The organism is Aquiflexum gelatinilyticum, from assembly GCF_024741135.1.
GTDB lineage: Bacteria > Bacteroidota > Bacteroidia > Cytophagales > Cyclobacteriaceae > Cognataquiflexum > Cognataquiflexum gelatinilyticum.
This window is the reverse complement of record NZ_JANSUY010000011.1, coordinates 57,672-115,342: the sequence shown is the minus strand read 5'-3', so window position 1 is coordinate 115,342 and position 57,671 is coordinate 57,672. Positions and strand designations below refer to the sequence as shown.

Genomic DNA, 57,671 nt, shown 5'->3' with positions numbered 1-57,671 from the left:
TTCGAAAAAGGGGGACATGGTTATGGCATGATCAATCCCACTTCTGAAGTCCGATGGATGGATGATGTCGAAAAATGGATGAAGGCCTTTTAAGGCCTTTTTTCATTTCTGTCCCAAAATCTCCCATTTTCAGACCAAGGTTTTTAAAAAACCATGTTTAATTTCTAACTTTTGAGAAATACCAAAACCCAAACCACTATGAAAAAAATACTCACTCTACTCTTTTTTATCTGTACAGTTTTTCCATCTTTCTCCCAGATCAATGCAAAATTAATGCGCTACATGGACGTGTCCGATACGCACATTGCCTTTGTATTTGGCGGAGATATCTGGACGGTTCCCAAAGGGGGAGGAATGGCATCCCAACTCACCAGGTCGCCTGGTGAAGAATCCTGGCCGAGATTTTCTCACGATGGGAAATCCATTGCATTTTCAGCAAGCTATAATGGCAATCTTGATGTGTTTATGATGCCGGTTACCGGTGGTGTACCAACACGGGTGACTTACAAGTCTTTTCCAGACCGCATGATCGATTGGCATCCTGATGGGAAACAGTTGCTCATCGGATCAACAGGAGAATTGGGTGGAAGAAGGCTGCTGAACCAGTTTTTTCTAGTCAATAAAGAAGGTGGTTTTCCTGAGAAGTTGCCTTTGCCCTATGGAGAATTGGCGAGTTTCTCACCTGACGGAAAGCAATTGGCTTACATCACCAAAATCACTGAAAATTATCCTTTCAAAAGAATCCGCAGTGGCAACAACTCCGATATCCTGATCTATGACATGGCTTCCAAAAAGGTCGAAAATGTCACCAACAGGATAGCCATAGATGGCAAACCGGCTTGGTCGGGATCGACGGTTTATTTTCTTTCGGATGAAAACCCTGACATGAGATTGAATATCTGGTCTTATGATACCAAGACCAAAGCCTTGGTACAGCTAACAACTTTCAAGGATTTTGATATTTCCTATCTTTCAGCAAGTGAAAAGGAACTGGTTTTTGAAATGGGCGGTGACCTGTACCTGATGGACCTTTCTACCAAAAACTACAAAAAAGTAGATGTTCACGTGGTCAGTGATCTATCTGTTGAAATGGCCCAGCAAAAAGATGTGAGCAAAAACATCGCCAATATGACCGTGTCACCGGATGCAAAAAGGGTTGTTTTTCAGGCAAGAGGCGAACTGTTCAATGTTCCTTCAAAGGAAGGTTTTACTCTCAACATGACCCAATCAAGCGGTGCTTTGGACCACAGTCCAGCATGGTCTCCTGATGGCAAATCTGTCGCTTATTGGAGTGACAAATCCGGGGAATATGAAATATACCTTCAAAATACCCAGGGAAATCAGGAAGCCAAAAAACTTACAGACCGAAAAGGCGGATTTGGATACACTTTGCATTGGTCTCCAGACAACAAAAAATTAGCTTTCATAGATGAAAAGCACGATATCTCAGTAGTAGATGCCGTGTCTGGCCAGATAAAAAAAGCCGGGAATACCCATTGGGTCATCGGACATGGTGGAGCCCCGGGTTTTCCGATCTCTTGGTCTCCGGATTCCAAGTATGTGACATTTCCGATTGGTCTTGAAAATGCAAATACCGCCATTTTCATCTATGATGTAGAAGGAAACAAATTGACTCAGGCGACTTCAGGGTATTATTCAGATGATTCGCCGACATTTAGCAAGGACGGAAAATACCTCTTTTTCCAGACCAACCGGAATATGGATCCTGTTTACTCAGCTTTGGGTGACGGCACATGGGTATATCCCAACGCGACCCAAATCGGGGCAATCAGCTTGAACAAATCTGTGGCTTCGCTTTTGGCTCCAAAAAATGACACCATTACGGTAACTACCGACAAGAAGCCTGACGAGAAGAAACCTGAAGAGAAGAAAGCCAATGGCGTTCAGGTAGCTATTGATTTTGATGGATTGGAGTCTAGGGTGGTAATACTTCCTGTCAAGCCGGGCAATTTTGGAAAGATGACAGCGATTGACGACAAATTGGTTTTTATGAGATATCCTCGAACCGGATCGGGAGACAATGGCTCAACTTTGATGTATTATGATATCAAGGAGAGGGAGGAAAAAACCATTTTAGAAAAAGTGAACAATTTCGTAGTCTCCGCAGACGGCAAATCCATTTTGATATCCACCAATGGACAATTTGGAATCATAGCAGCAAATGCAGCCCAAAAAATGGAGAAGCCGATTCCTACCACGGGTCTTGTGATGAATTGGGTGGCTAGGGAAGAATGGAATCAGATTTTCAATGATACATGGAGGCGGTACAGGGATTTCTTCTACGATCCTAATATGCAGGGTGTGGATTGGGATGATATGAGGAAGCGTTATGGGGCTTTGATCAAAGATGCCCGGACACGTTGGGACATTACCAATATCCAATCCAACATGCAGGCAGAACTTGCCGCAGGCCATACCTATACCAATGGAGGAGATGTAGAATCAGTGACACCTTTGATGACGGGATTTCTTGGAATCGAGTGGGCAAAAGACGGAGACCGATACAAAATAAAAAGAATTGTAAAACCCGCTGCCTGGAATACCGAAGTCAGATCGCCTTTTGACAGGTCAGGCGTGGAGGTGAAGGAAGGGGATTATATCCTTGCTGTCAATGGCATCAAGCTCGATCCGAACAAAGATCCTTATGCGGCATTTGAAGGATTGAGTGGAAAGACGGTTTCCTTGACAGTGGGGCAGAAAAACGGCAATTCGGAATCAAGTAAAGACGTGGTGATCACTTGTCTTACACCAAATGAAGAGGGAAATCTCAGGTACTTAGAATGGCTGGAAAATAACAGAAAACTAATCGAGAAGCTTTCCGATGGACAGCTTGGCTATGTCTACATGTCCAATACTGCAGGTGACGGACAGCGAGAATTGGTCAGTATGTATTATGGCCAATTGGACAAAAAAGGATTTATCATCGACGAAAGATTCAATGGCGGAGGGCAATTGGCAGACAGATTTTTGGAATTACTCCAAAGACCGGTAGTCTATAACCTCCATTGGAGACATGGCCGTGACCATACCAACCCGATCAAAGCCAATACCGGACCGATGGGGATGTTGATCAATGGTTGGGCAGGTTCCGGTGGTGATGGACTTCCTTGGGCTTTCAAGGTGTTGAAAGCAGGACCGATTGTCGGAGAAAATACACTAGGGATTTTGGTGGGTCCTGCGACAGGACATCAGTTGATAGACGGTGGAGGAATCACCGTTCCGGATGCAAGACTCTATGACAATGCTGGACATTGGTTTTGGGAGGGAGAGGGTGTTAGCCCGGATATAGTCGTGTGGGATGACCCTAACCTGATGATGCAGGGAAGAGATCCTCAGATGGAAAGGGTAGTGCAGGAAGTATTGAAACTCATTCCTACCAATCCATCTACCATGACTCCTGCTCCGGCCTATGAAGACAGGACGGCGAAAGGAATGAAGAAGAAGTAATTTGATTATCCTCAAGTCAAAGGCCTGTGCAATTGAACCTCAACCCGAGTTTTATTTGGATAGTTACCATAAAGCGTACTATAATAAATATAAAATGTTTTATCCATCCCGATTCCGGCAAGATCCACCCTTGCCGGAATTGGGATTTTTTTTACAACAGGGTTTTCTGTCCTGATTGGTAAGGATTTTTGGATTATTGGCAAATAATCATTTAACCCTAATTTTTTTTCCAATAAATTCAAATCAATAATCCAAAAATTGATTTTAATATGTTGTCAGAAGAAGAAAAAGAACTTATCAGATTAAGGGAAACTTGCCGGTTTGAAGTCAGGGAAAAACTTCAAAATGAAGCTGACAAAAAGATTGGATGGGGGAAAGTGATTTATTTTTTCAACAGCAAACTCGGCCTTTGGATATTGTCTGCTGTTTTTCTCTCCGGTGGGGTGGTGGCCTATGATGATTATAAAGAGAAAAAGGAAGACAAAAAATCCCGAACCGAATTGGTGGAAAAACTGGATTTGGAAATCAGCTATAAATTCAACAGGGTGATATATTTTATCGATGAACTTAGCGATAAAAAAGGTGAAAATTCCCAGATTCTAGTCACGGCGAGTATAGACGATGTACGTGAAATCGCCTTGGGTTTGGATAAATCCTCAGGGAAAAAGGGCGATTACCTCAATGGAGATTTCCAGAACTGGAGCCTTTTGGCGCTGATGGTCGAGCTCAGGAGGCAACTGTGGAAATCAGGGATTAAGGATGCAGAATTGGATCAGGTGATTACCCACATGACAGATCTTCCGGCGTTTTTCGAAGGCAAGAACACCGACTATGCCAACATTCCTGCGATCAAAAAACTGATCAGGGAAAATCTGATTTTATCGAGATGGGAAAATCAAGGCTTTGTTTTGTAGTGGTCAAACCAGCTTATTATCGCTGACACCCGGCCCCCACCTGGAAGTAGTCAAACGGTGGATAGTGGACTGTGTGGGATTTGTAATTCCACCCTTTTTTCCTTTCCATCCATTACAATTGTCGCAGATTTGCATAGTACCATTGCCATCGAAACCCTGAAGGGGATTTTAACAAATAAAAAGCCTATTGGACAAATTGGATTTATATCAAACTAATCAGATATTTAAAAAATTGCCGCAACCTATTGCTGCTATCTCAACAAAATCAGGAGATTAACTTCACTAGTAGCGTTAATTAAACGTTGTATGCAATTTGTAATTGGACAATGTAAATATGATATGAAGGACATTGGATTTATCATAAGCATCGTAATAGTGCTAGGTTATTGTTATCTGACAATAGTTAATTCTTCTCGACAAAAGGACAAGTACTATTATAAATTATTTGAGACAAGTACTTTCTTGCTTCATCTTTTGGGAGCAGTTCTGTTGGGACTCTTTGGAGTTTGGCGGGTGACGAATTTTGACACAAGAGAATTTTTGTACTTTGGACCTTTAGTCTATCTTTTGTTTTTGAGACTTTTTAACTACCTGACAATTTTTATTTATGGCCGACCAATAATCTTAGCGACTAGATGGGACTCTCCACCTAAAGGAAAGAACGGAATTAAGTTCTATGACAGATTTGTTGGATTGATACTTTTACTAATTCCAATTGGAGGTGGTTTGATAATATTAAAATGGATTCAGAGTTGGAGTTAAATTAAAAATAGCATACAACAATTCATTTTTGCAAGGCTGGTTAAGATGCTACGAATGTTCACTGCATTTTCCCTTTTATCCTTCCATCCACGATAGTAATCGGGATGTAATTGGATTCAACCAAACACCCAAATGAAAAGTAATTTTTGGTAAAGTGAATTGCATCCCGACAGCTGTACGGGATCATTTCATACAAAGGCGGAATTTCAAATTCCGCCTAGCGTTCCCACCCTTTTACACCTAGAAATCGAAAATCAGGGTTTTGCCTTATAATGATCAAACCAACTCAATATTGCAGCCACTTTACTCATTAACATACTCGGCTTGTCGACCAATCCATGTGAGGCATTGGGAATTCTGACCATGGCGGTTTCGACTTCTTCTAACTTCAATGCCGCATAATATTGCTCAGATTCTCCGATGGGCGTTCTGAAATCTGATTCTCCTGTCAGCAACATGGTCGGGGTTTTGACATTGCCGACCAAGGAAATCGGAGAGCGTTTCATATAATTTTCGGTTTCTTCCCAAGGTTTTCCCGGGAACCAATACTTGGTAAAGAACGCCGGATTATCCGCATAGAGAGCATGGCTATACCAATTGATTACCGGCTTGGCAACTACGGCAGCTTTGAATCGGTCTGTTTTTCCAATAATCCAAGCAGTCAAAACACCCCCACCGCTTCCTCCTGTGACAAACAGATTTTTGGTATCAATATATCCTTTAGCAAGTACCGCATCTACGCCTGACATCAAGTCATCATAGTCGTTGCTTGGGTAATTGTGGTGGATGAGGTTTCCAAATTCTTCTCCATATCCGGTGCTACCTCTTGGATTGGTATAAAGCACGACATAACCTGCAGCAGCCATCGCCTGCAATTCATAGGTAAATGATTTGCCGTACATCGTGAATGGACCTCCGTGGATTTCGAGGATCATCGGGTATTTTTTGTTAGGGTCAAAATCAGGCGGCGTGATGATCCATCCCTGCACTTTCCTTTTGTCAAAAGACGATTCCCACCAGATTTCTTCAACATTTCCTATTTTTCTTGAATTGAATAAATCCTCATTGACCCTTGTAAGCCTGTTGGTATTTCCATCTCCCCAAGTACCCAAATCAGCCGGATGCTCTGTTCCGCCTAAAGTATAGGCAAATCTGTTGTTGGCAGATACTGTAAATTGGCCAACTACATATGGCCTACCTAGATCCAAACCCCCAAGTCCCTCAGTGATAGTCCGTACTTTTCCTGTCAAGGCAACATGGCCTATTTTGATATCTCCATGTTCGCCATATTGGAAATAGATTCCCCTGCTGTTTCCTTCCCAAATGATATTTTCAATATCTCGGTCGAGATCCCCACCGAGCATTTTGGAATCCGTTCCGTCGGCATTCATTACATAGAGTTTGGTCACTTGATATCCCTGAAACCTGTCATCAAATCCCAAATAGGCGATTTTGCTGCCATCTGGAGACAATACAGGATTGGAATCAGGTCCAAATCTTTTGGTCAAAGGACTGATTTTTCCATCAGCCAAGGTGAGTTGGTAAACTTCGGAATTCAAGGGTTCGAGTTCGTGCTTTTCGTGGAGGTTTGCAGAAAAGATGAGCGATTTTCCGTCTTTGGACCAAATTGGATTACCATGGTTCAATTCAGAAAAGGTGTGTTGGGTAGGTTTTCCGCCCTCGATTCCCAAAGTAAAAATCTGTGTGTTCCCGCTTTTTAAGTAGCCCGCCCCATCGCTCCTGTAATTCATCTGATCGATGTAAATCGGTGCATCGTTCCATTTTGCACCTTCAGGTTTTGTTGGGATTTTAAGCAATATTGACTTATTTTCTTTTGGTACAAACATCGAAAATGCCAGTTGCTTGTCGTCTGCTGACCATGATACTTCTCCGGGTGCAATTGCCGAATTGGTCAAAGCCACAGTCTCTTTCGTGTCAAGCCACATCAGATAAAGCTTCATTTTCTCATCCTGCATATTGGATTTGAATACAATCTTGCTGCCGTCATGTGACCATCTCGGCATAAAATCCCGCTGATTTCCTTGGGTCAGCGGCCTGTTTTGACTTCCGTCAAAATTGACTATCCAGAGATTGGACAGGTCGCTGTCAGTCATGACATCCTTGAAATTGCGGACATAAATGATCTTGCTGCCATCCGGTGAAATCTGCGGATCGGAGACATATTCCAGATCAAAAAGGTCCAAAAGTGTCAGGTTGGACTTTGTCTGTCCTATTGCTTCATAGGAAAGCAGGAGGAATAAAAGGGGTAAGTAGCTTATTATGCGTTTCATAAGGGGGAGTTTGGCTGGTGGATGATAGTGTTATTATGGAAATTGAATATAAGGTAAATCATTCCTTTTTAATAGCCTAGAATGAAATGTGTAAACGGAGATTCAAAAAAAGAAGGAAGGTACAGGATTCTAATTGCTCATAATAATTGCAGATTTCAAAGTATATTCAAGCGACAAACCAAAATGACCATGAATCAAAAATCAACTTTCAAACCAAACCTGCATTTCCATTTTGGGATGCTGCTTCTGCTTTGCTTTAGCATTTCTTTTGAATCTTTTTCCCAGATCCCAAGGCAATTCCTCGAAATCTCTGTCGTCCCGGACAGGGAAGATTGGACCTATAAAACAGGTCAGAACGTGGAATTTTCTGTTTCTGTCACCCAATCAGGCCGACCTGTAGCTGTCGAGAATGTCCGCTATGTAGTCAAAGAAGAAAAAATGGAACCGATCAAAGAAGGCTCCTTGAAACTGAAAGATGGAAAGGCAACCATCGAAAAATTCACTATGAAAAATCCCGGATTCCTCAGGTGTGAGGTTTTTGCAACCATAGACGGAAAAGAATATCGGGGTATCGGAACCGCAGGATTTGAGCCTGATAAAATCAAACCTACCGTCAAAATGCCAAAGGATTTTGAAGAGTTTTGGAACACAGGAAAAGCTGAACTTGCCAAAATCCCGATGGATGCCAAGATGGTCCACCAACCTGAAAGAAGCACAGACCAAGTGGATGTATATCATGTCAATTTTCAAAATGTGCGAAATAGCCGAATTTATGGCGTCTTGTCTGTACCCAAAGGCGGCGCTAAATATCCTGCTATTTTGTTGGTCCCCGGTGCAGGTATCAGGCCTTACTTCGGTGACGCCAACAAATCTGTCCGTGGGGCGATTACCTTGCAGATCGGTATCCACGGAATCCCGATTGACATGAATCAGGAAGTATACAACAACCTTGGTTCTGCGGCTCTGAATGGTTATCCGACTTTTAATATTTGGGACAAAGACCTTTACTATTACAAGAGGGTTTATTTGGGATGTATCCGTGCGGTTGACTTTTTGGTTTCCCTACCCGAGTATGACGGCAAAAATCTAGGCATCCAAGGCGGAAGTCAGGGTGGCGCGTTGTCGATCATTACAGCGGCCTTGGATCCTCGGATCAAATACCTCACTGCCATGTATCCGGCCATGAGTGACATGACAGGATATCTCGAAGGAAGGGCAGGAGGTTGGCCCCATGTTTTTGCCGGTAATAATTTACAGAAATTCAACAAGCCCGAAGTCATCGAAACCATCGGTTATTATGATGTGGTCAATTTTGCAAGGATTCTCAAAACCCCCGGATTTTACACTTGGGGATACAATGATGACACTTGCCCACCTACTTCCTACTATTCAGCATTCAATGAAATTAAAGCCTCAAAAGATGTTTTTGTGGTTCCTGAGACCGGGCATTGGACTTATCCTGAGCAAGGTAAAAAAGCTGACGACTGGATTTTTGGAAAGTTTGGAAAATGAGTTTTTGACACCAAAAAGTTATTACACATAAAAAACTCCCGCAGCTGCATCGGTTTCATAAAAGAAAGATTCAATGAATTCGAGATAGATGCGGGAGATTATTTTACTCAAAATAATGAACCTGTTGTTTCTTGAGAGAAACATCAGAGACTGGGTTTGAAGGGTCGAAGTCAGTCAAAGTGGACTACAGATCGATATGGAACGTATGGACTATTTGATTTTTTCCACCTCTAATTCTTTCAAATCACTTTCTTCAATGACTTTGCCCAAGTCTAAACCTCCTCGAAAGACAAGCATTCCTCCGGCAAGACCCATCGGAAGATTTTTATTTTGAATGCCCTGTGTCAACAGGTATGTACCTGAAAATAGCATCACGGCAGGCTCAACGGTTTTGAGGCTTTTTTTGGCGATTCTAAATATTGAATTCAATAGCAGTGACATGACTTTTATATTTATGCAGTCTGTTTTAGACGGCGGTTTAACAATCACTAATTTAATCACAAAACAGTTACAATTCATGTTACCCAATGTTTTGTTAAGGACTGAAAATATTTCCGGGCGAAATTGGTTAAACCCAATCTTTTCCTCAAATAATTAACTTTTACCTAGGTTGCAAAAACCATGCATTTTTTAGTAATCCCAAGGGATAACGGCTATTTTTAATCTACACCAAGTGCTTTTGGGAATTAATTGTATTTTTAGTGTTTCAATTTAGAAAACAATCTGAATGAGCAAATCCGATTACAGTAACCTTTCCAAAGAACAACTTCTTGAGATGATCCACCACTTGGACAGAAGCAGGAAGTATGGATTGGTATGGGAGGAAGAAAAGGAACCTGAAAAAGTGGTTGCTGAAATTCAGGATAAAGTTCCGGTATTGCGGGAAATCCAAGACAGGGAGATTTTCAACAGTGCCGGTCAACCTACCCATCTGCTGATCGAAGGCGACAATTTTCACTCACTCACAGTTTTAAATCAGACCCATCAGGGCAAAATTGACCTCATTTACATAGATCCTCCTTACAACACCGGTAAAGAAAACGAGTTTCTCTACAATGACCGCTATGTGGACATCAATGACGGTTATCGACACAGCAAGTGGCTGTCCTTTATGTGGAAGCGGCTGAACCTAGCTAAAAATCTTTTGAAAAGCTCCGGTGCGATTTTTATTTCCATCGATGACAATGAGATTGCACAGCTGAAGTTGCTCTGTCAGGAGATTTTTGGAGAGGAAAATTTTATAGCCCAATTTGTCAGAAAAAATAAAGCAGGTTCCGGACATGACAGCGGTCAGGTCGCAGTGGAGTTTGACTACATGCTTTGCTTTGCAAAAAACAAAGCCGAATTGAAGTTTGCGAAGGAGAAGCTCGATGTGGAAAGTGACAAGAAGTATAGGCTTTCGGACGCACATGTGGAGTTTAGGGGGAAATATTACCTCCGTGATTTGGATTACCGAGGTTCCTATAGTGAAAGCATGGATTATGTGATTACCGCGCCTGATGGGACAGAGATGCGTTCCGGAGGAAAATTTGGGAAGCCCAACACTTGGAGGTGGAATCAGGACAAATTGAAATGGGGAATTGAAAACGATTTTATCGTATTCAAAAAAACCAACAAGCAATGGAAAGTCTATATCAAACAATATCAGTTTGTCGACAACCTCAACCGAAGGCGGGACCGACAGCTTCCTTATCGCGCTTTGATCCAGTTTTTGAATTCGGAAGGAAGTCAAGAACTGAATGAAGTGGTGGAGCAAAGTATTTTCAAATTCCCCAAACCGATAGGCTTGATCAGGTTTTGTATCGATTTGTTTGAATCCAAAGAAATCACCGTGCTGGACTTTTTTGCAGGATCGGGGACGACCGGGCATGCAGTTTTGAAGGCAAACGAAGCGGATAGCGGCAAAAGACAGTTTATCCTCTGTACCAACAATGAGAACAACATCTGCGAAGAAGTGACCTATACACGTGTTTCTAAGGTGATCCAAGGCTATCAGGGACCCAAAAAACTTCATGCTCCGATTGCACAGAATCTTAAATATTTTAAAACCGGATTTTTGGAGAACGCAAAAGAAAACCATCAGGAAGAAAGTCACATTTTTGAATCTTGAGAAAACAGAATGGTCAGTTTCGAGCATATCCTTCACCTTCCTCTGACCGAATCAGAAATCCTCGAATCGATCCAAAAAGCAATTGAAAATACAAGTATCTCGGAATTGGACAATCTCCGATTCCGTCATCCAAACATCCAATTTGATTGCATGATCAGAGGGTATTTGGGCGAATTTGCGATCCAGAAATGGCTCAAAGAAAATGGGATTGAAGTTGAAAGGACGAATCTCAAATTGGAGGTCGATCAGGTAGACATAGACTTTGTATATAAAGGCCAAAATATTGAACTCAAGACTTCCTTGGTTCCCAATGCGGACCAAACGGTCAAAAATGCCCTTCTCAACCGAGATATCAAACTGATCAGAAGGGAAGAGAAAATCGAAAACCTTAGAGGGGATATTCACTTGCAGGTTTTTTTCAACCAAAGAAGAAAAGCAAAAGACGATTGGTTAAAGGCTTTGAAGGTTGATTTGGGCCTTAAAGATCCTAAATACCTGTATGATGCTTTTTGTGCCAAGCGATACCAAGCGGACTTGTTTTTTGTGGGTTGGATTGATAAGATTACTTTGGTGAAAAGGATAAATCTTATGGGAGAAAGAGAAAGGACTTGGACATTTCAGAAGTCAAAGCGTGAGTTTTGGTCCTGCAGGATTCTGGAATCAAATAAACCTGTTGAACTGATCCATTTCTTGAAATCTATTTGATTTAGATCCTCCAAATTTCTTTGTAAACGCACTTAATTTTCCCCAACTTTAAGCAAAATCTTTGATCATGAACAGGTTTATTTTCGGCTTTATTGCGGCACTTTTGGTACTTGGAAGCATTTGGTATTTTGTAGGGAAAAGGGAAAACAAAGACGAGATCCGAGCCAACTCGGCCATGATTCAGCAACAAATCCAAAATGTTGGAAAATTGATTGTGACAGAGGGGTATTTTTCACAGGTATTTACTTTCAAAAATTCACAGAATCTTTTTTTGGATATCGTCACTTCGGACAAAAAAGCCTTGGTTGTAGCAAACGCCAAAGCGACAGTTGAATATGACCTGAGGCAGTTGGAGACAAGGATTGATGAAGAAAACAAAACGGTGGTAATCACCAAAATTCCGGAACCCGTCATCAATATCTACCCTGAAATCGAATATTACGACGTGACGCAGGATTACTTCAATAAGTTTGAAGCCAAGGATTACAATAAAATCAAGAACAGTGTGACCGCCCAATTCCGCAAGAAAATAGAATCCTCAGGTCTCAAAGACAATGCACAAAAGAGATTGATGAGCGAGTTGGTCAATATCTATGTCCTTACCAAATCCATGGGCTGGACGCTGATGTACAATGAAGTCATCATTGAAAATGCTGAGCAGATGAAAAATTTGAAGCGTTAAGGAATGGTGACTTTATTTCCATAATTTTAATTTTCCCGAACTAAGCCTGAATTATGAAACTCCAATTCTTCCTTTTCTTTTTTCTGATCATTGGGTTGATTTCTTGTGGACAAAGCAAAGAAAAATCCAATGAGGAAACAGAATCCGCGAAACCCAACATCATTTTTATTCTCGCAGATGACCTTGGCTATGGAGACTTGGGTGTAACAGGGCAAACTAAAATCGAAACCCCAAATATCGATAAGCTGGCAGGAGAAGGAATGCTATTTACCAACCACTATACAGGTACGACGGTTTGTGCACCATCGCGGTCAGCTTTGATGACAGGCTTGCATACTGGGCATACACCGATCAGGGGGAATTTTGAAGTACAACCTGAAGGGCAATATCCGATGCCTGATAGCATCATGACCATTCCAAAAATGATGAAAAAGGCTGGCTACGCCACCGGAGCATTTGGCAAGTGGGGATTGGGTTTTATTGGGACCTCGGGTGATCCCAACAATCAAGGTTTCGACAAGTTCTTTGGGTACAATTGTCAACGCTATGCGCACCGCTACTATCCTGAATACCTTTGGGACAACAATCAAAAGGTGATGCTAGAAGGAAATGACTGGACCAACAAAACCACCTATGCTCCCGAAGTCATCCATCAAGAATCCTTAAAATTTATCGAAAACAATAAAGACAAGCCATTCTTTATGTTCGTGCCTATGGTGACGCCACATGCCGAGTTGGCGACATCAGACACTGTATTATTGAAAAAGTATAGAGAGAAGTTTGGGGAGGAAAAACCGTATCTCGCTCCCAAAGGACATGACTATGGTCCGGATATCATTATTCCCGGATATCAGTCAGTGGAATATCCCCGAGCGGTTTACGCTTCCATGGTGGAGCAATTGGACAGGCAAGTCGGAGAGATAATCCAAAAACTCGAAGAACTCGGATTGACCGAAAACACCATCATCATTTTTGCTTCAGACAACGGACCACATCAGGAAGGCGGCAACGACCCGGATTTTTTCCAAAGCAATGCAGGGAGAAGAGGTTATAAAAGAGATTTGTATGAAGGAGGAATCCGGACTTCACTGATTGTGAAATGGCCGGGAAAAACTAAACCTGGATCACAGACTGACCACGTTTCAGCTTTTTGGGATTTCTTACCCACTTTTGCTGAGATCGTAGGGGAAAAAGTCGAAAGCAAAATTGACGGGATTTCATTTGTTCCCACCTTAAAAGGCGAGTCAGAACAAATGCAGCATGAATACCTCTATTGGGAATTTGTAGAATTGGGAGGAAGGCAGGCCATCCGAAAAGGAGACTGGAAAGCAGTCAGGCTAAATGTCAAAAAAGACAGGAATGCTCCCATTGAACTGTATAACCTTAAAGATGATCCCTCAGAATCCCGAAATGTGGCAACTTCTAATCCTGAATTGGTCAAAGAAATGGCCAAGCTTTTTGAGTCGACACATGTTCCCAATCCTGTTTTTAAGTTGTTTGAATAAAAAAACCTTCGGCTTTTGACCGAAGGTTCTTATTATTTTATAACTAATTAACCATTCCGATAGCTATCGGAACCAATTAACCGATTGTAATTCTCTTGAAAGCAGACACAGTCAAACCTTTGCTGACTCCATCAAGGTATTGTGCAATGGTTTTTGCATTGTCTTTTACGAATACCTGGCTAAGCAAAGTGCTTTCTTTGTAGAACTTCTGCAGTTTACCCAAAGCGATTTTTTCCAACATTTCTTCAGGCTTGCCTTCTTGTCTTGCTTGGTCTTTACCGATTTCGATTTCTCTTTCGACAGTAGAAGCGTCTACGCCGTCTTTGTCAACTGCCACAGGATTCATGGCTGCAATCTGCATGGCTACGTCTTTTCCTGCTTCTTCTACGTCAGCACCTTTGGTGTTAACCAAAGAAACCAATACGCCCAATTTGCCATTGGAGTGGATGTAAGGAACTACTGTTTCACCTTTGATGACTTCGTAGTGGGAGATTTCGATTTTTTCACCGATTTTTCCAGTCATTTCAATGATTTTGTCCTGAACAGTGATTGATTCATATGGAAGAGCAAGAATTTCAGCTGTTGAAGCGCAATGATTGCTCGTTGCGATAGTCAACAATTCATTTGCAAAATTTACGAATCCTTCGTTTTTGGCCACAAAGTCAGTTTCGCAAGTCAATGAAAGCAAAGTACCGACAGTTCCGTCAGCACTTACATGAGTGACGATAGTCCCTTCTTTGGTTTCTCTGTCAGCTCTTGAAGCTGAAACTTTCTGACCTTTTTTTCTAAGGATGTCAATCGCTTTTTCGAAATCACCTTCAGCTTCGGTAAGGGCTTTTTTGCAGTCCATCATACCGGCACCTGTCATTTGTCTCAGTTTGTTTACTTCTTGTGCAGTAATAGCCATTGTTATTGTCTTTTATTTATTTAAGAATTTCTTATTAAACAAAAAATTGAACACAGGGCGCTACCTTATGTTCAATTTTTGTAATCAGTATATCAAAGTGGATTACTCTTGTGACTCTGCGTCGACAGCTTTTTTTGCTTCTTCCTCTTCGGTAAGTTTAGCATCTTCTTTGTCTCTTTTCCTCTCGGAAAGACCTTCTTCGATAGCTGTACCAAACGCTTTGATCAACAAAGAGATGGATTTGTATGCATCGTCATTGGCAGGGATTGGAAACTCCACCTCATTTGGGTTGGAGTTGGTATCTACCAAAGCGAAAACAGGGATACCAAGCTTTTGTGCTTCTGCGATCGCAATGTGTTCTCTTTTGATGTCTACTACAAAAAGAGCAGCAGGAAGTCTGGTAAGGTCAGCTATACCTCCCAAAACACTTTCCATTTTCTCTCTCTGTCTTGTGATCATCAAACGCTCTTTTTTCGCAAGGTTGGTGTAAGCGTCTTCTTTCATCATTTTATCGATGGTAGACATTTTTTTCAACGACTTGCGTATAGTAGCGAAGTTGGTCAGCATACCGCCTAACCACCTTTCAGTGACATAAGGCATATTGAGTCTGCGTGCTTCTTCAGCCACCAAGTCTTTCGCCTGCTTTTTAGTAGCGACGAACATTACTTTTTTTCCTGAGCGTACGATCTGCTTGATTGCGTTGGATGCTTCTTCGAGGCAAACAAGCGTTTTGTTTAGGTCAATGATATGGATACCGTTCTTCTCCATGAAGATATACGGGGCCATTCTTGGATCCCACTTTCTCGTCAAGTGTCCGAAATGAACACCAGCATCCAGTAAGTCTTTATATTCTATTTGTGCCATTAATAAATATAGTTACGATATAAAATTCAAAGAATTCCTGATTAACGTTTGGAGAACTGGAATCTCCTTCTTGCTTTTCTACGTCCTGGCTTCTTACGCTCGACCATTCTTGGATCTCTGGTAAGGAATCCTTCTTTTTTCAAAGCAGATCTGTGTTCAGCATCGAATTCGCATAGCGCTCTGGATATTGCCATCCTTGCAGCTTCGGCTTGTCCTGTGATACCGCCACCGTCCAGATTGATTTTGATATCATAAGAACCTTCAACACCTACTAGGGCTAAAGGTTGTTTTACAATGATCTGGTGTAGTTCGAAAGGGAAATAAGTTTCGATCGCTCTGTCATTTACAGAGATCTCTCCTTTGCCCGGTTGCATGTAGATTCTGGCGACAGATGTCTTCCTTCTACCTATTGTATTGATGATTTCCATGTATCCTGGGATTAGAATTTGAGTTCTTTTGGTTGCTGCGCAGCATGAGGATGCTCAGGACCATTGTAAACAAACAGATTTCTGTACAATTGGCTTCCAAGTCTGGTCTTTGGAAGCATACCTCTAACAGCTTTTTCTACAAGGATTGAAGAAGACTTAGCCTTCAACAATTTTGGAGTAGAAATACGCTGCCCACCTGGGTAGCCTGTATGGCGAACATAGACTTTTTCGTCCATTTTTCTGCCGGTCAGCCTTACCTTGTCTGCATTGATGACAATCACGTTGTCTCCGCAGTCTACATGAGGGGTGTAGTAAGGCTTGTGCTTACCCCTCAAAATTTTTGCAACCTCACTCGCAAATCTACCTAATACTGCAGCCTGGGCATCCACTACCACCCAGTTCTTCTCTACAGTAGCAGCATTCGCTGATTTGGTCTTGTAGCTTAATGTATCCACTGTGTAAATGTTTAATTATTAGCTTGTTAAATATACTTCACCCTCAAAAAGGGACACAAAGATAGAAGTAATTTCTTTTTATTGCAAAAGAAACAAATTTATTGCCCACATTTTCTTTGAGTTAGCCGTTTTTTTCCAATTGTTTGACCAATACATCAAAGTCTTTTGGGTAAGGTGCAACCACTTCTATCCTTTCTTCTTTGGTTCCTTTGAACCCGATCGAATAGGCATGGAGTGAAACCCGCTGCATGATGGGCAATTCATCAGTCCCTTTTTTGAGGTTAAACCGTCGCTTAAGTGCGGACAGGTAAACCGGCTTGCCACCATAAGTTTCATCACCACATATCGGGGATCTCAGATAGGCAAGGTGAATCCTGATTTGATGAAGTCTTCCGGTTATCGGCTTGCACTCGATGAGCGAATGTGCATAATAAGTTTTGACTGTATTGAAAATGGTCTGGGCCGGTTTGCCGTCCTTGGTCAATTTTGCAATGCCCTTATTGTTTGCGTGGATTTTTTTGTCCACCATTACCTCTTTGTATTCGTGAATGCCTTCCACCACAGCGTGGTAGACTTTATTTACTTTCCTGTCTTCAAACTGGATCGCAATATTCCGGTAAGCTTCAGGATTTTTGGCAATGACCAAGCAACCTGAGGTTTCCTTGTCGAGTCTGTGGCAAACTTGGGCATCCGGGATATACTGTTTAGCAAGATCGAGGATGTTTTGCGCCTCGTGCCTGTCGTCCAATGTCGACAAATAGGGAAGTTTATTGATGACAAGGTAATCCTCGCTTTCAAATAGAATAAGGTCCTTAAAATCAATTTTTTTCATGCTTATCTTTTCCTAACAGGGGCGCAAAATTATAGAATTAATATCAGTGCAAAAAATTTTGTTAGATTATTGTTGGCAGACTTCACCAAAGTGATTCCTGATTTAATTTAGAAATACTATATTTTCTAATCTGATTCAGCTTAATATACTTCGGTGAATATATACTAAGATCTAATAACTTTACAATCTGAAATCATCCTATTGAATTAATCATGGATACAACTTTTCAAAATCTCCACCTTCGTACCGTCAATGTCATGCGCTATGTGATGCCGCTGCGGGAAGGTGGTTCTTTGCCGGCCTTGGCAGAAGCGGATGATGGGTTTGATTATGTACTCAAGTTCCGGGGCGCAGGTCAGCGGGAAAAGGCCCTGATATCAGAATTGATGGGTGGGGAAATCGCAAGGATGCTTGGGCTGAAAGTTCCGGAATTAGTGTTTGCCTACCTCGATGAGGCCTTTGGAAGGTCTGAGGGGGATGAAGAAATCCAGGATTTGCTCAAAGGCAGTCAGGGGCTGAATCTTGGCCTTCACTTTTTATCCAAAGCACTGACTTTCGATCCCGGAGCTTCCAAAGTCAATGGCTTGCTTGCTTCCAAGATAGTATGGCTCGATTCCTTTATTACCAATGTGGACCGGACTTTCCGCAATACCAATATGCTGATCTGGAAGCGTGAACTTTGGTTGATTGACCATGGGGCGGCATTTTTGTTCCACCATTCTTGGGACAATTGGGAACGGCATGCCACCGGACCTTTTCCTTCCATCAAAGACCATGTGCTTTTGCCGTACGCGGATAGGCTAGAGGAAGTGAATAGGGAATTCCGCGAGAAACTTAAAATGGATCAGGTTTATACCTTGATTGAAGCTCTTCCTGATGATTGGCTTTTGGCTTCCCGGGATGTGGAGACGGCTGAAGAGGCAAGGTCAGTGTATAAACAATTCCTTTCACTCAGATTGGAATATTCGGATGTATTTGTAAAAGATGCGCAAGATGCAAGGCAAACACTTATATGAGTATGCGGTCATCCGTGTAGTTCCACGGGTGGAGCGTGAGGAATTTGTCAATGTGGGCGTAATTCTCTGTTCTAAAAAAGAAAATTTCTTAGAAAGCAGGATTCAACTAGAAGAAGGAAAGTTATTGGCTTTGGATCCTGAGGTTGATTTGGAATTGCTATGCGATTATTTGGACTCATTTACCAAAATTTGTGAGGGAACAAAATCCGGTAGTCCAATAGCTGAGATGGATCCTGCTTCAAGATTTAGGTGGCTGACAGCCCTGCGGAGTTCCATGATACAGACCTCAAGGCCACATGGAGGATTGACAGGGGATCTGAAAAAAACTTTGGAGGAACTTTTTGCCCAATTTGTTTCCTGACATAGATGGATTTTTGGTTTCAGACAAACAATGAATTCAAGGTTTTAAGGACAGTCTTTTCAGGGGACTTTTCCAAGGGTAGTTCAAAACTGAATATGGAGCCTTTGCCCAAAGTACTGCTGACTGAGATCTTACTTTTATGCCCTTCCAGGATATGTTTGACGATTGCGAGTCCGAGTCCGGTGCCGCCTCTTTCGCGGGACCTGCTTTTTTCCACCCTATAAAATCTTTCAAAAATACGTTTTAGGTCCTCTGCAGGAATTCCTTTGCCGTTGTCCTTGACTTCAACAGTAATTTGGCTTTTATGGGTTTTGAGGTGTACTTCCACCTCGCCGCCGTCATTATTGTATTTAAGGGCATTGGAAATGAGGTTTTGGCAAACCCGGAAGATTTTCTCTTTATCAGCAACCGTTTTGAAGGATTTTTCTTTGTCATAAAAGAAACGGATCAACATGTCCCGCTTTGCTGCTTTATGCTCTAGATCCTCGATGACTTCATGGATCAAATCCTTTAAATCGAAAGTTTCAAAATGGAATTTGACTACACCGCTTTCCATTTGATTGAGAGTGAGAAGATCCTGAACAAGCTTATCCAACGCATTGAGGCTTTTTGCAGCCCGCTTGAGAAACTTAAGCCTTACGGATTTGTCATCCACAGCGCCATCGAGCAGGGTATGTATGTAACCCTGTGCCGCAAAAATCGGAGTTTTCAATTCATGGGAAATATCAGCTATAAATTCCCTCCTGAATTCTGCGTTTTTTTGAAGTGCCTCGATTTCCTTGTTTTTGGTCTGAGCATAGATATTGATAGAAGTATTGATTCTTCTGAGGGGTGAAATTGAAAGTTTGTCAGATTTTTCTGGAATATTGGAATAGTCTTTTTTTTGAATTTTTTCCAAGACGCTATATATATCACTGATCTCTTTGAAGACCAAAAATTCAAGGGTGATATTTGTCAATATATAGGAAACAGAGAAAGAAATGCCTCCCGCAACTATTAAGAGGGTTGGTGTGGCATCATCCAATAACAGTAAAAATGCCACTGTCAAGGCTGAAATCGCCAAAGCCAAGATCAATGAAATACCCCTCGATGTGGTGAGCATACTTAATTCAATTCGAATTTATAACCCACTCCTTTCACAGTGGTGATGTAATCTTCCCCGATTTTTTCACGGACTTTTCTGATGTGGACATCGACAGTTCTTGCTAATACAAATACATCTGTTCCCCAAATATTCTGCAATAAATCATCTCTGCTGAAAACTATATTCGGGTTTTTGGCGAGAAAATATAACAGTTCAAACTCTTTTTTGGGAAGTGTGATGGTCTTACCGTTTTTATCAATGGTATAACTTGTTCGGTCTATGATGAGGTCTTTTATTTTGATTTGGGCTACTTCATTTTCTTTTTTGGATTCCCTTCTGAAGAGTGCCGCAATCCTGCTCATCAATGCTCTTGGCTTGATCGGTTTAGTGATATAATCATCTGCCCCTACGTCAAATGCGGCTACTTCTGAATATTCTTCAGCTCTTGCTGTCAGAAATATGATAAAGGTTCCTTTGAGTTCCGGGATTTCCCTGATTTGCCTGCAGGTTTCGACACCATCCTGATTGGGCATCATGATGTCCAAAAGGATTACATCGGGAAGAAACTTGGCTGCAATCTTTACTGCCTTAATTCCATCTTCTGCTGATTCTACCTCATATCCCTCTTTTTTGAGGTTGTAAGTTAGAATATCAATGATATCAGGTTCGTCGTCAACGACCAGAATTTTGACTTTTTGTTTGTCACTCATGAGAAAATAGCGGGTTATGATAGCGCTAATGTGATGCTAATTTATAAAAAGGCATCACAAAAAATGTTTTAATAATGTCAAAGGTATCAAATACAACATAAAATTTTTTTTCAGCCACTTAATGTTAATCCAATGTTAACTGACTGTAAATTAATTATTACGAAGATTTTTGGCTTCTATGATTTCCATATCCAAAGAACCGATCATCAACTTTGCTTTAATCCGTAATGGGATTTTGTTTTTGTCATCAGACACCCATACAGTCACAGGATGGTCTCCTCTGAATAATTTGTTTTTGGGAATAATAGGCACCAAAACGTAGGATTCAAATTTCCCGATGGTCGTATCTACCCATTCCTTTCTCCTGTATATTAATTTTACGTTATAAATTTCTTTATCAAAAAACCCTACTAGGTGAATGGTGTCTCCAGGTTTGTATTTCTTAAAATCAAGGGTTCTCAAAAAATAAAATCCGCTTACAATGTCCTGCACCTGCGAAGGAACAGGATAATCTTTTGTGTCGACTATATTTTTGTTTTCTCGGTCATATAATTTTACATGGGCATTTTTCATTTTATGGTCAAAAGTTACCCGTTCGTGTTTCCGGTATCTGCCTTCTTCGATGTGTCTGTATGAATGATGCGGGATTATTTTTGCAGTATCGAGATAACTGCCCCAATTGTCATTTACATTGAAAAGTTTGAAAACGCCAAGTGTTTGGCCGAATACATCTATTTTGTAGGTAGGGATATTATTTATCGTTGAGATTTCAGGATTGACTACCATCCTTGCTTCTGCAGCATCAAAAAAACCAAACGTAACCTTAAAAAGCAGTTCCTCTCCTTTTTGAAAAGCAGTGTTTTTCTGTGCAAAACCAGAAGAACATCCCAATAGAAAAAATATTGAGACAATTACTGACCTTTTAAACCGTTTTTTCATTAATTTTTCTTTTCTACCAAAAGGTTGTCAAATCTTATTTCAATATTAGCGATATATTTAATAATACGGATTTTTGGTTGCTCAAAGTATAAATACGCAATCCTTTTTGGAAGTGTTCGGGTTCCAATTATCTATCATTAATTTACAAATTCAAATCAAAGTTTTGAAAATATTCAATTATGAGCGTAAACACTGAGAAATTAAAAGCACTTCAGCTTACAATCGATAAGCTGGAAAAAACCTACGGCAAAGGCACTGTCATGAAACTGAGTGACAACAAGGTTCAGGACATTCCAGCTATTTCCACAGGTTCGTTGGGTTTGGACATGGCATTGGGCATAGGTGGTATTCCAAGGGGGAGAGTGATTGAGATTTATGGGCCTGAATCTTCCGGAAAGACCACTTTGACGTTACATTGTATTGCAGAAGCTCAAAAAGCCGGTGGGCTTGCCGCTTTCATTGATGCTGAACATGCCTTTGATAAAAGCTATGCTGAAAAGCTCGGTATCGACACAGAAAATCTTTTGATTTCTCAACCGGATAATGGGGAGCAGGCTTTAGAAATTGCCGAACACCTGATCCGCTCTGGTGCCATTGACATCATTGTCATCGACTCTGTTGCTGCTTTGGTGCCGAAGGGTGAATTGGAGGGGGAAATGGGTGACAGTAAAATGGGGCTTCAGGCTAGATTGATGTCACAAGCTTTGAGAAAATTGACCGGGGCAATCAATAAGACTGGATGTTCTTGTATTTTCATCAATCAGCTAAGAGATAAAATCGGTGTGATGTTTGGAAGCCCTGAGACAACTACTGGAGGTAATGCACTCAAATTTTATGCTTCTGTAAGGCTTGATATCCGAAGAATTGGACAGATAAAAGAAGGTGCTGACAATATTTTAGGTAACAGGACAAAGGTAAAAGTTGTAAAGAACAAGGTAGCGCCTCCTTTCAAAGTGGTAGAGTTTGACATCATGTATGGTCAGGGAATCTCCAAAGTCGGCGAAATCATTGATATAGGTGTCGAGTTTGAGATCATCAAGAAAGCAGGGTCTTGGTTTTCATACGAAGGAAATAAATTGGGGCAAGGACGTGATTCTGTCAAAGCAATCCTGCTTGACAATCCGGAATTGATGGAAGAGCTGGAAAAGAAAATCAAAGAAAAAGCCGGTCTTGGTGCAGCTTCCTTAAAAGTGGAAAAAGAAGAGGAATAAAAAAATCCTTTCAATCATAAACAAAAAAAGACCCTATTAGGGTCTTTTTTTTTATGCTGCTCGGATAGCTTCTACCGGATCAAGTTTTGCTGCAAGAGTGGCAGGAACAATCCCAGATACTATTCCTATTATAGATGAAATACCCAATCCCAGGACAATGTTTTTCAAGGACAAAATCAACTCCAAAGAGCCTAGCTGAAGGAATGTGAGTCCATATACGATTATGATTCCTGTTACTCCCCCAATCAAACTGAGGAAGACAGCCTCAAAGAGGAATTGGAATAAAATAAAGTAATTTTTTGCACCAAGGGATTTTTGGATTCCTATGATATTGGTCCTTTCTTTGACAGAAACAAACATGATATTGGCAATTCCAAAACCCCCAACAAGAATAGAGAAACCTCCGATGACCCAGCCTGCACCACTGATGACATCGAATATCGATCCCAGTGTATTCATGATGAATTCGGATTTGTTTAACGAGAAATTATCTTCTTCTGTAGGTTTTAATCCCCTTTTAGCCCTAAGTGACCCGATCAGTTCATTTTCCAAAGCGATCATACCAATGTCACTTTCCAAGCCTTTGACAGCTATGCTTGGTTCAATTCCATTTTTACCCACAAAAAACAATTTGGTGAAACTGCCATAAGGAATCATGGCTGCTTCATCTTTGGATGCAATTTCAAATAAGCCTTCTCCCTCCAATTCGAATATGCCGATGACGACAAATTTTGCCCCTTTGATCTTAATTTCTTTTCCGATAGGCTCAGAGTTGGGAAATAAAGTATTGGCTACTTTCTCCCCAATTATTGCCACATTTCTAGATCCATTTATTTCTGATTCTGTAAAAAACCTTCCTTTTTGTACCGGAACGTCATATACATCCTTGTAGGTATATGTGACTCCGGTAAGATTTGTGCCTTTATATGAATTACTTCCGAACTGAACTGTAGTATTTGCCCCAGCTGAAAAAGAGACAGCCTCAGCATTTCTCAGTTTTTCTTTAAGGAAAGTATATTCAGAATAGGTACTGTAAGGTCTTCGGAAATATTTCCACCAAGGATAATCAGGCCCTCCCACAAATTGAAACCTGTTGACCGTAACAACATTGCTACCCAAAAAACTAAAGCTGGATTTAATGTTTTTTTCGAGTGAATCTACTAAAGTAAATACAGCGATGATGGCGAAAATCCCCACAGTTACTCCCAAAAGAGAAAGAATGGTCCTAGTCAGGTTTGATTTTAGGGCTTGCATGGCAAACAGCACACTTTCCCAGATTAGTTTTAGAAATATCACGTCTTAGAAGTTGTTTTAAAAGTAATTGGCAATATAAGTAGAATTCGGGATTTTTATTTTTAACTTTGCGGTTTTTAAATCTTAAATTAAGATCAAGAATATCATATTCACAACCTATGAAGTTATCAGACTTTAAATTCGACGTCCCCAAAAAATTAATTTCTTTATATCCCACACCAAATAGAGACGAATCCCGACTCATGGTGGTTCATAGAAAAACCGGTGAAATTGAACACCGTATTTTCAAAGACATCATCGAATATTTTGGTGACGGCGACGTATTTGTCATGAACGACACCAAAGTCTTCCCTGCAAGGTTGTACGGCAATAAAGAAAAAACAGGTGCAAAAATTGAAGTTTTTCTTTTGAGAGAATTAAATCAGGACCTGAGACTTTGGGATGTCTTGGTAGATCCTGCCAGAAAAATAAGGGTTGGAAACAAACTTTATTTTGGAGATAGTGATTTGGTTGCTGAGGTTATTGACAACACTACTTCCCGTGGTAGAACTATCAGATTTCTATTTGACGGTTCGGATGAGGAATTTTACAAAACAATAGATACCCTTGGTGAGACACCGATCTTGAAGGAATTCATTGAGCGGAAAGTGGAGTCTGAAGACAGAGAAAGGTATCAGACTATTTTCGCCAAAAATGTAGGGGCAGTGGCCGCACCGACAGCAGGTCTTCATTTCACCCCCCATCTTTTGAAAAGATTGGAATTGAAAGGCGTGGAAGTTTGTCCTATAACTCTTCACGTGGGATTGGGCACTTTTAGACAAGTGGACGTGGAAGACCTAACTAAGCACAAAATGGATTCCGAAAATTACGATATCCCTCAAAAAACCGTTGATTTGGTCAATGAGGCTTTGGATAACAAAAGGAAAGTAGTGGCTGTAGGTACCACCACTTTAAAGACTGTTGAATCTTCCGTGACTGCCAACAGCAGATTGAAAGTCAGCAGCGGTTGGACTGATAAGTTTATTATTCCTCCTTATGATTTTAAAATTGCCAATGCACTTATCACAAACTTCCATTTGCCTGAATCGACCTTATTGATGACTGCATCTGCGTTTGGAGGTTATGATTTGGTGATGAAAGCTTACAAAGAAGCCGTCAAAGAAAAGTATCGGTTTTTCTCCTATGGAGATGCCATGCTAATCCTCTAAAACATTAAAAGGCTCGCAAGAGCCTTTTTTTTATTTTCTATTTTTTTCATCTTGGAGTTGTAATGGAATACAATCAAATTCTGAATTTGAACATCCAATCGTAAAATGAATAAGTTTGCCGTCATTGTAGCAGGAGGAAGTGGGACCCGTATGGGAGCTCCGATTTCAAAGCAGTATTTAGAAATAGGTGGAAAGCCGATTCTGATGCATACCCTTGAAGTTTTTTTCAAAACTCTCTCTGACATCAATTTGATTTTAGTAATTCCTGAAAAGGACTTTGGCTTTTGGGGAGATCTTTGCGGTCAATACCAATTTGATATTCCGCATGCGGTCATAAAAGGGGGTAACAGCAGGTTTCAATCTGTCAAGAATGGATTGGATTCTATATTTCATGCAGAAGGAATTGTCGCTATTCACGATGGAGTCAGGCCTTTTGTTAGTTCACAGGTGATTCTTGAAAGTTTTGATGTGGCTGAAAAATCCGGATCTGCCATTGCGGTCGTTGCGCTCAAGGATTCCTTGAGGAAATTGACGGATGATGGAAAATCATTTTTTCAGGAAAGACAGAATTTCAGGTTGGTTCAGACCCCCCAGACTTTTTTGCTTTCCAAAATAAAAAAAGCATTTGATGTCACCGAACTATACCACTTTACCGACGATGCCACAGTATATGAACATCAGGGTTGGCAAGTAGAACTGATTTCAGGAAATCCTGAGAATATTAAAATAACCAGTCCTGATGACATGGTTTACGCCGACTTTTTGGTCAAGAAACGGTTAATTTAAAATCCGTTTACCTAGTATTTTCCTTCATTCACCGAGAATCTTTCGGTAATAACCTATTTCATGTCTCTTATTTTTTCCTCATGATATAGCTTTGTCATCATCAAATGAATCAAAAAACAACAATATCATGGCAAAGAATAAATTTTCCTCCAAAAACAATGACCTCACAGCAGGCATCATTATCCTTGCTATCGGCGGGGTGTTATTATTGAAAGCAATGGGATTCTGGCTTCCCGGATGGTTTTTTTCATGGCCGATGATTCTCATCGCCATTGGGGTTGTCAGTCTGATCAAGCATAATGGTCAGTCGGGGTTCGGAGTTTTCATGCTTCTTTTCGGATCTTTCTTACTGGCAAAAAGAGAATTTGGGATTCCAATTGAACTAGAACCATTCATTATTCCTATCGGATTGATTATCCTTGGAATCTTTCTTATTCTTAAAAGATCAAGAGACAGGAATAAATTTAATGATGCTTTTTTTAAATCATACAACAAAAACACTGAAGCATCAGCGACGACCAAGGATCCTTTTTCTCAAAATTTTGCTAAACCCCAATCCATATCCTTTACCGACAATGGCGACACCATCAATGCCCAGGCTTTGTTTACTGGGATACAGAAGCGGGTATTGTCCAAAAATTTCCAAGGAGGTAAGATTTCGGCGATTTTTGGAGGAACTGACATTGACCTTTCCCAAGCAGACCTCGCTGATGGAGCGATCATTAATGTGGAAGTGGCTTTTGGTGGTGTAAAACTCATTGTACCCCCTCATTGGGACCTTCAGATCAATGTCACCAATATCTTTGCAGGAATAGAGGATAAAAGGATGTATCCGCCAACTCCCAATGATGGGACCAAAGTTTTGAGGATCTATGGGTCCATCATCTTTGGAGGTTTGGAGATCAAATCTTTCTAATCAGGATCAAATGCTAAGAAATCTGATTTCACGCAATAATTTTGACTGGTTAAAAGCCTTAGCCGCTGTCTTTCTTTGGATGGTGGCTTTGGCTTATTTGATTAGCTTTTATGGATATCCTTTCCAATCTGCCCTGATTGATTCTGCTGTTCATTCTCTCTTAATCCTATTCGGATTTTGGGTATTGGAAAACGTTTTCAAATATTACCTGCCAAAGCGCTCGCAAGCCTTGATGGTTCTAAACTTCGGATGGGTATTTGCTGTGGCTTTGGTTTTTGCCGGAGATTATTTTCTGGGATTTTTTTTAAGTTCCGAGCATGATTATCTTGACTTTGCAAGCAAAGTCATGCCGGTCAAAGGATTGATAGCTTTCATTTTGTATGTTTCTTGGGCTGCCCTTTTGGTATTCAATGCCAAAATTGAAGACCAGATTAAAACCAAAGAGAGACAAGAGAAAATAGATCAGATGGCAAAAGACGCCGAACTCTATCATTTGCGTCAGCAGTTACAACCACATTTTTTATTCAATAGCCTGAATTCAATTAGCGCATTGATCAAAAGCCAACCCGAAAAAGCAAGAGAAATGGTGCTTCAGTTGGCCGAATTTCTCAGAGGAACCATCAAAAAGGATGACCAAAACTGGCTTACTGTTTCTGAGGAAAAGGATTACCTTAACCTTTATCTTGATATCGAAAAAGTGAGATTTGGTCATAGGCTAAAGGTTGAATTCCAAATTGATGAATCCGCTTTGGAGGCTAAAGTGCCGCCTTTGATGATCCAGCCCCTTCTTGAAAATTCGATTAAGCATGGGTTGTACGGAGTGACCGGTGAGGTTTTGATCAGTTTATCATTTGGAATACGGCAAAATTACTTAAATGTAACCTTGTCAAATCCTTTTGACATGGAAGCAGGACAGGCAAAAGGAACAGGATTTGGACTTGATGCTGTCAAAAGGAGACTATATTTATTGTTTGGAAGAAATGATTTGTTGGAAACCAAAGTAGAAGCAAAGGAATTTACCGTCAACTTAAAAATCCCTCAAAGGAATGATTAAAGTACTGATAATGGATGATGAGCCATTGGCAACCGAATTGGTCAGTGAATATTTGGCCGATTTTCCTCAATTCGAAATTCAAAAAGTTTGCCACGATGGCTTTGAAGGTTTGAAAGCCATACAGGAGCATAAACCTGATCTGATTTTTTTGGATATCCAAATGCCGAAACTTACAGGGTTTGAAATGCTCGAGCTATTGGACAATCCACCGGCTGTGATATTTACCACTGCATTTGATGCCTTTGCCCTCAAAGCATTTGATGCCCACGCAGTGGATTATTTGCTCAAGCCTTTTTCCAAAGCAAGGTTTGCCAAATCATTGGAGAAATTCCTCCAAATGGGTAACAATCTGGAAAGCATCAATGCTTTTAAAAATGAAAGTGTTTTGAATCCGGAATCTGCAAACAGGGTAGTATTGAAGGTGAAAAATGAGATCAAAATAATTCCAATCAATGAAATCAAATACCTTGAGGCCAATGATGATTATGTGAATATTTATACCAAAGAGGGGAAATTTTTAAAAAACAAGACCCTTTCTTTTTATGAGAAATCATTAGATACTTCCCTGTTTGTAAGGGTGCATAGGTCATACCTTGTCAATATTTCAGAAATCACTAAAATTGAACCTTATGAAAAAGAAGGTTATATGTTGAAGTTAAGAGAAGGTGAAAATATTCCGGTAAGCAAATCAGGATTTCCAAAACTCAAGTTGGTCTTGGGGATATAAAAAAAAGCCCGATGTCGGGCTTTTTTAATATTCATCTTCATTGAAGAAGAAATCGTCTTTTGTGGGATAATCGGGCCAAATTTCCTCGATATTTTCGTAAGGCTCGCCGTCATCCTCTAATTCTTGGAGGTTTTCGACAACTTCCAAAGGAGCACCTGAACGGATTGCATAATCAATCAATTCGTCTTTAGTTGCAGGCCAAGGTGCGTCTTCAAGATATGACGCAAGTTCTAGTGTCCAATACATAGTGTGAGTTTTAAATGTTTACAGCCTTAGCGGTCTGCAAAAATAGAAATTGTTTTAAATTTTCAATGTTAACTTATTATTTATTTGAAAGTTCTTTGAGAATGAAAGTTTTCACATCAATTTTTCTTTTGAATGTTCCGATTTTTCTTCTCATCATCACTTCAAAGTCTTCCTCATTTGTTCTGAAATTTTCAGCATTGTCTTTTACTGTAGCGAGTTCGCTTTCATCCCTGTGAATCAGATCTCTCAAGATTCCCATTTTTATCTTTTTCTGTTCTGTTTTGTCCTTTTGATTGAAGTCCTCATATTTTGACATCGCCAACCTTTCCAAGAATAGTTTTTCAAAAACTATTTCAGAAAAGAAGGTAAAAGAACGCATAATCAGATTTGCTTCTTTGGGCTTGCGTTGTGGAAGTTTTTTCCATTCTGCCTGCAATCTTTTGGCAGACGAAACTCCATCTGGATTTGTTTCGGCATAAGCGAGTTTTTTCATTTCGTCCGTCATGGACTCCATTTTTTTCATCAACTCCCATGGTTTCATCTGCGGACCTGTTTCCATGGTTCTTCGGAATCTGCTGAAAATCCTGTTATTCAATTTGGAAAATTCATCCCAAAGTGGCTGTCTTTTTTCAGCTGGTACCCTTCCCGCAGCTTTCCATTCCTTTTGGATCCGTTTTGAGATTTCAAAAGCTCTCTTAGCATCAGGATTGTCAAATGCTGCTCGAGCTTCAATGACTAACTTCTCATAGATTTTTATGTTGACCTCAGCCTGTACGGCCATATCCTCAAAAAAGTTTTTTCTATTTTCAAAAAAAGTATCGATCGCATTATTGAAGGATTCTTCCATTTCCTCTTCAAATTCCTTCTCTACGGGCCCAGTTTTGATCCACCGCATTTTTAGGTTTTTGAATTCGTCTGCAGTTTCCTTCCACTCAGTACTGTTTTTCAAAGCTTCCGCTTCTAAAATCAGTCCCTTTTTGATTTCAAGGTTTTTCTCCCTGTTTTTCTTGATGATATCTTCAAGATATTCTTGGAGTTGCTCCAATTCATCTATCAGCGGAATAAAATCACCCAAGGCATCATATTCCAACAAGGAATCTTTCAGATGAACCAATTTCATCAAAAAGGAACCCTTGTTTTGATTTTCTTCGATGTCCTTCTTAAGCTGTGCTATTTTTTCTTTAAGGGTAGTAAACCTGTCCTCAAAGTATTTGATAGTCGATGCTTCATCTTCTTTTACTTCTCCAATCACCCTATCTGGCTGATTCAAAAATTCCCTGAGATAAACCTTGTTATCTTTAATGTACCCGTACGGATGCTCCATTGCGATTTAATAGGTTGGTTTGTGGTGTGACCCTTCTTTTTTGCAAATTAATTAATTCAAAAGCATTTATCCTAAGAAAGGTCTTTTTTTGCCATCTTTGTCCATCATCGTTTCAAAACCAATCAAAATTAAATATGAGTGCAGAAAAAATCATATTTTCTATGGCAGGGGTTTCCAAAATATACCCACCACAGAAAAAAGTTCTGAAGGACATTTATCTTTCTTTTTTTTATGGAGCCAAAATCGGTGTCTTGGGTCTTAACGGATCAGGGAAAAGTTCCCTTTTGAAAATCATTGCCGGCGTAGACAAGGAGTTTTTGGGTGAGGTGGTATGGTCTCCGGGTTATACGGTAGGGATGCTGGAACAGGAACCAAAGCTTGATCCAAGCAAAACCGTCAAGGATATTGTGGAAGAAGCAGTGGCTGCTACTGTAGCCCTCCTCAAAGAGTTTGAAGAAATCAACGAAAAATTCATGGATCCTGGCCTGATGGATGACCCAGATGCTATGGATAAACTGATCACCAAGCAAGGGGAAGTGCAGGAAAAACTTGATGCTGCCAATGCATGGGAGCTTGACACCATGTTGGAAAAAGCTATGGATGCCCTACGCCTTCCGCCAAGTGATGCCATTATTGGCAACCTTTCTGGGGGAGAAAAAAGAAGGGTCGCACTTTGCAGGCTTTTACTCATGGAACCGGATGTATTGCTTCTTGATGAACCTACCAACCACCTCGATGCTGAGTCGGTGCTTTGGTTAGAGCAGCATTTGCAGCAATATAAAGGAACTGTTATCGCCGTCACGCACGATAGATATTTCTTGGACAATGTCGCTGGTTGGATTTTGGAATTGGATAGGGGAGAGGGGATTCCTTGGAAGGGAAACTACTCTTCTTGGCTGGACCAAAAACAAAACCGACTCAAACAGGAAGAAAAGACAGAATCCAAGCGACAAAAAACCCTAGAAAGGGAATTGGAATGGATTAGGATGACCCCAAAAGCCCGTCAGGCCAAAGGTAAAGCTAGGCTCAGTGCCTACGATAAACTTATAAGCGAAGAAGGGAAAGAAAAAGAAGCAAAGCTTGAATTGTATATTCCTCCAGGTCCTAGGTTGGGAGCAAAAGTCATTGAAGTCAATGGTGTTTCAAAAGCTTACGGTGACAAATTGCTTTTTGAAAACCTTTCATTCAACTTGCCTCAGGGTGGGATTGTTGGAATTATCGGGCCAAACGGTGCGGGTAAATCTACACTATTTAAATTGATCACAGGACAGGAAAAAGCCGATGCCGGGTATTTTGAAGTCGGAGAAACCGTAAAATTGGCCTATGTCGATCAGGAACATGACAGGCTCGATCCAAACAAATCTGTGTATGAGACCATATCAGGAGGAAATGAAATCATCAAACTTGGCAACAAGGAAATGAATGCCCGTGCTTATGTTGGGAAATTCAACTTTGCAGGATCTGATCAGGAGAAAAAAGTAGGAATTCTTTCAGGTGGAGAAAGAAACAGGGTACACTTGGCGATTACATTGAAGGAAGGAGGCAATCTTCTTTTGCTCGATGAACCTACCAATGACTTGGATGTAAATACCCTCAGGGCACTTGAGGAGGCTTTGGAAAATTTCGGTGGTTGTGCAGTAGTCATTTCCCACGATAGGTGGTTTTTGGACAGGATATGTACACATATTCTTGCCTTTGAAGGGGATTCTCAGGTGTATTGGTTTGAAGGAAACTTCTCCGATTACGAGGAAAATAAGAAAAAGCGTCTTGGTGACATAGCTCCGAAGAGAATAAAATACAAGAAGTTGAAGTAAAACTTAACCTAAAATGAAATTGGAAACCTCCAACCTGAAATAGCGGGTTGGAGGTTTTTTTTGCTTTAATTTTAATATTTGATTAGCCATTACTTAAGGTAAACAAGACCCAAAGAGAATCACTTTTTTCTATCATTATTAGTGGATTATTTTAAGAAAATCCAATGTGACATCATCTTTTTTATTGAATCCGCAATCATTCATTTCGTTTTTTGTTTATTTGTTTTCGATTTCCAAACACCAGCATGATGAGGACATTGTTATTGAGGCCCGGAGCCGAAGAATTGAATTATGAGATTAGGGGCATTGTCAAAAAAGCCCGTCAGGTAGAAGCTTTGGGTTATGAGATCACATGGGAAAACATCGGTGATCCAATCCAAAAACACAATATCGTTCCCTCTTGGATGAAAGAAATAGTGTCTGACCTTGTAAGCCAAGACAGCACTTATGGCTACGCAGATTCCAAAGGTGTTCTAGAAACGAGAAAGTTTTTGGCAGGATTAAACAACCAAAAAGGAGGATCTCAGATCACAGCTGAAGATATTTTATTTTTTAACGGACTCGGGGATGCCATCGCCAAAGTCTATCAGTTCCTGACGCCGACCGCCAGGATCATCGGGCCTTCACCAGCCTACAGCACACATAGTTCGGCGGAAGCAGCGCATGCCAATACAGCACCCATTACGTATACTTTGGATCCCAATAACCAATGGCTTCCGGACATGGAGGACCTTTATAACAAGGTCAAATATAATCCTTCCATCGTTGGGATTTTGATTATCAATCCTGACAATCCTACAGGAATGGTTTATCCTAAGGAGGTTTTGGAAGGTTTTGTCAAAATTGCCAAGGAATTCAAATTGCTGTTGATTGCAGATGAAATCTATCAGAATATCACCTACAATGGCGTGAAAGCCGTAGCACTCTCGGAAGTAATCGGTGATCTGCCGGGTATTTCTTTGAAAGGGATTTCGAAGGAATTTCCTTGGCCGGGTTCGAGATGTGGTTGGATGGAATTTTACAATAGGAATGCATCCAAAGAATTCGCAAAGTTTTGCCAGACTTTGGAAAATGCAAAAATGATAGAGGTGTGTTCGACAATACTTCCACAGTTATCCATTCCAAAAATCATGAGTCATCCTGCATATGTGGAATACAGGCAGGAAGCGAATGAGAAAATAGGGAGAAGAAGCAGAATTATGGAAGAGATATTGGGGAAAATTCCCGGAATCAAATTCAATCCGACAAAAGGAGCATTTTATAATACTGTGGTATTTGATGAGACTTTTTTGGACGAAAAGCAGTTTTTGCCTATCAATAATCCAAAGCTACAGGACTTGTTGGACGGCTGGCTAAAGGAGGAAAATATGCCTTTGGATAAGCGATTTGTATACTATCTTTTGGCATCTGCCAATATCTGTGTGGTTCCTATCAGTTCGTTTTGTTCTGATCTGAGAGGTTTTAGAGTAACTCTATTGGAAGAAGATGAATCTGTTTTTCGTCAGACTTTCGAAAGATTGGGGGAAGCCATCCGCTTTTACCTCAATTCTTCCAAAAAAGAATTGGTTTAAATACTCAATGTGCAAGAGCTACCTTTATCTCCCAGACCTCTAGTAACTCATGTTTTCACACTTCCAGAATAAAATCCATCATATCTAATATCTATCAATATCAATTTTTTAAGGCCTCCACATACTTCTGAAGAAGGCTTTTCTCAATTCCTCAGGGTTTTCACTGCTTGCCGTTCCTTCGTGTTCACGGACTTTGAGTGGCTTGGAGTTTTCCAATTTTTCCTCCTCCAATTCGATGGGATTTTTGAGGAGCGAATTTAGATCGGGCTGACCGGCGTCAATCCAGGCCGTGTACCAAAAATCAGAGATCATTTTAACTGACCGGCGCATTTGCCTTTCTACCTGCCCTGAAAGCATGTTGTTGTAAGCGATAGTGAAATCCCTTGAATAGACTTTGGTGCTGATGCCGCCTCTTTCGTCGTAGCTGTATTTTTTGTCCTCCGAAAAACTTTGGGTAAGACTTTTCTCAAAATTCAATACAGAATCCAAAGCCAGATGCGCCACGATAATTGCGTCCCAAGATTCAAGTTGTGGTTTTTCCAAGTATTCAGCTTTTCCCACAAAAAAATCAAAATCATCTGAGAGCAACTCTGGAACCCTGCTTTCCCAAAATGCATGGATTCCATATTGGTTGGTCAGTTGGCCATTATAGTTTTTGGTAGTATGCAAAGGGACATTGATGTCCGCAATGTAGTGGCCAAGATCGGCTGAGAGCCTCAGAATGGCTTTGATATCTTTTCTTTTGAAAGCCTCTGTCAGTTGGATTTTGGTATGGTAGGCATTCCACGGTCCGATCCCATGGGCACGCAACTCTTCTTCCGTAAATATCTCCAAAGCTTGATTCCAATACCTTGGAAGGGTATATACGGCACTGTCCCCGTAAGCGTCAGCATCCAAAAAGTGTTTTTCTGCTTCCCCATTGACTGCATATCGCCTTCTGTCAGGATTGATTGCATTTTCGGTGATGAAATCTATGTTGCTTTTGAAAAATCCCATCATTTCTGGGGGAAGGCCGAAAACAGCAAGTCTATTGATTCTTCGATGGGCAAAGAACCCCCAAGCCCCAAGATCAGGGATGGAAAAAATGAAAATCAAGCTCAGGATCAAAAATTTACGCATTCCTAAAAATAATCATAATTTCCATTTCTGTAAAATGAAATTGTGTTACCTTTGCAATCTAACGGCGGAATCTGAAAAATCTATCAGATTTCTGGACTTTACGAGGTTTAGTTCGGAAATCCTTTTGTGTTTCAAAATTAATCAATTACATTTGCACTCCGTTTAGGGTAGGGTGTATTAACAGAAATTAAGTAAAATAAGGATATGGCAAATCACAAATCGGCATTAAAAAGAATCCGTGCAAACGAAGCCAAGCGTTTGAGAAACAGATATCAGCACAAGACAACAAGAACTTTCATCAAGAGATTGAAAGCTGTGACTGACAAAGTGGAAGCGCAAGAGCTTTTGAAAACAGTTACCTCTATGATCGATAAACTTGCAAAAAAGAATATCATTCATAAAAACAACGCTGCCAACAGAAAGTCAAAATTGACTAAGTTTGTCAACGCACTAGCCTAACAAAGAAATTTTATTATCAGAATAGCCTTGGTGATTCCACCAAGGCTATTTTTGTTTCCATGTTTTTTTGAAGAAAAAATTAAACGTTTAATATGCCCCTTGGAAGCCACTCGGACTTTCATTGTTTTTTGGCATTATGTATTTTTAAAAACAGGATAATTTTCCAACTAAGGAAAAATTTCTTTTTAAAATCTGTTTATGAAAGACTATCAATATTCCATAAAAATTTCTGCTTTGGCTGAAGAGGACAGACCGAGAGAAAAACTTCTCCTCAAAGGCAAATCAGCACTTTCAGATGCGGAATTGATCGCGATCCTCATCGGTTCGGGTACCAGGTCATTTAGTGCAGTGGACCTTTCCAAACATATTCTTTCTTCAGTCAACAATGACTTGGGCGAGCTTGCCAAGATGAGTATTTCCGATCTCAAGAAATTTAAGGGAATAGGTGAAGCCAAAGCTATTTCCATCGTCAGTGCATTGGAATTGGGTAGAAGACGAAAACAGATCAGCGATCAGCCTAAAAAAATAAAAATAAACGGTTCCAAAGATGTCTTTAACCTGATGGGGCGTGAGCTCATGGACGAAAAAGTCGAGCACTTTTACGTATTGCTGCTCAATAGGAGCAACCATTTGATCAAGAAACAATTGATAAGTTCCGGTGGCACAAACGGTACCGTGGCAGATCCCAAAATCATATTCAAATATGCTTTGGATTCATTGGCATGTTCGATTGTACTGGTACATAATCATCCGTCGGGGAACCTGAGACCATCAGAACAAGACAGGGTTTTGACAGGTAAACTCAAGCATGTGGGTGAAAATCTCGAAGTACAGGTGATTGACCATGTGATTTTCACTGATGTTGCCTATTTTAGCTTCGCCGATGAAGGCATTTTGTAGTTTATGAAATCAAAAAATATTTTAATTATTGGCGTATTGACTGTTGTCGCACTTGCTGTAATCTATACCATGACCGGAACGGAAAGTCCCGAGGTGTATTTGGAGAAAATAGAAAAAGAACGCGATAGGCAATACAAATTTATCAAGTTCAATATTGATTCGCCTTTGACTGAAGAGCAGAAAAAGGACTTCAAAGAACTTGATTTTTATACCATTGATCCAAGCTATAAGGTAAGGGCAAAAATGGTGGAATTGGAAGAAAAAAAGATGGTCGAGCTTCCTATGACAGACGGATCGGTGGAGAAGTACCTCAAACATTCCTTTGCCGAATTTGACTTAAATGGCAAACCACAAAAATTGCTTTTGCTCCAGTCCATGAAAGAAGCGGACAAGCGCAACTTTTTTCTTGCCTTTGCTGACGAAACAAGTGGAGAAGAAACCTATGGAGGTGGAAGATATATCAATCTCCGCCAAGATGGAAAAAACAGCATTACCATTGACTTCAATTTGGCCTACAACCCATATTGTGCCTATAATCCGGATTTTGCCTGTCCACTACCTCCCAAGGAAAATATTATGCAAATCCCGATTCCCGTAGGTGAAAAAGATTATAAGAAGGAGTGAAGTATAATTAGATGTAAAGGATAAAGTCAATTTCCCCATCAGGCTTTGTTCATTTATCATTTGACATTTTTCATTCATTACCTTCCCACCTCCACCAATTCTCTTAAATTTGTGCCTTGTTCTGAAATAACCGTGCATTCATGAAAATTTCCATCAATAGATTAAAGGATTTTATTGCTTTAGACCATTCACCCAAAGAAATCGCATCGCTCTTGACAGGATCAGGGTTGGAGGTGGAAGGAATCGGGCGTTTTGAATCCATCCGGGGAGGATTGGAAGGTGTGGTGATCGGTGAAGTATTGACCTGCGAGAGACATCCTAATGCAGACAAACTGAGTGTAACCACGGTTGACGTAGGAGGAGAGATTGTCCCCATTGTTTGCGGAGCTCCCAATGTTGCCAAAGGACAGAAAGTAGTGGTGGCTAAGGAAGGTTCAGTATTGTATCCTGTGTCAGGTGAACCTTTGGAAATCAAAAAAGCAAAAATCCGTGGGGAAGTTTCCCAAGGAATGATCTGTGCGGAAGATGAGATCGGCATCGGTCACAGCCATGCCGGAATTATGGTGTTGGACACGGATTTGCCAAACGGAACCCCTGCTTCACAATATTTCGAAGTAGTCAGTGACCATGTTTTGGAAATTGGGCTGACTCCCAACAGAGCAGATGCAGCCTCCCATCTAGGTGTGGCGAGAGATTTGAAAGCTTTGTTAAAAAGAGAAATCTGCCTTCCTTCTGTCGATCAATTCAAAATTGACAATAACAAAAGGTCAATTCCTGTGGAAGTAGAAAGCGCCATAGATTGCCCCAGATATTCCGGATTGACGATTTCCAATATCCAAGTGGGACCTTCTCCCAATTGGCTTCAAAATTACCTCAGGGCTTTGGACCTCGAGCCGATCAATAATATCGTAGATATTACCAACTTTATTCTTCATGATTTGGGTCAGCCGCTTCACGCTTTTGACGCAGATAGAATTGAAGGTGGAAAAATCATTGTAAAAAAATTACCGAAAGAGACTTCTTTTGTCACCTTGGATGACAAGGAAAGAAAGCTTTCCGGCGAAGAACTGATGATCTGTGATCAAAAGGGAGGCCTTTGCATCGCCGGGGTTTTTGGAGGAAAAGGATCGGGTGTATCTGATTCTACTACCACTATTTTCTTGGAGTCCGCGTATTTCTCTCCTGATATTATCCGCAAAGGAAGTCAGTTTCATGGGTTGAAGACAGACGCTTCTTTCCGTTTTGAAAGAGGGACAGATCCGAATATGCCTGTGTATGCGTTGAAGAGAGCAGCAATGCTCATCAAAGAAATAGCCGGAGGAGAAATCTCTTCGGATATCATAGACCTTTATCCACATCCTGTTTCTGATCTTTCTATTGAAGTGACTTATGCCAATATCAGGAGATTGATAGGAAAAGAACTCGCTAAGGAAGAGATCAAAACCACTTTGGAAAATCTTGATATCAAGTTACTTTCAGAATCGGAGACCGGATTCACAGTTTCGGTAAAGCCGTACAGGGTAGATGTGACGAGAGAAGCGGATGTCATCGAAGAGATCTTGCGAATCCATGGATTTGACAATGTTCCTTTGTCCGAGAATCTGAAAGCGGATTACCTTGCCGAACATCCTGCAAAGGACCTGAACAAGCTGCAATATAGGCTCAGCGAAATTTTATCCGGATTGGGCTATTTTGAGATCATCACCAATTCGCTGACCAAACCTATTTACGCTGAAAAATCCGGCTTTTTGGAAGTAAACAAAAATGTTGAAATCCTAAACAAACTCAGTGAGGATCTAGGTGTGATGAGACAATCTTTGTTGTTTTCCGGATTGGAAGTGATGTCACATAATATCAACCGCAGACAGAAAGACCTGAAATTATTTGAATTCGGCACTGTTTATTTCAAAGAAGAATCAGGTTATCGTGAAGAAAAGAGATTGGCGATATTCCTGACCGGAGACAGGGCAGCTGAAAGTTGGCTGGCACCTTCCAAACCAGTGTCCTTCCCAGATATTTATGCTGTTGTTGAATTGATTTTGGAGAAAATGGGGATTGACAATACCGAGGTCAAGATCATTCATTCCGCACCTTTTGAATATGGGCTACAAATCGATTTGGGCACCAAGGAATTGGGGAAAATCGGTTTGGTAACAGAAGGTTTGGGGAAATTGGCTGAAGTGAAGCAAGAGGTTTTTTTTGCGGACCTGAATTGGGACTTGATAACAAAAAAATCAAAAGGCTTGAAAAAGTACTCTGAAATTTCCAAATTCCCGGAAGTTAGAAGAGACCTGTCTTTGGTAATTGATAAGAAAGTCACTTTTGACCAGATCAAAAAAGTAGCCAACAAAGCTGGAGGAAATCTTTTGCAGAAAGTGGGAGTCTTTGATGTCTATCAGGGAGATAAAATCGAGTCAGGGAAAAAAGCCTATGCCTTGAGTTTTTACCTTCAGGACAATGAACAGACCCTTACAGACAAAGTGATTGACAAAGCCATGTCCCGACTTATTGAAAGTTTTGAAAAAGAAGTGGGGGCACTTATCAGAAAATAAAACATGATTCACGAAGAACTTCAACGCACCGAAAAGCTGGCCTCACAGGTCAGCCGAAAGCTTCAGCAGCTCGAACAGGATAACCAATCCCTTAGGGAAGAGCTTTTTTCACTTCGGACAAAACTGGAAGAAAAGGAGCAAGTGTTGGAGGATTTTAAAAATCAAATTAAAATAGCTAAACTTGTAAACAGCATACCGGTAGAGGAAATGGAATCTGCTGAATTGAGAGAAAAAATCAATAGTTACATAAAGGAAATCGATACAATAATTGCCTATTTGTCTGAGTGATATGGAGACACTTTCTATAAGGTTGAAAATCGGGGATCGAGAATATCCCATGAAGGTGAAGACGGAAGATGAAGCCAAAATCAGACATGCAGGCAGATTGATTAATGATAAGATCAAAAGATACAGGGAAGAATTTGGGTTGGATGACCGTCAAGACTTATTAGCGATGGTAGCTTTTGATTCCATGGTAGAATCCTTGGAACAAAACATGATCAATACAGATGATACTGAAATAATAAAGTCCAGTATAGAAAAGATCAACGAGCAATTGAGTTCCCTTTTGTAATTATATTTCACTCTCATTTTTGAAGAAATTTTCTTTTTCCGGTAGGTAATATATATCTATCCAAAATACCTATGGAATCATCACTATACATCATTATTGCAGGCATATTGGGCCTGGGTCTTGGCGCAGTCGCTGCCGGTCTTTTCGTAAAAAACAACAGTAAAAAGCTGGAAGAGCAAGCAAAGGAAAAAGCCAAAAGCCTAATCCGTGAGGCGGAAATCAATGCCGAAGCCATTAAGAAAGAGCGGATGTTAGAGGCGAAGGAAAAGTACCTGAAATTGAAATCGGAGTTTGAGGAAGATGCCAACAAGAAAAAAGCCATCATCATCACCAACGAAAACAAGATTAAGCAAAGGGAGCAGGTCTTAGCCAAAGAATTGGAACAAATCAAAAGAAAAGAGGCGGAGCTTGACAGCAAAAAAGAAAATCTTTCTGCGCAGCTTCACTCTGTTCAGGTGAAAAAGGATGAGCTTGATAGGGTCACCAGTCAACGAATCTCAGACCTTGAAAAAGTTGCCGGCCTTACCCGCGATGAAGCAAAAGATCAATTGGTCGAAATGCTCAAGGACGAGGCCAATACAAAGGCTTCTTCTCATATCAAAGACATCCTGGACCAAGCCAAATTGACTGCTACCAAGCAAGCCAAAAAAATCGTTCTAGACACCATCCAAAGAACAGCCACAGAGCATGCGATCGAAAATTGCGTCTCTGTATTCAACATTGAATCTGACGACGTCAAAGGTAAAATCATTGGCAGGGAAGGTAGAAACATCCGTGCTTTGGAAGCGGCAACCGGTGTGGAAATCATTGTAGACGATACGCCTGAGGCAATCATCATCTCTGGCTTTGATCCTGTAAGAAGGGAAGTGGCCAGACTTTCTCTACACAGACTGGTACAGGATGGTAGGATCCACCCTGCAAGGATTGAGGAAGTTGTCGCCAAGACAGAGAAAAACATCGAGGAAGAAATCGTTGAGATAGGCGAAAGAACCTGTATCGATCTTGGAATCCATGGCCTTCATCCCGAGCTGATCAGAATGGTCGGAAGGATGAGATTCCGTTCTTCCTATGGACAGAACTTATTGCAGCACTCAAGAGAAGTGGCCAAGCTGTGTGCAACCATGGCTGCCGAAATGGGATTGAATGCCAAGCTTGCAAAAAGAGCAGGTCTGCTTCATGATATCGGAAAAGTATATCCTGAAGAAGCAGAACTTCCTCATGCCATCCTAGGTATGGAGCTTGCTAAAAAATACAAGGAGCATCCTGAAGTCATCAATGCAATCGGTGCCCACCATGACGAGATTGAGATGACCTCGATGATCTCTCCAATAGTGCAGGCCTCTGATGCGATCTCTGGTTCCAGACCTGGAGCAAGAAGGGAAATCATGGACAGCTACATCAAGCGTCTGAAGGAATTGGAAGAACTTGCATTGGCTTTTGATGGGGTCAACAAATGCTTTGCCATGCAGGCCGGACGTGAACTCCGTGTTTTGGTGGATGCAGACAACGTGGACGATCAGACAGCAAGCAAGCTTTCCTTTGACATTTCCCAGAAAATAGAAAAAGAAATGCAATATCCCGGTCAGATCAAAATCACGGTTATCCGTGAAATGAGGGCTGTGAACTACGCGAAATAAATTCAGCATTCAATAGAAGTAAGAAAACCGAAGTTCATTGAGTTGAACTTCGGTTTTCTTTTTATATTTTTATAGGGAAGCGTAAGTTCAATTTCACCCACCCACATGCGATACAGTCTGTTTTTTTACCTTTTCCAAAAAGCCAAAATCCAGCTTGGAATACTTAGGTTGACTAAGGAAGATATTGATATTTTGGAAAGTCATTTTCCCTATTATCGCCAACTTAATCCAAAACATAAACTAGACTTTGAGAAACGGCTTGTTTATATTCTGGCAATTAAAAAATTTGTTCCAAGAGGAGTAAAAATGGTAACCCGGGAAATGGAACTGCTCATCAGTGCCACGGCAGTGATGATTTCTTTTGGTTTTCAGGATGTCACTTTGAAGCATTTCAAAAAGATTCTTGTTTACAATGACAATTATTATTCCACCATCAACAAGCAATACCATCAGGGAGAAGTCAATCCGAGGCTTGGAATCATTGTGATTTCTTGGAAAAATTTTGTGAGGGGAATGGAAAATGAATCAGATGGAGTCAACCTAGGAATCCATGAAATGGCACATGCACTGAAGCTAGAAAATCAAATCCATTACAACGGGCAGAGTAATTTCTTTAACCCCAAGAGATGGATGGATTTTTCGGTTTTAGCCAAAAATGAAATCCAGAGAATTATGGACGGGGAAGACTCGATATTTAGGAATTCGGCGGCAAACAATCCCCATGAGTTTTTTGCAGTGGCGTTGGAATCGTTTTTTGAAAATCCCCAAAGGCTAAAGGATTATGACAACGGCCTGTACCAATCTTTGGTCTTTTTATTGAAGCAAGATCCGATCGTTTTGAGTAATGGAAGATCGTGATTCAATGAAAAGAACTATTTTCACTCAAATTCAATTATTTGTATATTGTTGAAAACTTATCAAATTATGGGAAAAATTATCATTGAAGTAGATAAAAAAACTGCTGAAAAATGGGATGGAATTTCCTTAGAACAGAAAAAATTACTTGCAAAAAAAATTGATCAATTGCTTCAGGCAAGCCTAAAAAAAGGGAATAATGATTTTTGGTTATTTGTTGATGAAATTCGAAATGAAGCTAAAGCAAATGGATTAACTGAGGCAGAGCTTAATGAAATTATGAATGAAGGCTGATTTCAGATTTGTGGTGGATACCAATGTTTTGGTAAGTGTGATTTTATCTCCATCCAATACAAGTCGATTAGCAGTTGAAAAAGCAACCAATCATGGAGTACTTATTTTTAGCAATGAAACCATTGCAGAGCTTTTTGAAGTCCTTCAGAGAGAGAAATTTGATAAATATGTTTTAAAAGAAAAGAGGGTGAAATTCGGTGAAAGGTTAATTGCAATGTCCTCCTTAATCCCTGTTTCCAGTGTCTTGAAATTAAGCAGAGACCCAAAAGATGATATGTTTTTGAATTTGGCTGTTGATGGACATGCAGACTATCTCATATCAGGAGATCCTGATTTATTGGTTTTGAATCCCTTCCAAAATATTAAAATCATAAGGCCTATTGATTTTCTTTCAGAAGATTTGTAAAAAACTAAATGATTCTCGTTGAGATATTTACAAACGGTATTGCCCCTTTTCCTGAATTTATTCTAATTCGCTTGATTAAATCCCATCAAAAATGAAACTGAATCTGACCTTCCTTCTTGTATTTTCCCTGATAATTGGTAACCACGTCTTTGCACAGACTATCCAACCCAAATACCAAAAAGAAGTACAGGAACTGGCCAAGAAACCTGCCATACAAAAGGCATTTGATTACATCATCGAGATCGATGCGGTGACCATTCAGGATATGATTACACTCACAGAAATCCCGACGCCGACTTTCCACGAAAAGGAGAAAGGTATTGTCTATGCAGATATGCTGCGCAAAGCCGGGGCCGACTCCGTTTGGACAGATGAGGTAGGTAATGTAATTGCGCTGCGAAAAGGAACCAAATCGGACAAGACTATCGTGGTTGACGCGCATTTGGATACGGTTTTTCCCTTTGGCACTGATGTGAAAGTCAAACAAAGAGGCGATACCTTATTTGCTCCGGGAATCACGGATGCCAACAGGGCATTGGCGGTAGTGGTAGCTTTGGTCAAAACGATGAGCAGTCAAAACATCAGGACCGAAAGCGATATTTGGTTTACAGGTTCTGTTGGCGAAGAAGGTCTCGGAGACCTTAAAGGTATGAAGCATCTTTTTCGCGAAGGTGGGCAACCTATCGCTTCTTTTATTGCCATTGACGGTGGAGGATTGGAAGATATTGTCAATGGTGGAATTGGTTCGCTCCGTTACAGGGTAACTTTCAAAGGTCCTGGAGGACATTCTTATGGCGCTTTTGGGATCGGGAATCCACACAATGCACTCGCACAGGCAGTTGCTTCCTTTGTGCCAAAAGCCGATGAATTTACCAAAGAGGGTTTGAAAACCACCTACAGCATTTCGGTTTTGGGTGGGGGAACTTCGGTCAATTCCATTCCCTTTGAATCGTGGATGCTCGTGGACATGCGCTCCGAAAGTCAGGATAAGCTGAAGGGGATCAACCAAATATTCTTGGAATCCATGCAGGAAGGTTTGGCCAAGGAAAACAAAATCATCCGTAGAGGCGAAGCCCTGACTGTCGACATCGAAAAAGTGGGAGACCGTCCAAGTGGAATCGCATCACCTGAATCGACTTTGATCCAACAGACCATGGCCATCGCCGATTACCTGACAGGAGGAAAAAAACCTGAGCTGAGTTCAAGCTCTACCAACAGCAATGTGGCATTTTCCAAAGGAATTCCGGCAGTGACCATCGGCCGTGGGGGCATCGGATATGGTGCCCATAGCCTAGGAGAGTATTTCATCAACAAAGATGGCCACTTGGCTATTCAGCAGGCTTTGTTGCTTGTGTTGATGCAGGGAGGATGGAAGTAGGGTAAACTTAGGCCATTTTTCATATGTCGATAATCAGCAATGCACAAAATTCATTTTCATTTTTCTTTGTAGAAATTACTTCTTCTCCGTCACGCAATTTATAAAAACTAAGTCTGTCACTGATAAAATGCTTGTCATCTTCTTCGTCAAGATTGTTTTCTATAGCCCAAAGTCGTCCAAGTTTAGGTGTCTGAAATGAATACCAAAACCTAATACCTTTAATTTTTTCCTTTTGAAATTTGTCTGCAAGTAAAATCAAAGTTTTTATACCAAGCATAAAGGCTTTTTTATTGTCAGAAGTTTCTATAAGCCATTCAACGTGAAAGTGATTTTCGCTATCTTCAATTATGGATTGATTTTCCCATTCCTGCGTTGCTTGGTGAAGTTTGTCAAATGATTTTAAAGTTACACCAAGGTCTGTGATTAATATTTTGTCGGCTAGAATTTCTTGAACTTCTGTCGGTAAGTCTACCGAAAATGAAAAGTCGTCTGACAGATTGTATTCTATCAGTAGTTGCTTAAATATTTCGTTGTATACTGACTTCATAGGCCTAAAGCTAATAATTCTATTTTCTCTCCACCTCTCTCAAATTCTCCAATTTCTTATTTCTCAAAAATCCATTGATGTCTTCAAAATGTTCCTTCACCCGTTTGTTTCCAAATTCAAACACTTTTGTTACCAAGCCATCCAAGAAATCCCGATCGTGGGATACGATGATCAAAGTGCCGTCAAAAGCCTTCAATGCATCTTTGATGATGTCTTTGGTTTTCATATCCAGGTGATTAGTAGGTTCATCGAGGATCAGGAGGTTGACCGGTTCAAGAAGCAATTTGATCATCGCCAACCTCGTCTTTTCCCCACCGGATAGGACCTTTACTTTTTTGTTGATGTCGTCTCCCTTGAACATAAAAGCACCCAACAAATCCTTGATTTTGCCTCGGATTTCTCCCACAGCGATGTTATCTATGGTTTCAAATATGGTGAGACTTTCATCCAATAAAGAAGCCTGATTCTGGGCAAAGTAGCCGATCATGGCATTGTGGCCCAATTCACATTTGCCCTGAAAATCAATTTCTCCCATGATGGCCTTGATCATGGTGGATTTTCCTTCACCGTTTTTGCCTACAAAAGAGACTTTCTGACCTTGTTCGATGATCATGCTCGCATCCTTGAACACAACATGGTCACCATAGGATTTGGTAAGTTCTTCAACGATTACAGGATATTTTCCTGATCTGGGAGAAGGCGGGAAGCGCAACTTCAAGGCTGAGGTATCTACTTCGTCCACCTCAATAATTTCCATTTTTTCCAGCATTTTCACCCTTGACTGTACCTGAAGTGTTTTGGAATAGGTGCCCTTGAAGCGGTCGATGAATTCCTGAATATCGGCAATGGTCCGCTGCTGCTCTTCGAAATGCTTCTGTTGCTGCTCGCGGCGCTCCTTCCTAAGTACTAGGTAATGGCTGTATTTTGCTTTGTAGTCATAGATCCGGCCCATTGTTACTTCAATAGTCCTGGTGGTGATGTTGTCCACAAATGCCCGGTCGTGGGAGATGACCACTACGGCTTTTGCTTTTTGGGTCAAAAATTCCTCCAACCATTGGATGGATTCTATGTCAAGGTGGTTGGTAGGTTCATCTAAAAGGATCAAATCAGGTTTTTGCAAAAGTATCTTGGCAAGTTCGATCCTCATCCTCCATCCACCCGAAAACTCAGATGTCGATCTTTTGAAATCTTTTCTTTCAAATCCCAATCCCAAAAGTACTTTTTCTACTTCTGCTTCGTAGTTGACTTCCTCGATGGCGTAAAACTTTTCACTGAGTTCGGAAACCTGCTCGATGATTTTGTAGTAATCTTCGGAGTCATAGTCAGTACGAACAGTTAGTTCTTCATTGAGCCTTTCGATCTCGGTTTTCATGTCGAGGTAGGAAGCAAAAGCCTTGGATGTTTCCTCAAAAACCGTACAGTCATCTGCTGTCAACAAATGCTGCGGCAGGTAAGCGATCACCGCACCTTTTGGAGCGGAAACGCCCCCTGAGGAAGGCTTGGTCCCGCCGGCGATGATTTTGAGCATGGTGGATTTGCCGGCGCCGTTTTTGCCCATCAGGGCTATTTTGTCGTTTTCGTTGATGGAAAATGACACATCACTGAAGAGCGCTTTGCCGCCATGAATGACGGAGATATTGTCTACTGAAATCATGGATTCTAAAATTGAAGCCGCAAAGGTAAGAAATCGAAAGAACTTGTACGCTGTGGCGGATTGGAAGATCGGAAAATTTTGAAATTGGGGATGGGGTTTCAAAGTTATTAAGGTAACAAGGTTGAAAAGTTTCTACCTCAATTACCAATATCATTTTTAATTATGCCTTTTTAAACCAACTTATCAAACTCAGTTTTTAATTCCAAACAACACCAATTCATTTTTTTTGAGCCAGATGAACAATAAAAAGCCTCCAAAATCAAAACTTGACTTTGGAGGCTGGTATTTAAGTTTGCAGCTTTTCAGCTTACTTTTTCAGGAACTTGAATGTCTGGAGGTACCCGTTGGTATTTACCATTAGGACAAACATTCCCGGTTTCAACCTTAAATCTGAAATATCAAGCATCAGTGTACCATCTTCTGATTTAAGCTCCTGATTAAATAAGCGGACTCCTTTCAGGTCGTAAATACTGACTTCTAGATGCTCTTCTACTTGTCCCGAAAGCTCAAGATTGATAATCTCCGCAACAGGATTTGGATACATTCTGGTAATCCTTGGGATATCTCTTGCCTGAACTTCTTTCTCCATCACATCGGCATTCTCTTCAGGATTATCGGATTCGTCTGATTCTGCATTTGTTCCATCCATTCTGAATGCATCCGAAGTAATGGAGAATTTAATTGTCCTGGTTGAGCCCATAGTCCCTCTTCTATTGGATTGGGAATAAGGTGTAGCTTCTAGCGTATAGTTACCAACAGGCAGATTCCTTCCATTATAATTACCGTTTTTATCTCCAAAGAGCGCATATGGTGCCACATTTTCAGTTATTGTACGGTTTATTGGGCCGGAGATCCTGAGGAAAACACTTCCTACTACTGAAGGATTGGTGTTCGCCCTGATGTTCAGACTCAGTCCCTGAATCTGGCTTTGGCTGATCTGAAGACCGTCTGTCAAGGTTAAAATATCTGTATCCGTGCCTGCATTGATCAGGGTAAAGCTTCCAATACTTAGAGGAGAAGCATTGGTGACTGTCACCTCCGTAATGTCAAAGAAATTGCCATCCTGTGTCGTTGCAGTAATTATTGCCTCTCCTGGGCTTATTGCACTTACAAGCCCGGATGTACTTACGGTTGCCACTTCTTGGTCGGAAGTGGACCATACCACCGTCTTGTTGATTGCATTGGAAGGCAATACTGTTGCAGTCACTTGAAGGGTACTTCCAACAGCAATCGATGCAGTTGAAGGTGTGGTTGTTATTCCGGTCACTGAGACAGTTTCAGGAACAATGGAGAACTGAATAGTAGTGGTTGCGCCAACAGTTCCTCTTCTGTTGGTTTGCGTATAGGGAGTTGCCGTTAGGGTATAATTACCGGCAGGCAGTGAACGTCCGTTATAATCTCCGTTTTTATCCCCGAACAGCGCATATGGTGCCACATTTTCGGTTATCGTTCGGTTCACTGGTCCAGATAGGGTGATGAATACACTTCCTACCACCGATGGATTGGTGTTCGCCCTGATATTCAGACTCAGACCCTGAACTTGGTTCTGACTGACCTGAAGACCGTCGGTCAAGGTCAAAATATCTGTATTGGTGCCTGCATTGATCAAGGTGAAACTGATCATGTCATTATCGGGATCCACACAATCCGCTACACCATTATTATTGGCATCAGGGAAGCCTTCGTCTGTCTGCAAGTTGCAATTGTTATCGATACCATCGCATGCTTCGGATGCTCCAGGGTTGATGGCTGAATTGTCATCATTGCAGTCTCCTGTTGTAGCGGTTAGTTCACTTGAGAGTTTGTAGCCTTGAGGGCGTGTACACTGCGTCAAGGTGTTTCCGTTACTATAGCCATCATTATCTGTATCTTGATACCAGGTGCGCGATACCGTTATCGCAGCATTGGTATCATCACAATCGGTACCAAGTGTGGTGGCTTTATACCCGTTAGGTATTTCTTCTCCATAACATATTACCGCCTGACCATTATCATAACCATCATTGTCTGTGTCAATGAAGAAAGTTCCGTTACGATACTTTGTGGCATCGTTTGGTGCACAGTCATCTTCATCAGCTACTCCATCTTCATCTGTATCCGGCAATGCACATACATCGCTTGTAGCCAAGTTGCAGTCATCATCTTTTCCGTTGCCGCAGACTTCAGTTGCACCAGGGTTGATAGTTGCATCACTGTCATTACAATCTCCGTTTGTAGCAATTAAATCACTTTCTAGTCTGTAACCCAAAGGCTGCAAACATTGTGTAACGGTGGTACCTTCGCTGTAACCGTCATTGTCTGCATCTTGATACCAGGTGCGCGATACCGTTATCGCAGCATTGGTATCATCACAATCGGTACCAAGTGTGGTGGCTTTATACCCGTTAGGTATTTCTTCTCCATAACATATTACCGCCTGACCATTATCATAACCATCATTGTCTGTGTCAATGAAGAAAGTTCCGTTACGATACTTTGTGGCATCGTTTGGTGCACAGTCATCTTCATCAGCTACTCCATCTTCATCTGTATCCGGCAATGCACATACATCGCTTGTAGCCAAGTTGCAGTCATCATCTTTTCCGTTGCCGCAGACTTCAGTTGCACCAGGGTTGATAGTTGCATCACTGTCATTACAATCTCCGTTTGTAGCAATTAAATCACTTTCTAGTCTGTAACCCAAAGGCTGCAAACATTGTGTAACGGTGGTACCTTCGCTGTAACCGTCATTGTCTGCATCTTGATACCAGGTGCGTGATACCGTTATCGCAGCATTGGTATCATCACAATCGGTACCAAGTGTGGTGGCTTTATACCCGTTAGGTATTTCTTCGCCATAACATATTACCGCCTGACCGTTATCATAACCATCATTGTCTGTATCAATGAAGAAAGTTCCGTTACGATACTTTGTGGCATCGTTTGGTGCACAGTCATCTTCATCAGCTACCCCATCTTCATCTGTATCCGGCAATGCACATACATCGCTTGTAGCCAAGTTGCAGTCATCATCTTTTCCGTTGCCGCAGACTTCGGTTGCACCCGGCATGATAGTTGCATCACTATCATTGCAATCTCCGCTTGTACCTATTAAATCACTTTCTAGTCTGTAACCCAAAGGCTGTAAGCATTGTGTAACGGTGGTACCTTCGCTGTAACCGTCATTGTCTGCATCTTTATACCATTTAGTTACAGGATTGATTTCATTATCCAGATCATTACAATCAGTAGCGAAATTGGTTAATTCGGATTGAAGCTTATAATTTTCCGGCCTAGAACACTGCCTTAGGGTTTGACCATTTGTATAACCATCCCCATCTTGGTCTTTAAACCATAAGGTATTTGGATTGATTGATTCATCGTTATCATTACAATCTCCAACGGTTGATGTCAACTCTCTCAGAAGCTTATAATTTTCAGGGCGTGCACATTGTACAATAAAATTACCATTACTATAGTTGTCATTATCTAGGTCTGGATACCACCTTGTATTGGGATTTATAGCAGCATCCGCATCATTACAATCACCGCCTGGAACCACATTTCCTGCGCTTTTATACCCTGATGGCTGGAAGCAACTTTGCTGACTGGTACCATCACTGAATCCATCATTGTCGGCATCTTTATACCATAATGTACCTGGACTAACCGAGGCCTCAGTATCATCACAATCCACCGTTAAACCTGTTAATTCAGAAGCAAGTTTGCCTAATGTAAAGGTTGTTGAAAATACGCCGCCGTAAAAAAACTGAGGTCTGCTACAACCGGTTAGTGTCCTGTTACTTGGAAATCCATCACCGTCCCTATCTTCATACCAAACTGTGTTCGGATTAATATCTGCCCTACTGTCATCACAATCAGTATTGTTGGTCACATAATTCTCAGGTGCTAAACAGGCTTGTAGGCTAACAGAAGGGTTACCAAAACCATCTCCGTCTGAATCGAGGTAGAATGTAGAAGTTGACCCTTCATCAATCTGTCCATTACAATTGTTGTCTATACCATCGCATGCCTCGCTTGCACCGGGGTTGATGTTTGAATTGTTTTCATCGCAATCGCCGTTTGTCGCCGTCAATGCACTTGCAAGTCTGAAATTCGTTGGCTGCGCGCACTGTATTTGAGTGGTGCCATCGCTGTAACCATCATTATCTGCATCCTTGTACCAAACAGTGTTGGGGCTGATAGCTGCATTGTTATCGTTACAGTCGGTATTGTTGGTTACATAACCAATGGGTGGTGTGTTGCTGCAAAGTGTGGTACTGTTCTGGGGATTACCAAAACCATCGCCATCGTTATCTAGGTAGTATGTGATACTGGCTCCTTGTACGGTAACAATAGCTGTTGATTGGGCACTGTTGCCACTGTTATCTGTAACAGTAAGCGTAACAGTGTTGGTCCCGATATTTCCGCAGTCAAATGTTTTTTTGCTTACTGAAAGTGTAACAGGTCCACATGCATCTGTAGATCCATTGTCAACCGAATCATCAGTAATGCTTAAAGATCCATTTGCATCAAGTTGAACAGTTATATTTCTGGTTACAACGGTGGGGGGTGTAACATCAGCAACAACTACCTGCTGTGTTACTAAGGTGGTGTTTCCACTATTGTCTGCTATCGTCCATAAAACATCAGTTGTTCCAACAGTGAAGGTGTCCCCTGCAGGGATACGGGTAATGGAGGCGATGCCAGTATTATCGGTGGCCGCAGGGAGCGTTAAGTTGACAACCGCCGTGCATGGTGCACCATTTACGTTTACAGGTTGTGGCGTGGTAACCATAGGCGGCGTTACATCACGTACAGTTATGGTTTGTGTAAAAGTAGCGGTGTTGCCGCTGGCATCCGTTGCGGTCCACACAACAGCAGTTGTTCCAATACAAAATGACGATCCACTGGCTACGTTGCTGGTGATGGTTACGTTACTCCAATTATCAGTTGCTGCCGGGGTTGAAAGAGTAACAGCGGTACAATTTGGTGCGCCATTTACTGTAAGATTTTGTGGTGTGGTGGTGAAAGTAGGTGGCGTTACATCACGTACAGTTACATTTTGCGTTATCGTGGCGGTATTGCCACTGGCGTCAGTGGCCGTCCACACTACAGAAGTTGTTCCAATACAGAAGTTGTTGCCCTCGGGACTGCGGGTGATTGAAGTATTACCGCAATTGTCTGAAGCGGAGGGTGGTGTTAACGAAACGGTGGCACAATTCGGTGCACCGTTTACAGTAATATTTTGGGGTGTAGTGGTGAAAGCAGGGGGCGTCGCATCACGTACGGTAACTGTTTGTGTGGTAGTAGCGGTATTGCCGTTGACATCTGTTACCGTCCATACAACTGATGTAACTCCTACAGGGAAAGTGTTGGTACTTGGGTTGCGGGTGATGGAGGAGATACCACATGCGTCAAGTACAGGCGGTGTTGTTAAGGACACGTTTGCGGTACAATTGGATGTATTTACAACAACAGGCTGTGGTGAGGCGATACTCGGCGCAGTATTATCCACCACGGTTACGGTAGCCGAGGCATTAGAAATACTGCCATTGGCATCAATAACCGAGAGGGTAACAATGTTAGGTCCGATTTCATCACACGTAAAAAAAGTTCTGCTAAGGCTGAAGGAGATCGGGCCACAAGTTCCAGTGGAACCATTATTGATCTGGTCTGGTGTGATTGTGACATTGCCTCCGGATGATAACTGAACAGTAATATTGCGGGTAATTACTGAAATGGAACAACTAGGGTTGTCACCACCACCACCGCCACCGCCACCACCACAGTTATCAGGATCAGGGCAGGGAGTTACAAAATAATTGATTCCCCCTCCTTTACGTAATTCTTCCATCACTATTTCAGTACTGTTTTTGGATGTATTGGTCATAGATGGATTTGGGTTTTCCCATTGGCCACGGCAAACCTCAAATATCACTCTGGCTTTTTTAGGGGATACCAATTGGCTGAAAGAATTTGAAGGGACCTCAAAATTAAACCTCTCCCAACGGACAGTGGCATTTGTCGCTACCTTCATGAGGGGCGAAAAATTTGCCCGCAGGGTGGTGCCATTCCCTTTTATGGTCACATTTTCATTGATGTTTAGGATACTAGAAATAAGGGTCACCTCCTCAACGCCGGAAAACTCAATGACATCCCCATCCCGAGTCTGTTCTAAGGCATTTCTTAAACTTCCCAGACCGGCATCATTCCCATTGGTGACTGTAATTGTTTTGGCCGAAAGTGATTGGCCAATAAGACATAAGAAAAAGAGTAAAGTTGTTTTCATACTTCTTGGTTTTTATGTTCGGCTGTAAACCGAAATGGTTATCGTTAAAATAATTTATATGCGTGTCGAATTTTTTGAAAAAGGCACTTAAAATAACCTGTCTATTTTATTTAACTCTTCATCCTTAAAAAGAACTAAGCCTATAAAGCAACCCGGCTTTTTCAGCTGACCAAGCGATGATAATTTGGATATCGGCATTTATCACTTGATATTATCCGGTATTGCCTCAATCCGCTTTTCGAAAATGAAATACACAAAAAGGATGAGGATTAGGACTACGATAATCCATACAAAGAGTATCCAATCTTTCTTTTCCATAACTCCATCCAATAGTTAATCACGAAACAAGAAGTAAGTAATTTCAGGACGAACAAAGTTTTTGGGACGACAAAATACTGACAAGTGTATGTGAAAAGCTTAAATGCACCGGACAAAGACCGGACAGTAAAAAATGTAAAAAATTAATAATCAATAACTTATAAGTAAATAAACTTGTCTTAACAACGCCTCATTGTCTTATGAGCTTGCAAAGGGATCAAATACCCGAAATGTATTCGTCGAGATTGGTATCAGAACTGAATTGAAGTCGCTGCCTCAGGCGTTGCCGTGTTTTATGAACACTATCCACTGAGATACCTAGCATGGCAGCCATTTGTTTGCTGGTCAATTGGATGCGTGTAAGAGCGGCCATCCGCTGTTCGGCAACGGTTATTTCAGGTGCGGTTTTTTTTAGTTTCTGGAAAAAGGAAGGATAAATTTTATCGAAAAGTGATTTGAATTTCAACCAGTCATCTTCCGTTAGTATGGTTTGCTGACTTAATGCAGCAATAATCATTTGGTGTTCGGAGCTTGCGTTCTTGCCGTTTACCTGCTCTTCAAGCTTTTCAATTAGGTTGGTTTTCTCAATGATATGGGAGGTAAAGCTGTTAATTTGTTCTTTTGCTGATTGTATTTCCTGCTCCATCAGCATTTTTTCGCTTTCTGCTTTTTCGAGCGCCAGCTTGTTTTTCAATCTGCCCCTGTTTACGATCATTAATACAAAAAGACCCAAAGCAACAATTGCAGCAATTATTGTATTTCTAATGAATAACTGTCTTTCTTTTTCTTTATTTATTTTTTGAATCTTGTAACGGCTTTCCTCGCTGTTTAATCTTGCTTTAGAAATAGCAAGGCTGCTTGTAGCCACTTCTTTTTCCAGAGAATCATTTAGTAAAATATAGCGGTCGCTGTAATAAAATGCACTATCATAGTTGCCCAATTCCCGATGTATTTGTTTGAGGGTATAATAGGTATCACGCCGGTATTGTCCATTGGGCCAAAGTCTTAGTAGCCGAAGGGCTTCCTTTGCTTCGGCTAAAGCCGCAAGCTTATTTCCCCTGGCCAGATTTGCCTTGGCCATCCATTGAGATGCATTGGCAGCTTCGTTTAAAGCACTATCGAGCATACTATATTGGTATTCGGTTTGGAATAAGGCCCAAGCTGTATCAAAGTTAGCCTGTACATAGAGGATTCTACCAATATTGCCCAAAACCCTTCCTTCTAACCCTTTATCTTTATTATCTTTTGCTATTAGAAGTGCCTGATTCAGGTAGCTAATAGCAGAATCGTATTCGTTTTTTTTGGAAAAGCTGGAGCCAATCGTATTGAAAGCCCTAACCTTGAATTTATAGGGGGCATCATATTCGTTTTCATAATTGAGTATTTTCCAGGCAGCGATTCCTTTTTTGCCATAGTGAATCGATTCGTCATATTCCTTTACCTGAAGCAGCAATTCTCCCAGCTCAGTATATACAGGTGGCTCAAGGGGATAGTTTATCTTTTCAAAAAGATCCACTCCGTTTTTGGAGTACATCACCGCCCAGGCTATTTCTCCAAAATGAAGCATTCGGCGTGCGGAATAAAAGTTTACCCAACCTATCTTTCCTTCATTTTCAGTATGATATGCAGCTTCAAGAGCATCGGCGTACAGTTTCATCAACTGTTCTTTGATAGGTATTAATGCTTCTGCCCTACGATCCTTATACTTGTCATATCCGGCAAATTTATCGTAAATGACCTCTGCTTTGGCCATACAAAAATGGGTTTTGAAATAATGTCCCTTTGCCTCGGGGGAATTTTCAAGGGAATCCAAAAACTGAATTGCCCGAAGACTATCCACTTCAACCAATTGATCGATCAAACTTCCCAGGTAGTTAACTTCTTCATCCATATTGGTTTTATTTAATTCCACTGCCCACTTATCGGGGTCAAGTCCCAGTTTTTCGGGTTCCTGGGCCAATACAGGAGAGAAAAATCTTGTGAAGAGTAAAATTAAAAAACAGATTTGGGCGAAAGGGTTTCTCAGCATCATAAGGACTCCAAAAATAATAAAGAATTCAAAACAGGGTGTAAAGTTTTTAATCTGGTTTGTAGGAAAACCATTTGAAGATACTTTGGTTTTTTGACCCGATTAATGCTACTATTAAATCATTGGCATTTTAACCTAAAAATTGGAAAAAAAGAGTTTTAAGATTGATAAATTTAAAAATTGATAAAGTTTTAAGGTTATAAAGTTGGTTCGTCCACCGCAAAATTGAAATTTGGCCAAATGGCAAGTTTTATCAGAGGCACTTGTATTTAATATCTACCTTACTTTTTTATCTAAGTCTTAATTCAGGTAGACTTTTACCATAAGATGCTCCCAAAGTCTCCTGTCTCCTGTCTCAAATCTTAAGTCTCAATTAAAACAAAAACCATTTAAAATATGACTTAGGAATGGTTATTGTATGATTTATTGAAAAAATCAAATAAAATGGATAACAGAGAGAAATTAGTAAAAATGGATAGGGCTTTGATGTTGATGGAAGATCTCAAAAACAGTCAAATCGCCATGGTAGAAAAGGCCTCTCAACTTCAGGTAGATGCCATGCAGTTTAATTTTGGCGAAATGGAAAAAAACATAGGGGAATTGTTTTCCCGTTATAATGAATCTTTAGATATGGTCAATTCAGAAATTGAAAGATTTCAAACGAAAAGAGATCAGTTCGAGAAAAAACATCATTTGGATATCGTTGAAGAATAACCAATTCGCGATAAGTTTTTTGGATCAGTTTCCAATTAAAATTGAAAGCAAAAAAACCGCTCTGAAATCAATCAGAACGGTTTTTTTTAATATCCAAATATCCAATATCAATAAATATTAGGTTTCAAGATCAATGTATTGATTATGCTGTAACTCCCAAAACCTTCGCCATCACAGCGCCGATTTCAGCAGGAGATTCAGCAACATGTATTCCGTTTTCAGCCATAATGCGCATTTTGGCTATTGCAGTATCGTCAGCACCACCGATGATGGCACCTGCGTGCCCCATTCTACGACCCGGAGGCGCAGTCTGACCAGCAATAAATCCTACAACAGGCTTTTTATTTCCGTTTTCTCTAATCCATCTTGCAGCATCGGCTTCGTAATTTCCGCCGATTTCTCCTATCATCACGATGGCATCAGTCTCAGGGTCTTCCATTAACAGTTGTACAGCATCTTTAGTAGAAGTTCCGATGATCGGATCTCCTCCGATACCGATGGCCGTGGATACACCGAGGCCTGCTTTGGCGATTTGATCCGCAGCCTCGTAGGTCAAAGTTCCCGATTTGGATACAATCCCAATTCTTCCTTTTTTGAATACAAAGCCCGGCATGATGCCGACTTTGGCTTCTCCCGGAGTGATGACACCCGGACAGTTAGGTCCTATAAGCGTCGCACCTCTTTCCTTGATATATGGTTTGGCTCGCATCATGTCTGCCACAGGAATCCCCTCGGTGATGGTGATGATTACTTTGATGCCTGCGTCAGCAGCTTCCATGATGGCGTCAGCAGCGAATGCCGGTGGTACAAAAATGATGGAGGTATTTGCTCCTGTCTTTTGGACAGCTTCTTCCACCGAGTTAAAAACCGGTCTTTCCAAGTGGCTTGTGCCGCCTTTTCCTGGAGTGACTCCGCCAACTACGTTGGTTCCGTATTCGATCATTTGCTGTGCGTGAAAAGAACCTTCCGAGCCGGTAAAGCCCTGCACAATAATTTTGGAATCTTTATTGACTAAAACACTCATGATTCGATTTTTATAGTTTGCACAAAAATAGACGATTCAGCCCGACCACAAAAAGAAAAAGGAAACAATATCCAATTAATTTACACTATCCGTATCTTTTTCTAATTTAGACGGCGTACGTGACCCCTATGAAAAAAGCGCTGCTCTTTATTTTCTTTGTTTTGATTACGAAAATGGGGATTTCCCAAACCTTCCAATTCAACAATCAGATCAAAGGTGTCGATTTACCATCTGATATCATCTATCAGGTGATCCAAGACAATGAAGGTCTAATTTGGTTTAATACTTCGTTGGGAGTTTTTTATTCTGATGGTTTTTTTACTTATCCGATTCCGGTTGAAATTCAGGATCAGCTGAGTTTTGAAGTCAGGATATTTAAAGATGAAGAAGATAGGATTTGGATTAGTAACCTGGTTAATAAACCAAAAGCTTTTTTTTATAAAAATGGATTGTGGGAGGAGTTTGATTTCAATGAAAACCTTTCTGATACCGATACCCAAAACCATTTACTTTTCCTTCCAAAAAAAACTGAGGAAGGATGGGTATACCTGTTATTTACAGATAAAAAGTTGTTTTCAAAGGGTGAAAATGACAAAATATGGAATTCTCAGGATTTTGATTTTAGTGTTTCAGGGTTGTATAAATCAGATCTTTTGACAA

51 protein-coding genes (2 of these 51 cut by a window edge) are annotated in these 57,671 nt (G+C 40.9%); 31 read left to right on the top strand and 20 right to left on the bottom strand.

Features of this window, described 5'->3' with window-relative positions:
* The 3 genes from NU887_RS13160 to NU887_RS13150 form a co-directional block, all read left to right on the top strand.
* Positions 1-93: the end of an alpha/beta hydrolase gene (locus tag NU887_RS13160; protein ID WP_258423843.1), read on the top strand. The gene continues 804 nt to the left of window position 1, outside the view; 93 of the gene's 897 nt are visible here — the last part of the coding sequence; its start codon lies off the left edge, out of view; its stop codon occupies positions 91-93.
* A gap of 105 nt (positions 94-198) precedes the next feature.
* Entirely contained in the window at positions 199-3,468 is a 3,270-nt protein-coding gene (locus NU887_RS13155; protein WP_258423842.1) for a S41 family peptidase, read from the top strand.
* Positions 3,469-3,737: 269 nt separating this feature from the next.
* Positions 3,738-4,382, top strand: a complete 645-nt coding sequence (locus NU887_RS13150; protein WP_258423841.1) for a hypothetical protein — start codon at positions 3,738-3,740, stop codon at positions 4,380-4,382.
* 1,016 nt (positions 4,383-5,398) lie between these two features.
* Here the strand turns inward: NU887_RS13150 and NU887_RS13145 are convergent.
* Complete coding sequence (locus NU887_RS13145; protein WP_258423840.1) at positions 5,399-7,435, bottom strand: S9 family peptidase; 2,037 nt, start codon at positions 7,433-7,435, stop codon at positions 5,399-5,401.
* A gap of 189 nt (positions 7,436-7,624) precedes the next feature.
* Here NU887_RS13145 and NU887_RS13140 point away from each other — a divergent pair, with 189 nt between their 5' ends.
* The gene (locus tag NU887_RS13140; protein WP_258423839.1) at positions 7,625-8,947 is read left to right on the top strand and encodes an acetylxylan esterase; all 1,323 of its coding nucleotides are present in this window, start codon (positions 7,625-7,627) and stop codon (positions 8,945-8,947) included.
* Between the two features lie 21 nt (positions 8,948-8,968).
* Here the strand turns inward: NU887_RS13140 and NU887_RS13135 are convergent, their stop codons facing one another.
* Both NU887_RS13135 and NU887_RS13130 read right to left on the bottom strand, forming a co-directional pair.
* Positions 8,969-9,091 carry a hypothetical protein gene (locus NU887_RS13135; protein ID WP_258423838.1) on the bottom strand — a complete coding sequence of 41 codons (123 nt, stop codon included), beginning with the start codon at positions 9,089-9,091 and terminating at the stop codon, positions 8,969-8,971.
* A gap of 66 nt (positions 9,092-9,157) precedes the next feature.
* Positions 9,158-9,388: a hypothetical protein gene (locus NU887_RS13130; RefSeq protein WP_258423837.1), complete on the bottom strand. Its 231-nt coding sequence runs from the start codon at positions 9,386-9,388 to the stop codon at positions 9,158-9,160.
* 286 nt (positions 9,389-9,674) lie between these two features.
* Here NU887_RS13130 and NU887_RS13125 point away from each other — a divergent pair, with 286 nt between their 5' ends.
* The 4 genes from NU887_RS13125 (at position 9,675) to NU887_RS13110 (ending at position 13,949) form a co-directional block, all read left to right on the top strand.
* A complete protein-coding gene (locus NU887_RS13125) occupies positions 9,675-11,057 on the top strand; it encodes a site-specific DNA-methyltransferase (RefSeq protein WP_258423836.1) in 1,383 nt (460 codons plus the stop codon).
* Positions 11,058-11,066: 9 nt separating this feature from the next.
* The gene (locus NU887_RS13120) at positions 11,067-11,762 is read left to right on the top strand and encodes a hypothetical protein (RefSeq protein WP_258423835.1); all 696 of its coding nucleotides are present in this window, start codon (positions 11,067-11,069) and stop codon (positions 11,760-11,762) included.
* A gap of 67 nt (positions 11,763-11,829) precedes the next feature.
* Positions 11,830-12,444 carry a DUF4230 domain-containing protein gene (locus tag NU887_RS13115; RefSeq protein ID WP_258423834.1) on the top strand — a complete coding sequence of 205 codons (615 nt, stop codon included), beginning with the start codon at positions 11,830-11,832 and terminating at the stop codon, positions 12,442-12,444.
* Positions 12,445-12,497: 53 nt separating this feature from the next.
* Positions 12,498-13,949 carry an arylsulfatase gene (locus NU887_RS13110; protein ID WP_258423833.1) on the top strand — a complete coding sequence of 484 codons (1,452 nt, stop codon included), beginning with the start codon at positions 12,498-12,500 and terminating at the stop codon, positions 13,947-13,949.
* Between the two features lie 76 nt (positions 13,950-14,025).
* Here the strand turns inward: NU887_RS13110 and tsf are convergent, their stop codons facing one another.
* The 5 genes from tsf to NU887_RS13085 form a co-directional block, all read right to left on the bottom strand.
* Complete coding sequence (gene tsf / locus NU887_RS13105) at positions 14,026-14,856, bottom strand: translation elongation factor Ts (protein ID WP_258423832.1); 831 nt, start codon at positions 14,854-14,856, stop codon at positions 14,026-14,028.
* A gap of 102 nt (positions 14,857-14,958) precedes the next feature.
* On the bottom strand, positions 14,959-15,720 hold the full coding sequence (gene rpsB / locus NU887_RS13100) for a 30S ribosomal protein S2 (protein ID WP_258423831.1): 762 nt from the start codon (positions 15,718-15,720) through the stop codon (positions 14,959-14,961).
* A 41-nt stretch (positions 15,721-15,761) separates the two neighbouring features.
* A complete protein-coding gene (gene rpsI, locus NU887_RS13095; protein ID WP_258423830.1) occupies positions 15,762-16,148 on the bottom strand; it encodes a 30S ribosomal protein S9 in 387 nt (128 codons plus the stop codon).
* A gap of 11 nt (positions 16,149-16,159) precedes the next feature.
* Positions 16,160-16,603 (bottom strand): 50S ribosomal protein L13, encoded by a 444-nt coding sequence (rplM, locus tag NU887_RS13090; protein WP_113925655.1) that lies wholly within the window; start codon positions 16,601-16,603, stop codon positions 16,160-16,162.
* A 121-nt stretch (positions 16,604-16,724) separates the two neighbouring features.
* Positions 16,725-17,435 (bottom strand): RluA family pseudouridine synthase, encoded by a 711-nt coding sequence (locus NU887_RS13085; protein WP_258423829.1) that lies wholly within the window; start codon positions 17,433-17,435, stop codon positions 16,725-16,727.
* Positions 17,436-17,647: 212 nt separating this feature from the next.
* Between NU887_RS13085 and NU887_RS13080 the strand changes: the two genes are divergently transcribed.
* Entirely contained in the window at positions 17,648-18,451 is an 804-nt protein-coding gene (locus NU887_RS13080; RefSeq protein WP_258423828.1) for a HipA family kinase, read from the top strand.
* Positions 18,429-18,812: a DUF3037 domain-containing protein gene (locus NU887_RS13075; RefSeq protein WP_258423827.1), complete on the top strand. Its 384-nt coding sequence runs from the start codon at positions 18,429-18,431 to the stop codon at positions 18,810-18,812. The genes NU887_RS13080 and NU887_RS13075 overlap by 23 nt, the downstream gene beginning before the upstream one ends.
* 19 nt (positions 18,813-18,831) lie before the next feature.
* Here NU887_RS13075 and NU887_RS13070 read toward each other — a convergent pair whose 3' ends face one another.
* The 3 genes from NU887_RS13070 to NU887_RS13060 all read right to left on the bottom strand — a co-directional run bounded on the left by NU887_RS13070 (position 18,832) and on the right by NU887_RS13060 (position 21,545).
* The gene (locus NU887_RS13070; RefSeq protein WP_258423826.1) at positions 18,832-19,914 is read right to left on the bottom strand and encodes a sensor histidine kinase; all 1,083 of its coding nucleotides are present in this window, start codon (positions 19,912-19,914) and stop codon (positions 18,832-18,834) included.
* Between the two features lie 2 nt (positions 19,915-19,916).
* On the bottom strand, positions 19,917-20,606 hold the full coding sequence (locus NU887_RS13065) for a response regulator transcription factor (RefSeq protein ID WP_258423825.1): 690 nt from the start codon (positions 20,604-20,606) through the stop codon (positions 19,917-19,919).
* Between the two features lie 150 nt (positions 20,607-20,756).
* Complete coding sequence (locus NU887_RS13060; protein ID WP_258423824.1) at positions 20,757-21,545, bottom strand: DUF3108 domain-containing protein; 789 nt, start codon at positions 21,543-21,545, stop codon at positions 20,757-20,759.
* A 179-nt stretch (positions 21,546-21,724) separates the two neighbouring features.
* Between NU887_RS13060 and recA the strand changes: the two genes are divergently transcribed.
* The gene (gene recA, locus NU887_RS13055) at positions 21,725-22,756 is read left to right on the top strand and encodes a recombinase RecA (RefSeq protein ID WP_258423823.1); all 1,032 of its coding nucleotides are present in this window, start codon (positions 21,725-21,727) and stop codon (positions 22,754-22,756) included.
* 51 nt (positions 22,757-22,807) lie between these two features.
* On the opposite strand, the gene NU887_RS13050 is transcribed toward recA, so the two are convergent.
* On the bottom strand, positions 22,808-24,052 hold the full coding sequence (locus tag NU887_RS13050) for an ABC transporter permease (RefSeq protein WP_258423822.1): 1,245 nt from the start codon (positions 24,050-24,052) through the stop codon (positions 22,808-22,810).
* A gap of 116 nt (positions 24,053-24,168) precedes the next feature.
* Here NU887_RS13050 and queA point away from each other — a divergent pair, with 116 nt between their 5' ends.
* The 5 genes from queA to NU887_RS13025 all read left to right on the top strand — a co-directional run bounded on the left by queA (position 24,169) and on the right by NU887_RS13025 (position 28,701).
* Positions 24,169-25,218 carry a tRNA preQ1(34) S-adenosylmethionine ribosyltransferase-isomerase QueA gene (gene queA, locus NU887_RS13045; RefSeq protein WP_258423821.1) on the top strand — a complete coding sequence of 350 codons (1,050 nt, stop codon included), beginning with the start codon at positions 24,169-24,171 and terminating at the stop codon, positions 25,216-25,218.
* A gap of 105 nt (positions 25,219-25,323) precedes the next feature.
* Positions 25,324-26,004 (top strand): 2-C-methyl-D-erythritol 4-phosphate cytidylyltransferase, encoded by a 681-nt coding sequence (locus tag NU887_RS13040; protein WP_258423820.1) that lies wholly within the window; start codon positions 25,324-25,326, stop codon positions 26,002-26,004.
* Positions 26,005-26,131: 127 nt separating this feature from the next.
* Entirely contained in the window at positions 26,132-26,920 is a 789-nt protein-coding gene (locus NU887_RS13035) for a cell wall-active antibiotics response protein (protein WP_258423819.1), read from the top strand.
* Positions 26,921-26,930: 10 nt separating this feature from the next.
* On the top strand, positions 26,931-27,974 hold the full coding sequence (locus NU887_RS13030) for a sensor histidine kinase (protein ID WP_258423818.1): 1,044 nt from the start codon (positions 26,931-26,933) through the stop codon (positions 27,972-27,974).
* Positions 27,967-28,701 (top strand): LytR/AlgR family response regulator transcription factor, encoded by a 735-nt coding sequence (locus NU887_RS13025; RefSeq protein WP_258423817.1) that lies wholly within the window; start codon positions 27,967-27,969, stop codon positions 28,699-28,701. Before NU887_RS13030 ends, NU887_RS13025 begins: the two co-directional genes overlap by 8 nt.
* Before the next feature lie 24 nt (positions 28,702-28,725).
* Here NU887_RS13025 and NU887_RS13020 read toward each other — a convergent pair whose 3' ends face one another.
* Both NU887_RS13020 and NU887_RS13015 read right to left on the bottom strand, forming a co-directional pair.
* Entirely contained in the window at positions 28,726-28,947 is a 222-nt protein-coding gene (locus NU887_RS13020; RefSeq protein ID WP_008625540.1) for a DUF2795 domain-containing protein, read from the bottom strand.
* A gap of 76 nt (positions 28,948-29,023) precedes the next feature.
* The gene (locus tag NU887_RS13015; protein WP_258423816.1) at positions 29,024-30,271 is read right to left on the bottom strand and encodes a DUF349 domain-containing protein; all 1,248 of its coding nucleotides are present in this window, start codon (positions 30,269-30,271) and stop codon (positions 29,024-29,026) included.
* A gap of 134 nt (positions 30,272-30,405) precedes the next feature.
* Here NU887_RS13015 and ettA point away from each other — a divergent pair, with 134 nt between their 5' ends.
* Both ettA and NU887_RS13005 read left to right on the top strand, forming a co-directional pair.
* The gene (gene ettA / locus NU887_RS13010) at positions 30,406-32,085 is read left to right on the top strand and encodes an energy-dependent translational throttle protein EttA (RefSeq protein WP_258423815.1); all 1,680 of its coding nucleotides are present in this window, start codon (positions 30,406-30,408) and stop codon (positions 32,083-32,085) included.
* 248 nt (positions 32,086-32,333) lie between these two features.
* Positions 32,334-33,656 (top strand): pyridoxal phosphate-dependent aminotransferase, encoded by a 1,323-nt coding sequence (locus NU887_RS13005; protein ID WP_258423883.1) that lies wholly within the window; start codon positions 32,334-32,336, stop codon positions 33,654-33,656.
* Between the two features lie 108 nt (positions 33,657-33,764).
* On the opposite strand, the gene NU887_RS13000 is transcribed toward NU887_RS13005, so the two are convergent.
* Complete coding sequence (locus NU887_RS13000; RefSeq protein WP_258423814.1) at positions 33,765-34,775, bottom strand: zinc dependent phospholipase C family protein; 1,011 nt, start codon at positions 34,773-34,775, stop codon at positions 33,765-33,767.
* A gap of 204 nt (positions 34,776-34,979) precedes the next feature.
* Between NU887_RS13000 and rpsT the strand changes: the two genes are divergently transcribed.
* The 11 genes from rpsT (at position 34,980) to NU887_RS12945 (ending at position 44,454) form a co-directional block, all read left to right on the top strand.
* On the top strand, positions 34,980-35,234 hold the full coding sequence (gene rpsT / locus NU887_RS12995) for a 30S ribosomal protein S20 (RefSeq protein WP_113925636.1): 255 nt from the start codon (positions 34,980-34,982) through the stop codon (positions 35,232-35,234).
* Between the two features lie 198 nt (positions 35,235-35,432).
* The gene (radC, locus tag NU887_RS12990; protein ID WP_258423813.1) at positions 35,433-36,134 is read left to right on the top strand and encodes a RadC family protein; all 702 of its coding nucleotides are present in this window, start codon (positions 35,433-35,435) and stop codon (positions 36,132-36,134) included.
* Positions 36,135-36,137: 3 nt separating this feature from the next.
* Positions 36,138-36,758, top strand: coding sequence for a DUF1684 domain-containing protein (locus NU887_RS12985; RefSeq protein WP_258423812.1), 621 nt, complete (start codon positions 36,138-36,140; stop codon positions 36,756-36,758).
* Positions 36,759-36,898: 140 nt separating this feature from the next.
* Positions 36,899-39,310: a phenylalanine--tRNA ligase subunit beta gene (pheT, locus tag NU887_RS12980; RefSeq protein ID WP_258423811.1), complete on the top strand. Its 2,412-nt coding sequence runs from the start codon at positions 36,899-36,901 to the stop codon at positions 39,308-39,310.
* Positions 39,311-39,313: 3 nt separating this feature from the next.
* Positions 39,314-39,598 (top strand): hypothetical protein, encoded by a 285-nt coding sequence (locus tag NU887_RS12975; RefSeq protein WP_258423810.1) that lies wholly within the window; start codon positions 39,314-39,316, stop codon positions 39,596-39,598.
* A 1-nt stretch (position 39,599) separates the two neighbouring features.
* Complete coding sequence (locus NU887_RS12970) at positions 39,600-39,884, top strand: cell division protein ZapA (RefSeq protein WP_258423809.1); 285 nt, start codon at positions 39,600-39,602, stop codon at positions 39,882-39,884.
* 71 nt (positions 39,885-39,955) lie between these two features.
* Positions 39,956-41,521, top strand: a complete 1,566-nt coding sequence (gene rny / locus NU887_RS12965) for a ribonuclease Y (protein ID WP_258423808.1) — start codon at positions 39,956-39,958, stop codon at positions 41,519-41,521.
* Between the two features lie 105 nt (positions 41,522-41,626).
* The gene (locus NU887_RS12960; protein ID WP_258423807.1) at positions 41,627-42,379 is read left to right on the top strand and encodes a zinc-dependent peptidase; all 753 of its coding nucleotides are present in this window, start codon (positions 41,627-41,629) and stop codon (positions 42,377-42,379) included.
* A 66-nt stretch (positions 42,380-42,445) separates the two neighbouring features.
* Complete coding sequence (locus NU887_RS12955) at positions 42,446-42,670, top strand: hypothetical protein (protein ID WP_258423806.1); 225 nt, start codon at positions 42,446-42,448, stop codon at positions 42,668-42,670.
* Positions 42,660-43,076, top strand: a complete 417-nt coding sequence (locus NU887_RS12950) for a putative toxin-antitoxin system toxin component, PIN family (protein WP_258423805.1) — start codon at positions 42,660-42,662, stop codon at positions 43,074-43,076. The genes NU887_RS12955 and NU887_RS12950 overlap by 11 nt, the downstream gene beginning before the upstream one ends.
* Before the next feature lie 91 nt (positions 43,077-43,167).
* Positions 43,168-44,454 (top strand): M20/M25/M40 family metallo-hydrolase, encoded by a 1,287-nt coding sequence (locus NU887_RS12945; RefSeq protein WP_258423804.1) that lies wholly within the window; start codon positions 43,168-43,170, stop codon positions 44,452-44,454.
* Positions 44,455-44,473: 19 nt separating this feature from the next.
* On the opposite strand, the gene NU887_RS12940 is transcribed toward NU887_RS12945, so the two are convergent.
* The 4 genes from NU887_RS12940 to NU887_RS12925 form a co-directional block, all read right to left on the bottom strand.
* A complete protein-coding gene (locus NU887_RS12940; protein ID WP_258423803.1) occupies positions 44,474-45,001 on the bottom strand; it encodes a hypothetical protein in 528 nt (175 codons plus the stop codon).
* Positions 45,002-45,020: 19 nt separating this feature from the next.
* Complete coding sequence (locus NU887_RS12935) at positions 45,021-46,655, bottom strand: ABC-F family ATP-binding cassette domain-containing protein (protein ID WP_258423802.1); 1,635 nt, start codon at positions 46,653-46,655, stop codon at positions 45,021-45,023.
* A 307-nt stretch (positions 46,656-46,962) separates the two neighbouring features.
* On the bottom strand, positions 46,963-52,926 hold the full coding sequence (locus NU887_RS12930; RefSeq protein WP_258423801.1) for a MopE-related protein: 5,964 nt from the start codon (positions 52,924-52,926) through the stop codon (positions 46,963-46,965).
* Between the two features lie 535 nt (positions 52,927-53,461).
* Positions 53,462-54,997 (bottom strand): tetratricopeptide repeat protein, encoded by a 1,536-nt coding sequence (locus NU887_RS12925; protein WP_258423800.1) that lies wholly within the window; start codon positions 54,995-54,997, stop codon positions 53,462-53,464.
* 720 nt (positions 54,998-55,717) lie between these two features.
* Here NU887_RS12925 and NU887_RS12920 point away from each other — a divergent pair.
* Complete coding sequence (locus tag NU887_RS12920; RefSeq protein ID WP_258423799.1) at positions 55,718-55,987, top strand: hypothetical protein; 270 nt, start codon at positions 55,718-55,720, stop codon at positions 55,985-55,987.
* 142 nt (positions 55,988-56,129) lie between these two features.
* Here the strand turns inward: NU887_RS12920 and sucD are convergent, their stop codons facing one another.
* Complete coding sequence (gene sucD, locus NU887_RS12915; protein ID WP_258423798.1) at positions 56,130-57,011, bottom strand: succinate--CoA ligase subunit alpha; 882 nt, start codon at positions 57,009-57,011, stop codon at positions 56,130-56,132.
* Between the two features lie 128 nt (positions 57,012-57,139).
* Between sucD and NU887_RS12910 the strand changes: the two genes are divergently transcribed.
* A protein-coding gene (locus NU887_RS12910) for a sensor histidine kinase (RefSeq protein WP_258423797.1) crosses the window boundary here: on the top strand, positions 57,140-57,671 show its start. It continues 2,909 nt past the right edge of the window; the window shows 532 of its 3,441 coding nt (coding positions 1-532); the start codon lies at positions 57,140-57,142; the stop codon falls past the right edge of the window.

What these genes read in the sequence shown, in the direction of transcription:
- NU887_RS13155 (WP_258423842.1), top strand. Translation starts at nt 199, where the DNA reads ATGAAAAAAATACTCACTCTACTCTTTTTTATCTGTACAGTTTTTCCA.
- NU887_RS13150 (WP_258423841.1), top strand. Translation starts at nt 3,738, where the DNA reads ATGTTGTCAGAAGAAGAAAAAGAACTTATCAGATTAAGGGAAACTTGC.
- NU887_RS13145 (WP_258423840.1), bottom strand. Translation starts at nt 7,435, where the DNA reads ATGAAACGCATAATAAGCTACTTACCCCTTTTATTCCTCCTGCTTTCC.
- NU887_RS13140 (WP_258423839.1), top strand. Translation starts at nt 7,625, where the DNA reads ATGAATCAAAAATCAACTTTCAAACCAAACCTGCATTTCCATTTTGGG.
- NU887_RS13135 (WP_258423838.1), bottom strand. Translation starts at nt 9,091, where the DNA reads ATGTTTCTCTCAAGAAACAACAGGTTCATTATTTTGAGTAAAATAATC.
- NU887_RS13130 (WP_258423837.1), bottom strand. Translation starts at nt 9,388, where the DNA reads ATGTCACTGCTATTGAATTCAATATTTAGAATCGCCAAAAAAAGCCTC.
- NU887_RS13125 (WP_258423836.1), top strand. Translation starts at nt 9,675, where the DNA reads ATGAGCAAATCCGATTACAGTAACCTTTCCAAAGAACAACTTCTTGAG.
- NU887_RS13120 (WP_258423835.1), top strand. Translation starts at nt 11,067, where the DNA reads ATGGTCAGTTTCGAGCATATCCTTCACCTTCCTCTGACCGAATCAGAA.
- NU887_RS13115 (WP_258423834.1), top strand. Translation starts at nt 11,830, where the DNA reads ATGAACAGGTTTATTTTCGGCTTTATTGCGGCACTTTTGGTACTTGGA.
- NU887_RS13110 (WP_258423833.1), top strand. Translation starts at nt 12,498, where the DNA reads ATGAAACTCCAATTCTTCCTTTTCTTTTTTCTGATCATTGGGTTGATT.
- tsf (WP_258423832.1), bottom strand. Translation starts at nt 14,856, where the DNA reads ATGGCTATTACTGCACAAGAAGTAAACAAACTGAGACAAATGACAGGT.
- rpsB (WP_258423831.1), bottom strand. Translation starts at nt 15,720, where the DNA reads ATGGCACAAATAGAATATAAAGACTTACTGGATGCTGGTGTTCATTTC.
- rpsI (WP_258423830.1), bottom strand. Translation starts at nt 16,148, where the DNA reads ATGGAAATCATCAATACAATAGGTAGAAGGAAGACATCTGTCGCCAGA.
- NU887_RS13085 (WP_258423829.1), bottom strand. Translation starts at nt 17,435, where the DNA reads ATGAAAAAAATTGATTTTAAGGACCTTATTCTATTTGAAAGCGAGGAT.
- NU887_RS13080 (WP_258423828.1), top strand. Translation starts at nt 17,648, where the DNA reads ATGGATACAACTTTTCAAAATCTCCACCTTCGTACCGTCAATGTCATG.
- NU887_RS13075 (WP_258423827.1), top strand. Translation starts at nt 18,429, where the DNA reads ATGCAAGGCAAACACTTATATGAGTATGCGGTCATCCGTGTAGTTCCA.
- NU887_RS13070 (WP_258423826.1), bottom strand. Translation starts at nt 19,914, where the DNA reads ATGCTCACCACATCGAGGGGTATTTCATTGATCTTGGCTTTGGCGATT.
- NU887_RS13065 (WP_258423825.1), bottom strand. Translation starts at nt 20,606, where the DNA reads ATGAGTGACAAACAAAAAGTCAAAATTCTGGTCGTTGACGACGAACCT.
- NU887_RS13060 (WP_258423824.1), bottom strand. Translation starts at nt 21,545, where the DNA reads ATGAAAAAACGGTTTAAAAGGTCAGTAATTGTCTCAATATTTTTTCTA.
- recA (WP_258423823.1), top strand. Translation starts at nt 21,725, where the DNA reads ATGAGCGTAAACACTGAGAAATTAAAAGCACTTCAGCTTACAATCGAT.
- queA (WP_258423821.1), top strand. Translation starts at nt 24,169, where the DNA reads ATGAAGTTATCAGACTTTAAATTCGACGTCCCCAAAAAATTAATTTCT.
- NU887_RS13040 (WP_258423820.1), top strand. Translation starts at nt 25,324, where the DNA reads ATGAATAAGTTTGCCGTCATTGTAGCAGGAGGAAGTGGGACCCGTATG.
- NU887_RS13035 (WP_258423819.1), top strand. Translation starts at nt 26,132, where the DNA reads ATGGCAAAGAATAAATTTTCCTCCAAAAACAATGACCTCACAGCAGGC.
- NU887_RS13030 (WP_258423818.1), top strand. Translation starts at nt 26,931, where the DNA reads ATGCTAAGAAATCTGATTTCACGCAATAATTTTGACTGGTTAAAAGCC.
- NU887_RS13025 (WP_258423817.1), top strand. Translation starts at nt 27,967, where the DNA reads ATGATTAAAGTACTGATAATGGATGATGAGCCATTGGCAACCGAATTG.
- NU887_RS13020 (WP_008625540.1), bottom strand. Translation starts at nt 28,947, where the DNA reads ATGTATTGGACACTAGAACTTGCGTCATATCTTGAAGACGCACCTTGG.
- NU887_RS13015 (WP_258423816.1), bottom strand. Translation starts at nt 30,271, where the DNA reads ATGGAGCATCCGTACGGGTACATTAAAGATAACAAGGTTTATCTCAGG.
- ettA (WP_258423815.1), top strand. Translation starts at nt 30,406, where the DNA reads ATGAGTGCAGAAAAAATCATATTTTCTATGGCAGGGGTTTCCAAAATA.
- NU887_RS13005 (WP_258423883.1), top strand. Translation starts at nt 32,334, where the DNA reads ATGAGGACATTGTTATTGAGGCCCGGAGCCGAAGAATTGAATTATGAG.
- NU887_RS13000 (WP_258423814.1), bottom strand. Translation starts at nt 34,775, where the DNA reads ATGCGTAAATTTTTGATCCTGAGCTTGATTTTCATTTTTTCCATCCCT.
- rpsT (WP_113925636.1), top strand. Translation starts at nt 34,980, where the DNA reads ATGGCAAATCACAAATCGGCATTAAAAAGAATCCGTGCAAACGAAGCC.
- radC (WP_258423813.1), top strand. Translation starts at nt 35,433, where the DNA reads ATGAAAGACTATCAATATTCCATAAAAATTTCTGCTTTGGCTGAAGAG.
- NU887_RS12985 (WP_258423812.1), top strand. Translation starts at nt 36,138, where the DNA reads ATGAAATCAAAAAATATTTTAATTATTGGCGTATTGACTGTTGTCGCA.
- pheT (WP_258423811.1), top strand. Translation starts at nt 36,899, where the DNA reads ATGAAAATTTCCATCAATAGATTAAAGGATTTTATTGCTTTAGACCAT.
- NU887_RS12975 (WP_258423810.1), top strand. Translation starts at nt 39,314, where the DNA reads ATGATTCACGAAGAACTTCAACGCACCGAAAAGCTGGCCTCACAGGTC.
- NU887_RS12970 (WP_258423809.1), top strand. Translation starts at nt 39,600, where the DNA reads ATGGAGACACTTTCTATAAGGTTGAAAATCGGGGATCGAGAATATCCC.
- rny (WP_258423808.1), top strand. Translation starts at nt 39,956, where the DNA reads ATGGAATCATCACTATACATCATTATTGCAGGCATATTGGGCCTGGGT.
- NU887_RS12960 (WP_258423807.1), top strand. Translation starts at nt 41,627, where the DNA reads ATGCGATACAGTCTGTTTTTTTACCTTTTCCAAAAAGCCAAAATCCAG.
- NU887_RS12955 (WP_258423806.1), top strand. Translation starts at nt 42,446, where the DNA reads ATGGGAAAAATTATCATTGAAGTAGATAAAAAAACTGCTGAAAAATGG.
- NU887_RS12950 (WP_258423805.1), top strand. Translation starts at nt 42,660, where the DNA reads ATGAAGGCTGATTTCAGATTTGTGGTGGATACCAATGTTTTGGTAAGT.
- NU887_RS12945 (WP_258423804.1), top strand. Translation starts at nt 43,168, where the DNA reads ATGAAACTGAATCTGACCTTCCTTCTTGTATTTTCCCTGATAATTGGT.
- NU887_RS12940 (WP_258423803.1), bottom strand. Translation starts at nt 45,001, where the DNA reads ATGAAGTCAGTATACAACGAAATATTTAAGCAACTACTGATAGAATAC.
- NU887_RS12935 (WP_258423802.1), bottom strand. Translation starts at nt 46,655, where the DNA reads ATGATTTCAGTAGACAATATCTCCGTCATTCATGGCGGCAAAGCGCTC.
- NU887_RS12930 (WP_258423801.1), bottom strand. Translation starts at nt 52,926, where the DNA reads ATGAAAACAACTTTACTCTTTTTCTTATGTCTTATTGGCCAATCACTT.
- NU887_RS12925 (WP_258423800.1), bottom strand. Translation starts at nt 54,997, where the DNA reads ATGGCCAAAGCAGAGGTCATTTACGATAAATTTGCCGGATATGACAAG.
- NU887_RS12920 (WP_258423799.1), top strand. Translation starts at nt 55,718, where the DNA reads ATGGATAACAGAGAGAAATTAGTAAAAATGGATAGGGCTTTGATGTTG.
- sucD (WP_258423798.1), bottom strand. Translation starts at nt 57,011, where the DNA reads ATGAGTGTTTTAGTCAATAAAGATTCCAAAATTATTGTGCAGGGCTTT.